The following is a 56,889-nucleotide window of genomic DNA, read 5'->3' as shown; positions in this document are numbered from 1 at the left end:
ATATAGTGAATAAATTTCCAAGTGATATGAAGACGTCTCTGGGTTATTGACAGAACCGCCGGCTAAAAATGCCCCGCGCAAATAGGCGCGTTTGCAGCAATTTTTTTCAATCAAGGATTTATTGATTTCATGTTCAAATTGGAAGCCTTCTGAAATGATCGCTAAGTCTTCCAATACATGTTTAGAACCTTCCCTGATTCTGCAAATGTAAACGTTGTTTTTCTTTAGCCGCATTTTCTTCCGCACCAGCAACTCCACCGGATAAGCCCGGTAAAACCGTTTCAGCAATGTGTAAATCCGACGGGCAATCGCTGCATTTTCCGTCTGGATATCAAGGCTTAGCTGGCGATTTGAAAATGACAGGGTTCCATTCATACGGATCAAGGCAGATAATTCCGCTTTCCCGCAACAATCGTCCACTTCTACTTGGGTCATCTCTTTTTTTGTTTCCGAAGCAAAAGACAAAACATCTTCCCCCTTTCCAAGCGCTAGAAATATAGCTGCTTTGGATCTTCTTTGGCCAGGCCTCCGGCGTATTCAAACAACCATTCTGCCACTTTCAATGGTTCATGCCGGACCGTTTCACCCAAAATGTTGGCGATGTCCTGTTTAAAAATTTCAAGGCCCATGCTCTGCAGACGTTCTTCATCGTACGCTACAGGCCAGGCTTTTTGTTTGATATAGCGTTCCGCAATTCCTTGGGGAACCTGTTCTTTATTCAGTAAAATGGCGTCCAGAAACGGTTCGCCTACATGGTCATAAAGCGCTTTGACATGGTCGCATGCCGTATATTTATAGGTTTCTCCAGCCTGCGTCATCAGGTTGCAAATATAAATCTTTTTGGCCTCGGCTGATTTGACCGCCTTTTTAATATCTTTAACAAGAAGGTTCGGCAAAATGCTGGTATATAACGACCCGGGGCCTACGACGATGACATCTGCCTTTTGAATGGCTTCTATGGTGTCCGGCAAGGTTTTGACATCGCGGGGCTCCAGAAAAACTCTTTTGATCGGCTGCAAATACGCCGGAATTTTCGATTCTCCACTGACAATCGTGCCGTCTTCAAACTCTGCATGAAGTGTGACCAACTGGTTGGCTGCCGGCAATACAGTCCCATTGACATTCAGCACGCGGCTCATTTCTTTCACCGCATGCGAAAAATCGCCGGTAATATTGGTTAAGGCCGCCAACATTAAATTGCCCAGTGAATGGCCGTCCAGATCCGGTGATTGTTTAAATCGATATTGAAACATTTCCGCTACCAAAGGTTCCGCATCCGATAAAGCGGCCATGACATTCCGGATATCGCCGGGAGGCGGAATATCCAAGTCATTTCGAAGACGCCCGGAGCTTCCCCCATCATCAGCCACGGTCACAATGGCAGTCAAATCCAACGGGAACTTTTTCAAGCCCCGCAATAATGTAGACAGCCCTGTACCGCCGCCAATGATGACAACCCGTTTCCGGCGTAAAGTACTTTCCATGCACTCAGCCCTTTCTTGTTTTGACGTCCCGATGCGTGACGATTGTTTTATTATGTTCAGCCAGCAGTTTTCCATAATATTCAGCAAGCGTTACTGAACGGTGTTGTCCGCCCGTACAGCCGAAAGCGATTACCAATTGGGCTTTGCCTTCGTTTTTATACTGGGGAATGATGAAGTCAAAAAGGTCGCTCAATTTGCTGATCAACGTCTGCGTTTCGCCCCATTGAAGCACATAGCTTGAAACCGGTTCATCCAGACCCGATAACGGCTTCAAATCTTCAATATAATAAGGATTCGGCAAGAAGCGCACATCAAAAACCAAATCAGCATCAATTGGAATGCCGTGCTTGAAGCCGAAGGACATGACATTGACGGTAAATTTATTGCTGGATTGCGTCGCAAAATCCGATACGATTTTTTCTCTAAGCTGACGCGGTGTCATCGACGAGGTATTGTAAATATACTTCGCTCGCCCTTGCAGATCCATCAGCATATCGCGCTCTTTTTTGATGCCGCCCAGCACTAAGCCGCCTGGCGACAACGGATGCGATCGCCGTGATTCTTTGTAGCGGCTGACCAGCGTCTGATTATCGGCATCCAGGAATAGGATGGTGGTGGATACTTTCGGTTCTTTCGAAATATTGTCGATTGCATCGACCAAACTGTCAAAAAAGTCCCCGCCCCGCAAATCCATTACGGCAGCGACGCGTTTCATCGATTTGCCTGAGTCTCTCATCAACTTGATAAAAGTCAATAAAAGCGCAGGCGGCAAGTTGTCAATTGTAAAAAAGCCCAAATCCTCGAAGCTTTGGATAGCGACTGTTTTACCCGCTCCTGACATGCCGGTAATTATGATCAATTCAGTTTCATCGGTATGCTTATCCATTACGTGGAATCCCCTCTTCGGTAGACGTTTGAATGTTTTCATTGATCAATTGGAATTCGGAAGAATAATGGAAAGTTCCATACTGCATGCCTTCCTGGCTTACGGCAAACTTCAAGTTTGTCCGGTCGCCTTCCGCCATTGGCAAGAAATCCAAACTTTCAATAGGATGCCATTCAAGCAGCCCTTCTCTTGTTTCTTCATAAGGGGTGCCGGTGATGCCGGTTGCGAGAAACGTAAACAGCATCCATTCGTCTACGACTTTTTCCCCTTCTTGGATCATCATAGTGTAAATCCCTTTTAAATGAGTGCCGATCGGCGTCGCTCCGGTTTCTTCCTTAAACTCCCGGATGGCGGCTTCGTAAATCGATTCTCCTGATTCCATTTTCCCGCCCGGGGCTACGTACCAATCCCGCCGGGGTTTCTTCAATAGCAATACTTGTCCGTTCTGGACCACTAATAAATTTGCGATTCGCTGCACTGTCGACACTCCGCATCTATTGTAAACTCTCTCCATTATACATCTATCCAGGCGTGTCATGCAAAAAAGAAAAGTGCAGGCGGCTTGTTCAGCCCCGACAAGCGCTGGAGGGCTTGAAGATAATGGCGTTCCTTGCCATTATCGGCAAGACCGAAGCGACTCGAGGAGCTAGCCGCCGGAACTGGACACTAAGAAAAGTGGAAGCGCCTGTTTAGCTCCAACACTGCCTTAAAAATATCTCTACACAAAAAAAGAAGCCGCCTTCCGATTAAATCGGAAAACGGCTTGTCAAAGTTTCTTTATAAAAAGGGGGTCAATTTACTATTCCTACTTTACCACTTGTCTGTGACAAGCGTGTTACAGCAGGATTAAAATAGCGTTAAATCAGGCTTTAATCCCGATTCGTTCAACCAGTTCCTCGATATAATGCTGAACAGCTTGTGCAGCGATGCTGCCGTCGCCTGTTGCAGTTACAACTTGGCGAAGCATTTTTTCGCGGACATCGCCTGCAGCGTAGATTCCTGGAACCGATGTTTCCATTTTCTCATTGGTCACGATGTAGCCTTCATCGTTTAAGATACCGAGGTTCGCAAATGGTTTCGTCAATGGCAGCATGCCGATGTAAATGAATACGCCATCTGCATCAAATTCCTGTTCTGCGCCGTCTTTAGTGGAAACCAACGTGACGCTTCCGACTTTGCCGTTTTCGTCGTTGATTTCTTTCACTGTGTGGCTCCAGATAAAGTCGATCTTGTCGTTTGCGAATGCGCGGTCTTGAAGAATTTTTTGTGCGCGCAATTCATCGCGTCTGTGGACGATAGTGACTTTGTCAGCGAAACGCGTCAAATAAACGCCTTCTTCTACTGCAGAGTCTCCGCCTCCGACCACGACAAGGTTTTTCTGTTTAAAGAATGCCCCGTCACAAACCGCGCAATAGCTGACGCCGCGGCCGCCCAGTTCACTTTCACCCGGAACACCCATTTTTTTGTATTCCGCACCTGTGGTAATAATAACCGCGCGGGCTTTGTATTCTTTCGAACCAACGATAATGGTTTTGTATTCTTCCCCATCGATGATTTCTTTTACATCTCCGTACGCATATTCCGCACCGAATTTCTTCGCATGCTCGAACATTTTATTGGAAAGATCCGGCCCAAGAATATGGTCAAACCCCGGATAGTTTTCAATTTCTTCCGTATTGGCCATTTGGCCGCCCGGAATTCCACGCTCTAACATTAATGTTTTTAAGTTTGCTCTCGATGTGTAAACAGCGGCAGTCATGCCTGCTGGTCCTGCTCCAATAATGATTACGTCATACGTATTATTCGTCTCAGTCATAATAGGACCTCCTAAATCTCAGTAACTAAATCGTATAAGATTCCCGGCACTGCGGCAACTTTTTTGCTTACGACTCAAAAAGCGGAAGGAATTTCGCCAGTTCATTGACGTATTTCGTCAGAGTGGCTGCCGAAACGCCAAATTGCTCGGCAGCCGCTTTTTTCGTAGCAGAACGGTCTCTTGAAGATTTGACCATATAGAATACGGCCGCAGCCAAGGCTTTCGGGTTTTTGAATCCGTAATTTTCATCAAACGCCTTTTCAACCAACATAAACAACAGTTGAAAAGCGTAGGAATTTTGTTCGGTTACCATCTTTTCTTCCTGATACAGAATTTCGGCTGCTTCCATAGCACGCATGAAAGCCATTTCTTCCGGCACGGATTCCTTGAACGGATGCCCCAGTGCATACCCCAGCAGATATGTTTCAATCACTGTCGGCTGTTCTGAATTGAGCCAGTTTGGATGAGAAATGATCTCCTGTTTATGGGCAGACTTGCCGAGCAGGAACAAACCAAAAAGCCGCTCGCTCTTCTGCACATGATCGAGTTTTCCGACGAGATAATCGCGGTCATGTTCGAGTGCATCAGCATGCGGCATAGCCGCCTGTTCAGCCCATGGTTCATAACCGTCTTTCCCCGGATCCATCTTCGTCAATTGCTTCCAGGCCTGCTTTGCGATGTCTTCATGGCCGGAATGGTAAGCAGCATGGGAGAGCCAGAAGTAAAACGCCGGATCTCCGTCAAATCCACGCTTTTGCAAGCTGCGCAGCCAGCGGTATGCTTCTTTGTACTTGCCGACCAGCGCAAAGGTCGCTCCAAGTTTGTAGCGGTGCTCAAAGACATAGGGCTGAATTTTCTTCAACAGTTCCAAGACGTCTTCCAGCTCTTCGTTTTTTTCGTAATAGTGGAAAACCGCCAAATTGCAAAGCGCATGCAAATTGCCCGTATTTCTCCGAAGCACATCATGCAGCAGCGCTTTCGCCATTTCGGATTCGCCGATATAAAAGTAAGCCAGCGCCAGGTTGTTATGCGCTCCCCAGAAGTCCGGCTTTTCTTCGATCAAGGTTTCCAGAAGGTCTATAGCTTCCGGAAATTTTCCTTCTTCCATTAAACGGCGTGCTTTTTCCTGCTGGTAATAATACTCGCTGTCCTGCGCTTCGCCTTCATCATCAAAAAGCTGCCAGTCTTCCTGCTCCGCAAAATCGATGATTTCCAGCGCTTCTGCCACATACCGGCCCTGGACATCGCTTTCTACGTATTTCTTGGCGAAATTGCGCGCTTCTAAAAACATCCCCATATGGGCATGCACTTCCGCTAAGAAAAATAAGGTTTCGGTTTTGTCGATATCCAGGTCATAAGCCATCCGCAGCGCTTCTCTCGCCTGTTCAAACTCCTGCATTTCCATAAGGACAATGCCAAACTGAATCCAAATATCAGGATCTTTCGGGCTAAGTTCTGTCGCCCGCTGCAAATACTTATGAGCTTTTGGATACTGCTCGCGTTGCAGTTCTTTCAGCGCTTTTTTGTAATAATACTCCCCCGTTGGAATGAACGACAGGATATTCTCGTAGTTTTTCTTTTTTTTATTCTCCAAAATATGCCTCCGAAAAAGTAAAAGGAACGATCAATATCGCTCCTTTACTCAAATGTGCTGTTATTATAGCATATTTCCGTATTATTTACTTGCAGTTTTTGTGGCGTGGCGTTCTTTCAAGACGTCAATCACTTCATTTAGCCCAACTTTTTGCTCCTGCAGCAAAACAAGGACGTGATAGAACAAGTCTGCTGTTTCCATCGCCAATTCTTTCGGATCTCTGTTTTTAGCGGCAATGATCACTTCTGCAGCTTCTTCCCCTACTTTTTTGCAGATTTTATCAACGCCTTCTTCAAACAAATATGTAGTGTAGGCGCCTTCCGGCATTTCCTGTTCTCTTTTTTCAATAAGCCCTGTCAGGTCGTTGAACATATCCACGGTGGATTCGTTTGGCGCTCCGGCAATTGTGTTGTAGAAGCAGCTTTCTTCGCCGGTGTGGCATGCAGGTCCGTTCGGGATCACTTCGTAGATCAATGAATCGCCGTCGCAATCGAGGCGTACAGCTGTAACTTTCTGCGTATTGCCGCTCGTTGCCCCTTTGTTCCACAGTTCGTTGCGGCTTCTGGAGTACAGCCAAGTTTCATTGGTCTCAATTGTTTTTTGCACGGCTTCTTCTGTTGCATAAGCAAGCGTCAGCACGGCTTTTGTTTCAGCATTTTGGATAATGACGGGAACCAGCCCGTTTGCATCATATTTTACTTCGTTCATCGGACGTTCACTCCCTCTTTCTTTAAATAGTCTTTCACTTCAGCCACGCTGGTTTCTTTGTAGTGGAAAATCGAAGCGGCAAGTGCCGCATCGGCGTCCACTTGTTTAAAGACTTCGGCAAAATGCTCCCGGTTTCCTGCCCCGCCGCTTGCGATGACCGGCACTTCGACCGCTTCACGCACCGCCTTGGTCAGCGCCAGGTCAAAGCCGTCTTTTTGGCCGTCTTTGTCCATCGACGTCAACAATAGTTCGCCTGCGCCAAGCTCGACGCTCCGTTTCGCCCATTCCACAGCATCCCAGCCGGTCTTGTTGCGGCCGCCGTGGGTATAGACGTCCCAGCCTGTGCCGTTGCTTTTCGCATCAATCGCTACGACGATGCATTGCGACCCGAAATAATCGGCGCCTTCTTTGATCAGTTCCGGACGGTCAAGCGCAGCCGTGTTCAATGACACTTTATCTGCACCGGCGCGCAGCATGCGTTTCATGTCTTCCAGAGACCGGATGCCGCCGCCTACGGTAAACGGAATCGATAATTCCGTTGCCACGATTTTCACGACTTCCACCATCGTCTCTTTGCCTTCATGGGAAGCGGAAATGTCCAAAAAGACCAGCTCGTCCGCTCCTTGCTTATCATAAAACCGGGCCAGTTCCACCGGATCTCCGGCGTCCCGCAGCTCCACAAAGCTGACGCCTTTGACCACGCGCCCTTCCTTCACATCAAGGCATGGAATGATGCGTTTTGTCAGCATGACAGCGCCTCCTCTAATGTAAAGCGGTTTTCATACAATGCTTTTCCGATGATAACGCCGGCAACCGGGCTTTCTTTGGCAGCCGCTTTGACGTTTCGGATATCTTCCAATGTGCCGATGCCGCCCGAGACGATTACTTCTGCCGCGTCCGAATCGACCAAGGTTTTATTCGCCTCGATGTTTGGCCCAGCGAGTGTCCCGTCCGTTGCAATGTCCGTATAGATAAAATGCTTGGCGCCTTTAGACACAAAAAAGCGCGCCACGTCTTTTGCCGACTGCCCTGAGGTTTCAATCCAGCCTTCCGTTGCGGCCATGCCATCCTTCGCGTCAATGCCGATCACAATACGGTCTGCCCCAAATTCCTCGATAAACGATACGACCAGTTCCGGATTGCGGATCGCCAGGCTCCCGATAATCACCCGGCTGATGCCGTTCGATAAATAATGTTCGATGTCTTCACGCGTCCGGATGCCGCCGCCAATTTGAATATTGACCGGCAGTTTCGCCGCTTCGATCACTACTTGATCGTTGATCCGGACGCCGTCTTTGGCTCCGTCCAAATCGACCATATGAATCCATTCCGTACCGGCATCTGCAAATTTTTTCGCCATGTCGACAGGCGAATCGCCGTATACGGTTTCCTGTGCATAGTCCCCCTGGAAAAGGCGGACGCATTTGCCGCCGCGCAAATCAATTGCGGGATAAATCTGAAACTTGCTCATCTTGGTTCCTCCTGACATTTGCAATCCACTGCTCCAATAAATAATGGCCAAAGTCGCCCGATTTTTCGGGGTGGAACTGCATCCCGGTGATCAAACCGGAACCGACCACACCCGGCACATCGATGCTGCCATAGCTTGCCGTCGCCCACACCTGTTCAAGGTCTGTGTTCACCGCTAAAAACGAATGGACGAAATAGACATGCGTATCCACTTGAAAATCTTCCAGCCAGTATGGCATACGTGAAAACTCAAGCCGGTTCCAGCCCATATGGGGAATTCGGTAAGCCCCTCTCTCAAAACGGCGGATCTGCCCTTTCAGCAAACCAAGCCCCGGAGTCGGCCGGACTTCTGAGCTGTCTTCGTATAAAAGCTGCATGCCCAAACAAATCCCAAGAAGCGGAATCCCTTTTTGGGGCAGCGATTGAATAAATGAAGAAAGGCCTTTTTGGTTCAATAATTCCATGGCATCCGGAAAAGCACCGACTCCGGGCAATAAGATCGCTTCCGCTTCCAGAAGCGTTTCCGGGTCATCAGATAAGATGACGGTGCAGTCCAGTTTTTTCAGCGCCTGTTCGACGCTGAACAGATTGCCCATGCCGTAATCGATAATGCCGATAATCATGTAAGCAACCCCTTTGTCGACGGCACGCCTTTCACTCGGCCATCAATAAAGGTCGCTTCGTCCAATGCACGGGCGAGCGCTTTAAAGACCGCTTCAATGATGTGGTGGGTGTTGTGGCCATAGTGGATGATGACGTGGACGTTCATCCGGGATTCCAGCGCAAATTTCCACAGAAATTCACGGACCAATTCGGTGTCAAACGTACCGACTTTAGCATTCGGAATCTCGCCGCGCATTTCAAGATGCGGCCGGTTGGAACAGTCGATAACCACTTGTGCCAGTGCGTCGTCCATCGGTACAAACGCATTGCCGTAGCGGCGGATGCCTTTTTTATCGCCCAATGCTTCTTTCACTGCCTGGCCAAGCACAATGCCGATGTCTTCCGTTGTGTGGTGGTCATCGATATGCGTATCGCCGTCCGCTTTGATTTCCCCGTCGAACAAGCCGTGCTTGATGAACAAATCGAGCATGTGGTCCATGAACGGCACGCCCGTTTCGATGTCCGCTTTTCCTTCTCCATCCAATGAAAACGAAACAGCAATTTTGGTTTCATTTGTATCGCGTTTGATCTCGGCTTTTCTCATCGTCCATTCTCCTTTTTCCAAGCACGGGATTCTACTGCCCGCGCGTGTCCTTCAAGTCCTTCCAGGCGTGCAAGACGTGCGATTTTCGCTTCGTTTTGCTGCCAGGCCTGTTCGCTGTAATACACCACGCTTGTCCGTTTGACAAAATCGTAGACCGACAAGGCACTCGAGAACCGTGCTGTGCTATTGGTCGGCAAAACATGGTTCGTGCCGGCAAAATAATCGCCGATCGGTTCCGAGGAATAGCGGCCGATAAAAATCGCGCCCGCGTTATGGATCTTTTCGGACAAAGATTCCGCATCTTGCGCCATGATCTCCAAATGCTCCGGAGCCAGCTCATTGGCGGCGTCGATCAACTCATCCATCGTCTTTCCGATATAAATCATGCCGTAATCCTGGATCGCTTTTCCGGCAATCGCTTGGCGCGGCAATGTTTCCAATTGGCGCTCGACTTCTTGCGAGACAGCGTCCGCCAATGATTGGCTGGTCGTCAACAGCACGGCAGATGCCATCGGGTCGTGCTCCGCCTGTGAAAGCAAGTCGGCAGCCACTTCATCCGCAAAAGCGGTATCGTCGGCAATGACCGTGATTTCACTTGGCCCTGCAATCATGTCAATGGCTACGTCACCGAACACTTCGCGTTTGGCAAGGGCCACAAATACATTGCCCGGCCCTGTAATTTTATCAACGGGGCGGATCGATTCCGTTCCGTAAGCAAGTGCTGCAATGGCCTGTGCCCCGCCTGCTTTGTAGACTTCTTCAATTCCCAATATATGCGCCGCCGCGAGTACACCGTCAGACAATTTGCCGTCTTTTCCAGGAGGCGAAATCAATACGATGCGTCCGACTCCCGCCACTTGCGCCGGAATGACATTCATCAATACCGAAGACGGGTAGGCCGCCGTTCCCCCTGGCACATACAAGCCGGCCGAACCGATCGCTGTAACCCGCTGCGCGACATAAGAGCCGTCGTCTTTTGTGTTTTTATAGCCCTGCTGTTTCTGGTTTTCGTGATAGTCCCGGATATTGCCTGCAGCTTCCGATAAATCCTGAAGAAGCTGTGGATCGAAACGGTCTACGGCTTCCTTCATTTCATCCGGCCCCACTTGAATGGCCGCCAGTTTGACGCCGTCCCATTTATCGGTATATTCAAGCAGCGCTGCATCGCCGTTCAGCCGGACATTCCGGATGATCTCTTTGACTGCGGCCAATTGTTCAGCGTTGTCTTCAGCCACCGTTCTCCTGATGGAGATATCCGAAGTCAATTGCGTCTGTTTCATGCTTTCGCCTGCTTTCGTAGATTTTCCACCAGTTCCCGGATCCGCTGCTGTTTCAGCCGGTAGCTTACGGGATTGGCAATCAAACGGGACGTGATGTCCACAATCTGCTCGTATTCCACCAAGCCATTTTCCTTTAAGGTTTTGCCGGTGGAAACAATGTCGACGATGCGATCGGCCAGGCCAATCATCGGCGCCAATTCAATCGAACCGTTCAGTTCAATGATTTCCACCTGTTCGCCTTTGCCGCGGTAAAAACGGGAAGCGATTTTCGGATACTTTGTTGCAATGCGCGGCGTCACCGGGTTCATTTCCGTGTTGGGGAGTCCCGCTGTTGCAATATAGCAGCGGCTGATGCCAAGGTCGAGCAGTTCATGCACCGAACGGTCGAGCTCGAGCATGACGTCTTTTCCCGCGATTCCGATATCTGCTACGCCGTGCTCCACATAAACCGGCACATCCATCGGCTTCGCCAAAATAAAGCGGAAGCGTTCGTTCGGCGCTTCCACAATCAGTTTACGCGAATCGTCCAGTTCTTTCGGCAAATCATAGCCTGCTTTGACAAGCAATTCATAAGCTTCTTCAAAAATGCGCCCTTTCGGCATCGCAATCGTCAATTCATCCATTTGTAGCACCTTCCAATCGTCTTACTTCGCTGAATAAAGCGCAAAACTCTTCTAACGCTTTTACGGCCGGAGCATATTGAAGCGTCACCCGCGATCCATTTGTGCGCAGTTCCTGTGCCTGTTCATGCGCCAGTTCTTCGGTATCTTCCGAGAAGAGAATGAGAATATGCGGTTCCGCTTCCCGGTCCGGTGCAATGACTTCGAGCAGCCGGTCAACGCGAAGGCCAAATCCAGTAGCGCCGACATGCAGGCCGAATTGCTTCATGAGCCCGTCGTAGCGCCCGCCATTGCCGAGCGGGAATCCGCTGCCAGCTCCGTAAAATTCAAACACCAATCCGGTGTAATACGTCATATGGCTTGTGAAGGATAAATCATAGGTAATGGCTTCGGATAAGCCGTTTCGCTGGATAATGGTTTGCAGTTTCAGCATTTCTCCGTACAGCGCCGCTTGTTCTTCGTTGGAAGAGTCGATATACGGCTTCCAGTCTTCCAAGGTGGATGTCGTCACCAAGCCTTTAAAAGCGGCGGCCTTCGACCCATCATCCAAAAGTTCAGCGGCAAGCTGTTCAAAACGGACACTGTTTTTCGATACCAATGCTGAACGGACAATGTCGATTTGGTTATTGTCCAAGCCAAAATCCTTTAAAATCAGCTGCAGCAATTGCGTATGGCCGATCACGACACGCCCCGATTCCACGTTCAGTTCTTTTAAGATGGTCGATGCCAGGATGATCACTTCTGCATCAGCATAAAGAGAATCGTCGCCGATCAGTTCAACGCCCATCTGTTCGAATTCTGCCGGGCGCCCGCCTTCCCTTTTTTGTGCGCGGAAGACGTTGGAATAATAACCTAGCCGCACCGGCATTTTTTCTTTCAGCAATTTGGATGCTGCCACCCGGGCAATCGGTGAAGTCATATCCGGCCGCAGGACGAGCGTTTCGCCTTGGCTATCGAGCAATTTAAAAAGCGCATTGTCCGGAATGGCTGAAATCTTGCCGATGGTTTCGTAATATTCCAAAGTCGGAGTTTGAAGCAAATCATATCCGGCCCCTTGCATAATTGAAGTGCCTTTCGCACGCAGCTCGGCTTTTTTCTTTGCTATAAAAGGAAAATCGTCGCGCATGCCTAGCGGTTTTTCGAACATTTGAATGGTCATTGGGAGTCACTTCCTAAAATTGGTTATTTTACTTTAGTTAGTTAGAGTGGTGAAGTAATTTTTATTTTAGCGCATCTTTCCATCGACCGTCAAGGAATTGGAGGCAAGTTATGTGAAAGAAATGAATTTTGGCATTGTATCCTCTTTTTCCCTTTTGGGAACCCGCCATTAAACAGTCTCCTTCCTGTATACCCTATTCTTTGATAGTAAAAAAACCTGAAAGCACACCGCTTTCAGGTTTTCAGTTGGCGTTCGGCCATTTGTTCAGCTGTATAAATGATTTTCATCGGATTGCCGCCGACAAACGCACCGGCTGGCACGTCTTTGTTGACGAGTGTAGCTGCGGAAACGATGGCGCCGTCGCCGATCGTCACACCCGGCAAAATGGTTGTGTTGGCGCCGATCAGCACTTCGTCTCCTATAATCACTTCCCCCAACCGGTATTCTTTGATCAAATACTCGTGGGCAAGGATCGTCGTATTATAGCCGATCACTGAATTGCGTCCGACGGTAATTTTTTCCGGGAACATGACGTCCGGCATGACCATTAGCGCAAAAGAAGAATGTTCCCCTACTTTCATCCGGAGAAAGGTTTTGTAAAGCCAATTTTTCATCGGCAGAAACGGTGTATAGCGAGCCGTCTGAATGACGATGAAATTTTTGGCCACTTTCCAGAACGGCACGGTTTTGTAAATATGCCAAAGCGAATTGGAACCTGTCACAAAATGGCGCTCCGTGTTTCTCATTGGACCGCTTCTTTCGTAAGTTCCAGCAAATCGCTGATATGCTGCAGGATATAATCCGGCCCGAAGCCGGCCAAGTATGCTTCGCCTTTGATCGACCAGGCCACACCCGCTGTCCGGACGCCGGCATTTCGGCCCCCTTCGATGTCGTGCGAGTTGTCCCCGATCATCAATGCTTCTTCAGGAGACGCGCCCAAACGCTCCAGTGCCAGCAAGACCGGTTCAGGATCCGGCTTCGGCTCTTTCACTTCGTCCAAACTGATGATGACGTCGAATAGCCCTTCGATGCCCATCAATTCTAGGCCGTGGCGGATGCCTACGCCTCTTTTCGTCGAGACGATCGCCATTTTCAAGCCCCGGCTTTTTAATAAGCGTAAAGTTTCGGAAACGCCGTCGTATTCTGCCACTAATTCATCATGCAAAGTTTTATTGATAGTTCGGTATTGTTCCATCAGTTCTTCTGCCCGTTCCGGCGCAATTGCGGTAAAGGTCTGTTTCAAGGATGGACCGATGAAATGGAGCACATCCCCGCGTTCAAATCGTCCCGGGAAATGCTCATCCAGCACCGACAAAAAAGTTTGGATGATCAATTCGTTTGTATCAAGCAAAGTGCCGTCAAAATCGAATAACAGCGTATTGATTTCTTTTGTCATGTCGAAACCACTTCCTTCCGGTTTTCTTCCGCTTTACGCCACAGGTAGGAAACCACAATCGTCAAGACCAAAGCCGTCACAAGCCGAATAACAAATAACGGCCATATCGGGATTCCGAGCGGAACGAATATGAGCGTATCTTCGACAATCGCGTGACACGCGACCAAAAAGATGAAGGCAAGCGTGGCATCTTTTTTGCTGACGCCGTCTTCCTGAACCGCTTGGATCATGACGCCCGCACCCATTGCGAGCCCAAAGACTAGGCCGGAAGCCAAAGTCAATGAAGCATTTTTCTGGATGCCGAGCAATTTCGTCAAAGGGCCCATTGCGTTGGAAATACGCTGCAAGGCGCCTTTGTCTTTTAAAATCTGGATCATTAGCATGAGCGGAATAACAATCATGGCAAGCTGCAGAATGCCGAATGACGCTTTTTCCAGCCCGAGCAGGAAAATCGCCATCCAGCCTTCAGGATCAGCGGCTGTTTCCGGCGCAAAACCATATTGCGCGGTTTCTCCGCCGCCTTTCCAGACCAGGTTAATAATAATTCCGGAAAGAGCAGCAAGCCCAAACCGGACAACGAGCACGACCCACAGTTTAACGCCTACTTTCAGCGCCACACCGGTTTCGATAAAGATATTATGTGAGAAAGACAGCATAACTGCCAGGATAAACACTTCTTTTACGGTTAGCTCCAGGGACAGAATCCCCCCGATTCCGGCATACAAGTTCAACGCGTTGCCCAGAACAAGCGGAATGGCGGCATCCCCGCTTAGGCCAAAGATGCCCATGACCGGAGCGATAAAATCGATGATGAATGGCAGGACCGGTGTGTATTGGAGCATCGTCACCAATAATGTGATCGGGAAAATGATTTTTCCCAATGTCCAAGTCGTACGCAGACCCGCTTTCAATCCATTTTTTAACGTAGACATTCCATTCCTTCTTTCTATTTATCCAAGTAATGAGGCGGATTTTTTAATTTAACGCGGCGATACACAACAAAAACGATGGCAATCACGATTGCTACTACGGATACTACCTGGGCTGCCCGCAGTTCCCCGATGACATACAAGCTGTCTGTCCGCATGCCTTCAATGAAGAAACGCCCGACAGAATACCAGATGACGTAGAAAAAGAACAATTCGCCCCGTACCAGGTTGACCCGGCGCAGCAGCAGCAAAATGATGATGCCGACAAGGCTCCACATCGATTCATATAAAAACGTCGGATGGTAATACACGCCGTCTATGTACATTTGATTGATGATCCAATCCGGTATAAACAAATTCTCCAAAAACGTCCGGCTTACTTCACCTCCGTGCGCTTCCTGGTTAATGAAATTTCCCCAGCGGCCGACAGCCTGGCCGATCAAAATGCTGGGCGCCAGAATATCCGCAACTTTCAAGAACGGTGTATTGCGGCTTTTCGTAAACAGATACGCCACAATCACCGAAGCGATCAACGCGCCGTGGATGGCAATACCGCCGTTCCAGATGGCAATGATTTCAGCAGGATTGTCTTTATAATGCTCCCACTGGAAAATTACATAATAAATGCGGGCCCCTACGATGGCAAGGGGCACCGCCCAAATCAACAGATCCGTTAAAAAGTCGGGATGAAGACCCCGCTTGACCATTTCACGCTGGCCCACTAAAAATGCGATGATGATGCCGACGGCAATAATGACGCCGTACCAGCGGACATCGATCGGTCCGAGCGAAAAAGCGATCGGATCAATTGAAGCAAGAATCGAATACATGCCGTACACCTTCCTATTCCCTTAGTTTGTATCTTGAGCGATTACTTCATCGAGCCGTTTTGAAAATTCTTCTGCTGCGTTGACGCCCATGCGTTTCAAGCGGTAATTCATCGCAGCCACTTCAATAATAACGGCTAAGTTTCGCCCAGGGCGAACAGGAATCGTCAGCTTTGTTAGATCGGTATCGATGATCCGCATTTTCTCTTCTTCCAAACCAAGGCGGTCATAGGTTTTGTCCTGATCCCAGATTTCCAGATCGATGACAAGTGAAATCCGCTTGAATGTCCGGACAGCACTCGCACCAAACAAGGTCATGATATCGATGATGCCGACTCCGCGAATTTCGAGCAAGTGCTCGATCAGTTTCGGCGGATGGCCGACCAGCGTGTTCTCGCCTTCTTGATGAATTTCCACACAATCATCCGCTACGAGGCGATGGCCTTTTTTCACCAGTTCCAGTGCCGTTTCACTTTTACCGACGCCGCTTTTGCCTGTGATCAATACGCCTACGCCGTAAATATCGACTAGTACGCCATGTACCGCTGTCGTTGGCGCCAACTGGCTTTCCAGGTAATTGGTCAGCAAACTCGAGAAGCGGGTTGTCGGCATCTTCGTGCGAAGTACCGGCACATGCTTGCGGCCGGACGCAGCCACCAATTCACTTGGCACGTCCATGCCGTGCGCCACAATAATGGCCGGCGTGTCATCCGTACAAAGTTTCAACATCCGTTCTGTCCGTTCCTGCGCTTCCAACAGGGCAAAAAACGACAGCTCGGTTTTGCCGAGCATTTGAATCCGGTTTGCCGGATAATGCGTAAAATACCCTGCCATTTCAAGTCCCGGACGAGAAATATCACTGATGGGAATACGGCGTCCCAGTCCTTCTTCACCGCTGATCAAATCCAAATCAAACATATCCATTACTTGCTTTACTGTAACTTGTCCCATGGTTCCCCTCATTCCTTTTACATTCAAAATGCTGTGAACTTTTTGCAAAGTTCTTTCATCATTCTGACGGTTTGCTCCTATTTTAACACGGAACACCTGGTTTTGAAGTTTTTCCTGTCTCCTTTCTTTCTGCTTCCATCTATATAGGCAGTAAAGGGGGAAATTGACAATGAAAATAATGATTGATGCAGGCCATGGTCCTCATACTCCTGGCAAGCGTTCACCGGACGGTCGCATCCGGGAATTCCACTTTACCTCTGCGGTCGCGGATGAAGTGAAAAAGCGGCTGATGCTGGATGGCCATACCGTCTTTTTCAGCCACCAGCCGGATCAGGATGTTCCGCTGCACGAACGGACCGCCCTTGCCAACCGCTTAAGAGCGGATTTATTTGTCTCCATTCACGCCAATGCGTTCGGCTCTTTTTTTAATGAAACAAGCGGCATTGAAACCTTCACTTTCACCAAGCCAAGCACTTCTGCCGTTAAGTTTGCCGGCTGCATCCAGCGCGCACTTGTGATGTCCACTCACCGGAAAGACCGCGGAGTGAAACGAGCCGATTATGCTGTTCTGCGGGACACAATGATGCCTGCTGTGCTGATTGAATGCGGTTTTATGACAAACCGGGAAGAAGCCGAACTATTGAAACTGGATGCTTACCGGAAACGCTGCGCCGGCGCCATTGCATTCGGAATCAGCTGCGCCCTTTTCTAACAAACCGAAAAGAATCCGTAAAGCCGATTTGGCTTTCACGGGTTCTTTTTCTTTGTTTCGAACGCCGTAAGTTCTGCTACACTGTTTCCATAGGAAGTTTAATGAAGAGGTGGACCATGAATAAGACAATCGGCATTCTTGCCCATGTGGATGCAGGAAAAACGACGTTTTCGGAACAATTACTGTACCATACCAAAAGCATCCGGCAGCGGGGGCGCGTTGATCACCAAGACGCTTTTCTCGATAGCCATGAAATCGAAAAAAACAGAGGCATCACGATTTTCGCCGACCAGGCAAAGTTTTCCTACAACGGCTCAACCTATTATTTGATCGATACACCGGGGCATGTCGACTTTTCAGCTGAAATGGAACGCGCCATCCAAGTCATGGACTTTGCCATCCTGATTGTCAGTGCGGTTGACGGCATTGAAGGCCATACGGAGACGGTTTGGCAATTATTAAAAAAACACAAAGTGCCCGTGTTCTTTTTCCTCAATAAAGTTGACCGCGAAGGCGCAGACGCCGAACGCACCATCGCCGAAATCCGCAGCAGCCTGACCCCGGATGCCATCGACTTGACGCATGCTTTAGACAACGGCCGGATGAACGAAGAACTGGTTGAATTTATTGCCGAGCGCAGTGAAGCCCTGCTGGACCATTACATGGAAAGCGGCTATGATCCGGAACGATGGCTTCAGGCATTAAAGGAAATGATTCAGGAACGCCAGATTTTCGCCTGTGCCAGCGGTTCCGCTTTAAAAGATACTGGCGTAGCGGAATTTCTTGAGCAAATCGATCAACTAACGGAAACCCGTTATTCAAATGAACAAAGCTTTTCGGCACAAGTGTACAAAATCCGCCATGAGCCCAACGGCAATCGCCTCACATTTATCAAAGTTTTAAGCGGTGAACTGCGGGTGCGGGACGAAATCTCATACGGCCATGCCGAACATCACCTAACGGAAAAAGCTACGCAGCTGCGCTCTTATAGCGGTACGAAGTTCCAGGCGGTTGAAAAAGCGGAAGCCGGCGAACTCGTAGCTGTCGCAGGGTTATCGGATGCTCGTATTGGCGACGGACTGGGCCAGGCATCCTCCCGCGCTTCATTCTCCATGGTGCCTACATTAAAATCGAAAGTGTTATTTGATGCAGCAGCCAATGCCAAAGAAGTATTGAAAACATTCATGCTGCTGGATGCGGAAGATCCTTCCTTGCGCGTCGTCTGGGACGAACATTTCCAGGAAATCCATATTCACGTCATGGGAGTCATCCAACTGGAAGTGCTGCAGCAAATCGTCAAAGACCGCTTCGGCTTTGTTGTTTCGTTTGGTGCTCCGGAAATTCTGTACAAAGAAACCATCGAAGATGCAGTCACCGGCTACGGCCATTTCGAACCGCTCCGCCATTATGCGGAAGTGCATCTCCAAATCGAAGCGGCCCCGCGCGGAAGCGGCATCACCCTGGCGAATGCCTGCCATGCGGATGCATTGTCGAGCGGCAATCAGAACCTTGTGCTGCACCACCTGGAAGAACGCGACCATCATGGCCTGCTTACGGGTTCTGCATTGACCGATGTGAAAATCACTTTATTGACGGGCCGGGGACATAATCAGCATACGTCCGGCGGCGACTTCCGCGAAGCCGCTTACCGGGCGCTCCGGCAAGGGCTTGAAAAAGCCAGGAACCGTCTGCTTGAGCCGGTTTATCGGTTTAAATTCAATATCGACATGGACCATATGGGAAAAGTGTTATCTGACATCCAGCAGGCCCATGGCCAGTTTGAAACCCCCGAGCTTTCAGGAGACCGCGCGTTGATTCAAGGGACGGTTCCAGTTGCTACTTTTATGGAGTACAGCACCGAGTTCGCATCCTTCACCCACGGCAAAGGCTCTCTTTCCCTGCTGTTCGGCGGCTATGACTTCTGCCATAATGAAGATGAAGTGATCCGGAAAATCGCCTACAATAAAGAAGCCGATCCGGAGTACTCGTCCACTTCCATTTTTTGCGCAAAAGGCCAAGGCTATAAAGTTCCGTGGAACGAAGCAGAAGCCGCGATGCATTGCCTTTAAACTCCAATCGAAGAGAGGGATTCCGTATGTACGAACCTAAGACGAAAGAAACCGATTCTGATGTCATCCAGTTTATCGAAGACACTGTGGAAAACCCAAAGAAAAAACAGGATGCTTACCGCTTGCTTAAGATTTTCGAAGAAACCAGCGGCTTTCCGCCGAAAATGTGGGGGCCGAGCATCATCGGCTTCGGTTCGTATCATTACGTCTACGAATCCGGCCATGAAGGAGATGCCCCGCTTGTCGGCTTTTCCCCGCGCAAAGTGAAAACCAGCTTGTATTTTGCCACCGGCGACCTGGACCGCGAACAACTGCTTGCCAAATTCGGCAAACACACCAGCGGAAAATCATGCGTCTACATCAACAAACTGGAAGACATCGATACCGAAGTTCTTAAAGAATTGATCACCGAATCGATTGATTTCCTTCAGTCCTTATATCGTGAACACAATTAAAAAAGGAAGCGGGAATTATTCCGCTTCCTTTTTTAATTATTCTTTAAGGAGTCCTTCGCAAACCCCCTCTACTCCTGCCAAACCCAATACGGTCATAAAGCTTTTTTGGATTCCAAGATGGCCGTTTTTCGGATTGTGCCATTCTTCCAGTGTATGGGCTCCGCCGAAGTCCCCGCCAAGCCCGATGGTAACGGCTGGAATGCCCAAGCTCATCGGGTAATTGGAATCCGTGCTGCTCGGCTCCCCAAGTTTTGGCTGGCCGCCAATTGATTTCACTGCAGCACAGGCAATTTGTACAATGGGTGCATCTGCCGGCTGGCTTGCCGGCGCCCGGTTGCCGAAGCGATTGATTTCCACTTCCAAGCGGTCATCGCCCCAACGGCGGTTTTCGTCGTCTTTGGCTTTTTTGACAATTTCCAAAAATCGGCTTTCCAATTTTGCTAATTCTTCTTTGTCATTGGAACGTAAGTCAACTGCCATGCTCGCTTCCTGGGCAATCGCGTTCACGGACGTGCCGCCTGATACCTGTCCGATGGAAAACGTCGTTTTTGGCTGCGAAGGTGTTTCAAGGTCGGCAATTGCTGCAATCGCCCGCCCAAGCGCATGCGTCGCACTCGGGGTTCCAAATGCGCCGAAACTGTGGCCGCCTGGACCTTTATATGTAATGGTATAGCGGAAACTGCCTGTTGCCAGATATGTGATGTGGTCATAGCCTTCGCCGTCCATCGATACAAAAGCATCGATGTCGGAACGTCCATTAAAAAAAGCTTTCACGCCGCGCAAATCACCAGCGCCTTCTTCGCCAACCGTCCCCCCGAACAGAATATCTCCACTTGTCTGGATACCCGATTCGTTCAGCGCACGCACTACCGCCAGCAACTCTGCCAAGCCCCTTGTATCATCGCCGATTCCCGGAGCGTACATAATACCGTCTTTTTGATGCACTGTTGTATCTGTGCCTTCCGGGAAAACCGTATCCAAATGGGCAGACACAAAGATTGTTGGACCTTTGCCTGTTCCTCTGCGCAATCCGAATACATTGCCTTCCGGGTCCATTTGGACTTCTTCAAGCCCTAGCTCCTGCAATCTCCGCATAAAATCTTCCGCCCGCTGCTGTTCTTTAAACGGCGGCGCCGGAATTTCGGTTAATGCAATTTGTTCTGCCACGGTTTGTGCATGATCTTGCTCAATGAACGAAAGCCCTTTTTTTACTGCTTTCTGTTCAGTTAACTGTTGGAAAGCTTCTGCAATCCGAGTTGAAATCGTTGAATCTGCCACGTGTCATCCTCCTTATTCACTTCCACTTATAGCCATTGACGAAATTATCGGCCTATTTAAACAGTACCCTATCTTTCCAATGAGCTCAAGAATAGAAAAAACCGGCATACGCATATGCCGGTTCCATTTTTAATTATTCAACTGTCAAATAACGCACAAGTACGGTGCCTGTTTTCGTTTCTCCGTATACAAGAAGAGGTGCTGCGACCGCTTCTCCGCTTTCTTTTGAAAAACGGATAGACTTTTGCATAAACTGGCCTTGTTCATGTGTGTGCTCAACATCAGAAAGCAGCACATCCATTTTGCCGAGGTTGGAAGAAACTTCCCCTCTTAATGGAAGATGGGACGGAATGTAGATTTCCACATTGCCCGCCAATGTTTTGGCTTCCACTTTGCGTGCTTCTGTAGAGCGGGTTGTTACAACTACATTGCCGTTCAACGATTTTGCTTCCGTTGTCTGGATGTCGCCGTCAATGTAGATGCGGCCGTTCAAAGTTTCTGTTTCCATGACTTTCCCTTGAACTTCCTGCACTTGGATTGCGCCGTTAGCTGTTTCCAATTCGGCATCATCAAATTCGATGTTTTTCAAGTCAATTTTGCCATTTGCCGTTTTGACTTTGATCAATGCTGTGTTGATGCGCTTCATGGAAAATCCGCCATTGAATAAACGCGCTGTGATGTGGTCATATGTTTTTGATGGCACATACAGCAAGACATTTACTTGAGTTGTTTTCAAATCGCTGATGATGCGTAGTTTCTGGTCATCGGCAATGAAGACAAACTTATCCAGGAAATCTTCTTTCGCCTGTTCTTCGGACTCAGCACGATATGCTTTTACGCTGCATTCCGCACGGATGGTATCATCCTGCGACGGGAAAATTTCAAGTTGGCCATTTGCAATGTCTGTAATGATGTTGCGGATGTCCACGTTTTCCTGTCTGAATGTATGCGTAAATTGGAAAGCTTCTCCGAACGGAGAATCGAATTCCATCGTTTTAAGTTTGCCGACTGAGCTTTGCATAAACTGCATCATGCGGTCGCTCAACTGGTTAAAATCTTTTGAAAGGTTTTTCGAGAAATCCTTTGAAAAATCACGGGATAAATCTTTCGAGAATTTCTTCACCATGTCTTCCGGTCTAAACAAGCCGCGTCTGCCGCGCTTTTCGCGGTAATCGTCCCGGCTGTAGTTGCGGGATGACTGGTCCCGGTCTCCTCCACCGTCTATCGCTTTCAGTAGCTCTACTGCTTCTCTTGCCGTAATGGTGCCATTTTCCACCATGTCCAAAATGCGTTCTTTTTCACTTTGCATGTATTGCGGCCTCCTCTTCGTCGGTTAGATGACTAGCCGGGCAACCGATGGGTTTTCTTTTTAAAAAACCGCAGCAGCTGCCCTGCTAAGCAAGAACTCAACTGAATGTTCTTCTTAATCATACGTGTAGTGATGCAAAAGGTTTCATTTCGCTACTTTTTTCTTGCGTGTCGCTTTCTTGACTTGTGCTCCCATACGGGCGCGGTCCCGTTCCAAAATTGGGCCCAGGTATTTTCCGGTATAGGAATCTTTGACATTGGCAATGTCTTCCGGAGTGCCGGTAGCAAGAATGGTGCCGCCTTGGTCTCCGCCTTCTGGCCCAAGGTCGATGATATAATCCGCCGTCTTAATGACATCCAGATTATGCTCGATGGTCAATACGGTATCGCCGTTATCCACCAGGCGCTGAAGCACGAGAAGCAAACGCGAAATATCATCCGCATGCAGCCCGGTTGTCGGTTCATCCAATATATAGAAGGATTTGCCGTTCGAGCGTTTATGCAATTCGGAAGCTAGTTTCACCCGTTGCGCTTCACCCCCAGATAAAGTTGTGGCTGGCTGCCCCAATGTGACATAGCCTAATCCCACATCCACAATGGTTTTCAATTTGCGATGGATTTTCGGGTGGTTCTCGAAAAACTGGGAAGCGGCTTCGGCAGTCATTTCCAACACATCTGAAATGCTCTTGTCTTTGTACTTCACTTCCAGGGTTTCCCGGTTATAGCGTTTGCCATGGCAGACTTCGCATGGAACGTAGACATCCGGCAGGAAGTGCATTTCTATTTTTATAATACCATCTCCGCGGCACGCTTCACAGCGTCCGCCCTTGACGTTGAAACTGAAACGCCCTTTTTTATAGCCGCGCACTTTCGCTTCGTTCGTGGATGCGTAGACGTCGCGGATATCGTCGAATACACCTGTATACGTGGCCGGATTGGAGCGCGGCGTACGGCCGATCGGAGATTGGTCAATATCAATCACTTTTTCAAGTTCGTCGATGCCTTCAATCGAATCGTGCTTGCCTGGTTTTATGCGGGCGCGGTTCAATTTGCTGGCAAGCGATTTGTACAGGATTTCATTGATCAATGTACTTTTTCCGGAACCGGATACGCCCGTGACAGCCACGAACATGCCGAGTGGAATATCCACGCTTACTTTTTTCAAATTGTTTTCGTTTGCGCCGCGGATGGAAATGGCCCGTCCGTCCGACTGTCTGCGCTCTGCAGGCAGCGGAATGAATTTTGTTCCGTTCAAATATTGGCCCGTTAAGGACTTTTTGTTTTTCATCACTTTATCGGGAGTCCCGGCCGCAATGATTTCACCGCCATGGACACCGGCTCCTGGACCGATATCAATTAAATAATCGGCTGCCAGCATCGTATCTTCATCGTGTTCTACAACAATCAAGGTATTGCCCAAATCGCGCATGTCCTTCAGTGCACCGATCAACCGGTCGTTATCCCGTTGATGCAGCCCGATGGAAGGCTCATCCAGAATGTATAAGACGCCCGTCAGGCGTGAGCCGATTTGTGTTGCCAGGCGAATCCGCTGCGCTTCACCGCCCGATAATGTACCGGAAGCCCGGTTTAAGGTTAAATAATCGAGTCCGACGTTGATCAGGAAACTGACCCGTTCACGGATTTCACGGACGATGGCACTTGCAATTTGCGCATCTTTTTCCGACAATACCAGATTCTCGAAAAACTCATCCGCTTCGACAATTGAAAACTCCGAAACCAGCCCAATATGCAGATCGTTCACTTTCACTGCAAGTGATTCCGGTTTTAAACGATGGCCCTTGCAGGCAGGGCAAGGCTGTTCGCCCATGTATTTTTCCATTTGCTCGCGGGTCCAATCGGAAGAGGTTTCCCGGAAGCGGCGATCGACATTCGTCATGACGCCTTCAAAATGAATATGGTTGTCGCGGATTTGTCCGTAGTCGTTTTCGTAGCGGAAACGGATTTTGTCATTGCCGGAGCCGTGAAGCAAAATCTGAATATGTTCTTCCGGCAATTCGCTGACCGGCACCGTCATGTCAATTTTGTAATGGTTGCAGACGGCTTTCAGCATCTGCGGATAATATTGCGAGCTTGTCGGTTTCCACGGAGCAAGGGCATCGTTTTCAAGTGACACATTCCAATCCGGAATCACAAGATCCGGGTCCACTTCCAGTTTATGGCCAAGCCCGTCGCACTCAGGGCAGGCGCCGAACGGCGAGTTGAACGAGAACATGCGCGGCTCCAATTCACCGATGGAAAATCCGCAAATCGGGCAGGCATGGTGCTCGCTGAACAGCAGCTCTTCCTGTTCCATGACATCGACCAATACCCGGCCATCTGCAATGCGCAGCGCGGATTCCAAGGAATCGCTTAGACGGGTGGCAATGCCTTCTTTCATAATGACGCGGTCAATGACCACTTCGATTGAATGTTTTTTGTTTTTATCCAAATTGATGTCATCATCCAGGTCAACTAAATCGCCATTGACCCGCACACGGACATACCCCTGTTTTTTAATGTCTTCCAGCAATTTTGCATGTGTGCCTTTTCTACCCGAAACAATCGGCGCTAAAATCTGCATTTTGGTCCGTTCCGGATATTCCAGCAAGCGGTCCACCATCTGTTCAATGGTCTGGGATGAAATTTCAATGCCGTGATTCGGGCAGATTGGCTTGCCGATTCGCGCATACATCAAACGCATATAGTCATAAATTTCGGTTACTGTAGCTACTGTCGAACGCGGGTTTTTACTTGTTGTCTTCTGGTCGATGGAGATTGCCGGAGACAAACCTTCAATCGAGTCGACATCCGGCTTGTCCATTTGCCCCAAAAACTGGCGGGCATACGAAGACAGCGACTCCACATATCTTCGCTGCCCTTCCGCGTAAATCGTATCAAATGCCAAAGAAGATTTCCCTGAACCGGAAAGGCCCGTCATAACCACGAGCTGATCCCGCGGGATGACGACATCAATGTTTTTTAAATTATGCGCACGTGCGCCTTGGATTCGTATTTCCTGATTTTTCAAGCTTTATCACCCTTCCGCTTTCAATTCCAGCACTGTATCGCGCAGTTCGGCTGCCCGTTCGAAATCGAGCGCTTTGGCTGCTTCTTTCATTTCTTTTTCCAATAAAGTAATCAATTTCACGCGGTCTTCTTTTTTGAGCTTCTTGCCGGCTGCCGCTTTTGAAACGTATTCTTCCGTCTCTTCTGCTGCAACTGTAGCCCGGATGACGTCCCGGATTTTCTTTTCTATCGTAATTGGCGTAATGCCATGTTTTTCATTATAAGCGGCCTGTATGGTGCGCCGGCGGGTCGTTTCATCAATCGCCTTTTGCATCGAATCGGTCATTTTATCGGCATACATGATAACATGCCCGTTGGCATTCCGCGCCGCACGCCCCATAGTCTGGATAAGCGAGCGCTCTGACCGCAAGAATCCTTCCTTATCGGCATCAAGGATGGTGACAAGAGAAACTTCCGGAATGTCCAGCCCTTCCCGAAGCAAGTTGATGCCGACAAGCACATCGTAAACACCCATCCGCAATTCACGGATGATTTCAATCCGCTCCAGTGTTTTGATCTCTGAATGCAGGTAATTGACTTTGATCCCGGCTTCTTTCAAATACGCCGTCAAATCTTCTGACATTTTTTTCGTCAATGTTGTTACGAGCACACGTTCGTTTCTTTCGGTGCGCTGGCGGATTTCGTCCATTAAGTCATCGATCTGCCCTTCGATCGGACGCACTTCAATGGTCGGGTCCAATAGCCCTGTCGGCCGAATGATTTGTTCCACCATTTCCGGTGTATGTTCCAATTCGTATGGCCCCGGTGTTGCGGAGACAAAAACGGCCTGATGGATGTGCTTTTCGAATTCATCGAATGTCAATGGCCGGTTGTCCATTGCTGAAGGCAGGCGGAAACCGTGGTCAACCAACACTTTTTTGCGTGCCTGGTCACCATTGAACATCCCGCGGACCTGCGGCAGCGTCACGTGGCTTTCATCAACTACCAGCAGGAAATCTTCCGGGAAGTAATCGATGAGTGTGTAAGGCTGCGCGCCTGGAGGGCGCAAGGTCAAGTGGCGGGAATAGTTTTCAATGCCTGAGCAAAAGCCCATTTCCCGCATCATTTCCAAATCGTAGCGTGTGCGCTGTTCAAGACGCTGCGCTTCAAGCAGTTTGTCTTCTGCACGCATTTCTTTCAAGCGTTCTTCCAGTTCCGCTTCGATATTTTCAATGGCTTTCACCATTTTTTCTTCCCGGGTAACGAAGTGGGATGCCGGGAAGATGGCGACATGTTCCCGCTCACCGATAATTTCACCGGTCAATGCATCCACTTCACGGATCCGATCGATTTCATCTCCGAAAAATTCAACGCGCAAACAGCGTTCATCACGCGACGCCGGGAAAATTTCCACTACATCCCCGCGCACACGGAAAGTTCCGCGGATAAAATTGATGTCGTTTCGCTCATACTGGACATCGACCAATTTCCGCAGCAGCTGATTGCGTTCGATTTCCATTCCTTTTCGGAGAGAAACGACAAGCTCCCGGTACTCTTTCGGAGAACCGAGGCCGTAAATGCAGGACACGGAAGCAATAACGATGACATCGTCCCGTTCAAACAACGAACTTGTCGCCGAGTGGCGAAGTTTGTCAATTTCATCGTTGATGCTCGCGTCTTTTTCTATATACGTATCGGATTGGGGCACATAAGCTTCCGGCTGATAGTAATCGTAGTAACTGACGAAGTATTCAACTGCGTTGTCCGGAAAGAATTCCTTGAATTCGCTGTAAAGCTGCCCTGCCAATGTTTTGTTGTGTGCCATGACGAGCGTCGGTTTTTTCACTTGCTGAATAACATTCGACATGGTGTAAGTTTTCCCTGTACCTGTTGCACCGAGCAAAGTCTGGCAGCGCTTGCCATTAATGATGCCTTGCGTAAGTTCTGCTATGGCTGCAGGCTGATCTCCTGCCGGTTCATATGGTGCCTGGAGTTTAAATTCCTGTTTCATCTTAACGTCCTCCCGTTTGTTTCGCTGTCCCTATTTTATCATATGCCCTAAAAATCCCCTAACAAAAAGCGAACGTATGTTTTTTCCATATCTTTTTGGAGGCAAAATAAAAAAACCGCCCGTTAAGGGCGGTTTTGACATTTATTCATCTTCACACTTCAAAGCCTGCAATTGGGCTGAATAAGTAGCAAATGCTTCACGGTCGTTGTTGTCCAGGGCTTGGTCGATAAGCGTCATGAGCTGTTCTTCCTGCTGTGAGCGGTGTACATGCTTTAAGAATAGATCCAGATAAATATCGTTCAGCAGTTTTTCCGCTTCAGTGATTTTCTTCGTTTGAGCCATCGCTTTCATGAAGTCAGCATAAGAATAATAGTTTTCCATTCTTCATCACCCCGAATGCTTTTCATTAGTATACATGATAAAGCTATCAACAATCAATTGTTTTTTGAAAATTCTAATGAAATAGAAAAGATTTTATTTTTAAAATAAAAACGATTGATAATCTTCCATTTATTGTTACAATATTATATGTATAGTAAATTTGGGGGGTATAGTATAATGGGTAAAAAGAATCACCAGCCCTCTTCTTATACGGTGTGCAGCAATACGTACGCACTTTTGCCGTATATAGACGGCCATCGGAGCTGGACACGTGTTATTGAAGATCGAAGTGAATTTGTCGTAGAAGAGTCCGTTTACAAAACAGTCAGTTCTTCATGCAGTTTTTACAGAGGTTCACTGGAGAGCGCCACTCTCTATTCCCAAAAAGCAGTCCGCGTCAAACACAAGCCGCCCATTATTATCGGGGAGTATTATGGCAATCCGCTTCTCTTCTTCCCTACGCATTCTCCGAAAAACAAAGAATCAGTGTGGCTCAATTTTGACGCCGTCGAATTGGTGGAAAGTGATGACAGCGGAAAAGGCAGCATTGTGTATTTAAGCAATGGCGTAACCGTCCCTCTCGATGTATCTCCGATCGCTTTAAGAAATCAGCATTCTTTTGCTGGATCGTTGCGCCGTTATTTTAAAAATGCACAGCAAGTTCATCAACACCAAATGGTCTATTTGACAAAGCGCCGATATCCCCCTAGAAGACAACATCCTCTCGATTAAGTTTTCCAGTTGAAACGGCAAAGAAACAGACAGAAGCCGAGGCACTCAATCGGCTTCTTTTTTGCGCCTGCTTCTTTGCAAGCTCACTTCCCCCATCAGATTTGCCGGTTGCTCATTGCCAAATACACGCGCAGCAATTCTTCCACCCGGTTGCGCAGGCGCAAGTTCAAATAGCGCCGGTGGTCCTCGTAGCCTCCATGGTAAAAAACGTATTCGGTAAATGTATCATCCCCTATTCCCCTGATCATTTTCATGTGGTGCTTGCGCATATGGATCTTCGTTTCCTGCAGCTCTTTTTGGACAAGCTTGATTGCATTGTCCACCAGTTCAATGTATGGCCGCTTCAACTTAAAAGTTCCTTTTTCGAATAAAGACCGATCGCGTTCGAGGATGATGAGCACCATTGGCAAATAAATAGCTTTCTCAAAATGGACAACTTCCTCTTGTGAGATTAACGGCATGTTTTACACCTCCTCAAAAAGGGAACGTTTGTTCTCATTTTTAATTCTACTCTGAAATGGCTAAATTGCAAGGCCTGCATAAAAAAATCTGTGCCCGCAGAGGCACAGATTTTTTGTTTCATTTTATTTAATTGAACGATACGTCCATAAGGAGCCTGCAAAAAATATGCCGGACACCCAGATAAGCGGTTCATGGGAAAACCAGACAGCCGTTGAAATGCCGAGGAACGACAAAAGCGTGAAGATACCTGCGAACATGCGGCTCTGCAAGTTCCGCTGATGCTCCCGCTCGCGGCCGTCCCGGTTTTCCAGGTAATGGCGCATCCGTTCCGGTTCTTCCAGGTAATTGATTACTTTCTGCGGGAACACCCGCAAAGGCCCTGAAGCATTCAACACCCAGCGGAGAACATCCGCGCGGCCAAACACACGCTTTTCTTCCTGTTGGGAAGATGCCCATTCGATCACGCGCGGTCGTGCCAGCGCCAGCAAGTCGATTCCCGGATCCAGTACATTCAGCACACCGACAAAAATGGAGGCTGCCCGGCCAAAGAAAGCAAACTCAGCCGGAAGCTGTACAGGCTGGGTGCGCACAATATTCTGCAGGTCTTTGAACAGCCGCTCCACCACGAAGCTGTCCATCTGCATCAATTCGTTCGATTCATAAGCGGCAACTAAGCGGGCGATGGTATCTGCCAACAGCTCGCGGTCGGCCTGCGGCAGCAGAAAACGCAATTCTTCAAGCGCATCAAGCACTTGATCATAATTTTTGAAGATAATGCCTTCGGCAATCCGCAACACCGCCTGAGAATCCTTTTTTGTGATGGTGCCGGTCATGCCAAAATCGATCAGCACAATCGTGCCGTCCGGTTTCAGCAACATATTGCCGCCATGCGGATCAGCATGGAACTGCCCGCCGTAGAGGACCTGCTCAAGAAACAGGATGAACAAACGCTCTGCAATTTCATGGCGGTCAAGTTCGTTTTTTTCAATAAAGGCCAGATCGGTTATGCGTGCGCCTTCAATCCATTCCATCGCCAGTACACGGCGGGTCGATATTTCATCAAAATAAACCGGGAAGCGGATGCCTTGCATTTCGGAAAAACGGTCTGCGAACGATCGTCCGCTTTGCAGTTCCTGCAGGAAATTCAGTTCGGCTCCGATGGTCTCGGTCATTTCCCGGAACAATTGCGTGAAATTGATTTGCTTTGAAAGCGGCGTAAAGGTCTTCATAAACCAAATGACAATGCGCATTGCCTGAAAATCTGCCCGCAGCAGCCGGTCGGTTCCCGGCCGCTGGACTTTCAGCGCTACAATCGTGCCATCTTTCAATACACCTTTATATACTTCTCCGATGGAAGCCGAAGCGACAGCACTTGCCGATAACTCAGACAAATAGCTGGTATAAGGGGAATTCCATTCCGATTCAAGAACGGAAATGATTTTTTCCCGTGCCACTGAAGGCACACGGTCGGTCAGCCCTTCCAATTCCTCCAGAAATGATGGGGGCATGATATCAGCCCGGGTGGACAAGAACTGTCCCATTTTAATCATCAAGCCGCCCAATTTTAGGGCAAGCGTCTTGTATTGCTTCGCTTGCTTGGTAACCAGCCGGTTCCACTTCTCCTCAACCATAGGATTCCACCTGCCGCGATACCGGCGCTGAAAAAGCATCGCTTGCGTATAAAATTTAATCGCCATATAGACGATTCGATAAATGCGGATAAACGTGATACGGTTCATACAGAAATCCCCTCTCTGCGCTTTATTATAGAGCGGGTTGGCGGAATAGTCCAAAAAATGGTATGTTTTTAATGGATGGAACGATACTAAGGGGGATGGAAATGGACACAATTCATTATGAACAACACGGCAATCTGGCATTTGTCACGTTAAACCGGCCGGATTCCATGAATGCTTTCAATTACGACATGCTGGCGGAACTTGGCCAAGTGGTCGAATCAATCCGCATCAATCCGGATATCCGCGTCGTGATTTTTACAGGGGCTGGTGAAAAAGCGTTTAGCGTCGGAGCGGATTTAAAAGAACGCAAAACGCTGACTGAACAACATGTAAAGCGCAATATCTTTAAAATCGGTGAAGTGTTTACCACCATTGAAAATTTGCCGCAGCCGACGATCGCCATGATGAATGGCTTTGCCTTCGGCGGAGGGATGGAACTGGCGCTGGCCTGTGATTTCCGCATCATTGCAGACGATACACTGCTCGGTTTGACTGAAACCAGCCTTGCCATCATTCCGGGAGCCGGCGGCACACAGCGGCTGCCGCGTTTGATTGGAGAATCCAAAGCAATGGAATTGATTCTGACGGCGCGCCGCTTAAAGCCGGCGGAAGCCTTGGAATACGGGCTTGTTACCAAAGTCGCGCCACGCGCTGAACTGGTCGACGTTACCGCCCAATTTGCTGATATGATGCTGGCCAACGGGCCGATCGCTTTGCAACAGGCGAAATTTGCCATCAAGAACGGCATGAACGCGGACTTGCAGACGGGCTTGAATATCGAACGAAAAGCTTACGAGCTGACCATTCCGACTGAAGATCGGGTGGAAGCCCTTATGGCGTTCAGCGAAAAACGGAAACCTGTGTTTAAAGGCAAATAAGTGCGAGTCACAAAACAAACGAAGAAGGAGCGCCTCTCAGAGGCGCTCCTTCTTTTTCTATGCATTTAAAACTCCATTAAGCAGGTTCTATGAACTACTTAATATAAAATTTTTCTAAATATGAAATTTTTATAGTCTAAAGGGTCTAACACTTAAGTCGATTGGGTATCTCTTTTAGTAACGTCTAAAAATCAGAGAACCTTATTGTTTTTATCAGAACAATTATACGCAGGAGGTGACATATGGCTGCACTTGAACAAAGCACTCCTTTAAAAACCCCAATTTGGACGCTTGGCATTTTAAATGTCTTGGATGGCATCCTGACTTTCCTGGGCCTCAGCTTAGGATATATAACAGAAGGCAATCCTTTACTGAGCTCCTTTTCGCCATTCGTCATTTTAACAATTAAGCTGTTCTTATCGCTATGCCTGTTCAGTCTGCTTTTAACGCCTTTCATTGCCATCCGGGCCCGCCACTGGCGCTATCTGCTGCTATCTGCAAATGTCCTCTACTCCATGATCCTTATCCTTCATGCCAGCTGGCTCATCCTCGTCGCCATTGCCTAATGCACCTTGCTTCATATCAGTTTATTTGCATAAAGAAGACGCCCAACAGCAGTTGGGCGTCTTCTAGCTTTTGTTCCTTATAGGTATTTCTCCATCCAGCCGGCAATTTGCTCAAGGCGGGCAAAGCGCAGGTTCGGTTTTCCAGTGCGTGACAGGTTGTGGTCCGCTTCCGGGAAACGCACGAACTCGGTTTCTTTGCCCATGCTCTTCAACGTTACATATAGTTGTTCCGACTGCTCGATCGGGCAGCGGAAATCGTTCTCCGAATGAAGAATCAGCAGAGGTGTCTCTACGTCTTTTGCATATTTCAGCGGCGAATGGTGCCATAAGGTCTCGACATCAGTCATGTCCGCACCGATTTGCCAATCGCTGAAGTAATAGCCGATGTCTGAGACGCCGTAAAATGAAACCCAGTTGGAAATTGAACGCTGCGTAACGGCTGCTTTAAAGCGATCGGTATGTCCGACAATCCAGTTGGTCATAAAGCCGCCGTAGCTGCCGCCGGTCACTCCCAGGCGATCTTCATCGATCCAGCTATGCTGTTCCACGATTCCTTCAAGCGATTTCATGATATCTTCATAATCGCCGCCGCCGTAATCGCCTCGCACGGCATCGACGAACTCCTGGCTGTAGCCGTGGCTGCCGCGCGGGTTGACGTACAATACGCCGAAACCACGCGCCGCGAGCACCTGCATTTCATGGAAGAACGTATTGGCATACATGGCATGCGGACCCCCATGAATGTTAACCACAAGCGGATACTTCTCGCCCTCTTTAAAGCCGCGCGGTTTCATGAGCCAGCCGTGGATAGTCCACCCTTTTGCACCATCTGCGACAATGGCCACCGGCTCAATCAATTCCGTTTCTTCCAGATAGGTTTTATTAAACTCGGTTAATGGTTCCCGTTCTCCAGTGGAAATTGTCACCTTGTACAATTCGCCGGGATTGACCGGATCGCTGATTGCCGCTACTGCAAACACGCCATCTCTTGAAACATCATAGCCGTAAATATGTTCCATTTCGGGAGAAGCCGGGTAAATTGCCCCGTCAAGCGAAGCAAAATACAAGCGGACATCGCCCATTGTGGAGACTTGGAAATACAGATGGTCATCTTGTGTCCATACCATAGCCGGTGCTGATGCCCCTTGCTGATGATCTGCTACCACATAATCGCCGACCGGTGCATCGAGCCCTTCCGTCAAGCAGACGATTGATTGCTGCGCTGCATCGTATACGTAAATATCGGTATGTGACGCATTCTCAAATTGGCGCGTGCTGCCGACAAAAGCAATTTTCGAATCGTCGTGTGAAAAGGCCGCATCGCCGTAATACCCCTCTTTATCAATCAGCGGCGTTTCTTTTTTCGTTTCCACTTCGTACAGGTAAAGCGGCTGGCGGAAAACAAAATCCACATTCTCTTCGCGCACGACGCCGTATACCAGTTGGTCCCCTTTGTTTGATACGGCTTCCAAGTTGTAATCATAATTGCCTGCTGTAAGCTGCTGCACTTCTTTCGTGTTAAGGTCAACCACACCGATATGGCGGTGGAAATCCATTGGCACTAAGCCTATGCCATCCATTTTGTATTTGAGCTTGCTGACGAAAACCGGCTCCGGGTTTTTCTTTTCTTTTTCGTCTTCTTTGTCGGTAAACGTTTTGCCTTCTTTGGCCAATGCATTAAACCAGATTTTTTCACCGCACGGCGACCAGAAGAATCCGTTGACTCCTTTTTCAAAATCCGTCAATGCCCGTGCTTCGCCGCCTGTTGCCGGCATGACGTACAATTGGTTTTTGTCGTCGCGCGTCGATAAAAACGCGACATACTTGCCATCTGCCGACCAAGCAGGCGAAGAAACGCGTTCTTTGCCGTATGTCCATTGCGTCACTTTTCCGCTTGCCAAGTCCACGTGATGCAGATGCGCTGTATATGTATTTTCTTCTTCATCAATATGGGTTCGGATAAACAATGCTTTCGAGCCGTCCGGTGAGATTTGTGGATCTGTTACAGAAACCAGTTTGCTTAAGTCTTTAATTTCTACCGCATTTTTTGCCATTGTAAATCCTCCTACAAAATATATTTCGAAATTCGCAATACTTCCTTCTTTACTATAAAGAAAAGAGTCAGTCTTTTCAATCAAATTCAAAACAAAAACGGTTCCGGCTTTATGTGCCGAAACCGTTAATGCTCTCTTCTTCTCCAAATAAGGATTATTTATTCAGCGCCTGGTCTTTTAGTGAACGGCGCAAGATTTTGCCGGTGGTGTTTTTCGGCAGCTCCTCTAAAACCTCAAAATGCTTTGGCACTTTATATTTCGCCAGGTGTTCTGCACAATAGGTGCGCAGGTCTTCAACAGTCAGTGCATCGTCTTTCAAGACCACATAGGCATGGACTTCTTCTCCGAAATTCGGGTCAGGCAGCCCGACTACTGCCGCTTCGACCACACCCGGATGGGCAAACAGCACTTCTTCGACTTCACGCGGATACACATTGTAGCCGCCTACAATAATCATATCTTTTTTGCGGTCGACAATATAGAAGTACCCTTCTTCATCGACACGCGCCAGATCTCCCGTATACAGCCAGCCATCGCGAAGAGCCGACTGGGTTTCTTCCGGCATCTTGTAATAGCCTTTCATGACGTTCGGACCGCGGACAACCAGTTCGCCGACTTCGCCGACCGGCACTTCTTCTCCCAGTTCGTCGACCACTTTGTTTTCAACATTGATGATCGAAGTTCCGATCGAACCGGCTTTCCGCTCGCGGTCAACCGGGTTAAAGCAAGTAACGGGTGAAGCTTCGGATAAGCCATAGCCTTCTGAAATGCGCACATTGAATTTTTCTTCAAAATTGTGCAGCAAAGCGACCGGCATAGCTGAGCCTCCAGAAATGGCAAGGCGCACCGAGTCAAAATCAGCCGGCTGAGCATCCGGGAACTGATACATGAAATTGAACATTGTCGGCACACCCGCAAATACCGTAGCTTTTTGCGATTTGATGGCTTCGAATACTTCTTTCGGATTAAAGCGCGGCACTAAGATGATTGTCGCCCCTTGCAACAAAGGCGCGTTTACAACAACTGTCAAAGCAAATACGTGGAATACCGGAAGCGTAGCAACCACCCGGTCTTCAGGGGTCACCCCTAAATAAGCGCCGACATCGCGCGCATTCGAATAAAGGTTGTCATGCGTCAGCATGGCTCCTTTCGGTTTCCCCGTTGTTCCAGAAGTATACAAAATAACAGCATTGTCGTCTCCCTGAACTTCCACTGCCTGCTCAAGAGAACCGGGCTGGCGGATCAGTTCCGAGAATGCACGGACTTTTGCTTTGGCATCAGCCGGCAATTCAGCGATTTTGGCCACTGTTTCCGGAGCGGTTTCGCAGATGACAAAAGCGGAAACCTTCGGAAGGGCTGCATGCGCTTTCTCCACAAGCGGAAGAAGTGCATCCAGAGCAATAACTACTTTAGCATCGCTGTCTTTCAGTATGTAAGCGATTTCATCCGGAGTATAGATTGGATTGATCGGAACAGCCGTCGCTCCTACCCGCATCGTTGCATACAAAGAAATCAGGAAATGTGGTGTATTCCCCAAAAGAAATGCGACGTGATCCCCTTTTTCTACCCCAAGACTCTGCAAAGCAGCTGCAAATTTCGCAACAGATCCTTCAAACTCCCCGTACGATGTATCTTTCCCCATAAAATGATACGCCGTTTTGCTTGGATTTCTTGTAGAAATCTCATGAACATATTGACTCAAACTCATCTTCCATCCCTCTTTCGTGTTGAATGAATACTCATTCATTATTTACACTATATTCATTATAAAATAAATGTTCAGACAATACAACAAGCATCGTAAAATTACGATGCTTGCAGATGGGCAATATAACGCCAGCGTATTAAAAAGAAGTAAAGAATTTGAGCCACCGTAAATCCGCTCAGCACGAGGACCATTTCGCCAAGGATCGACAGTTCGGCAAATTCGTCCCACACCACTTGAAGCGAAATGAAAGCAAATGTGCTGTGGAGCAAGGCAACGCCCCACGGCAGGAAGAACTGGGGAACGAGCTGCCGGTTGACGATTTTCCGGAGCTCTTTTTCCGTCATCCCAAGGCGCACCAAAAGCGAATATTGCTTCCGGTCGCGTTCAAGCCCCGTATACAATTTAAAGTAAATAAAGCTTCCCGCAGCCAGCAAGAACACCGCTGCTACCATGACTCCGATAAACAGCAGAATGGCAAACGATGATTTAAAGCGCCGATAGTCTTCACCAGGGTTTTCAAAGAAGAAATTAACGCCGCTGAAATCTGCAGCAGCGGCTGCTTGCTCCATCTTTTCTTCCAATTCCCCACCGATGGCAATCGTCTCTTCCCATTCCGGTACATCGAACGCATAATACGTGAATGTCGACTCCCCGGGGCCATAGCCAATCAGGGGCTGATCGATCGCTTCATAATCCTCGTCGTTAACAATGATGCTGTTTAAATTTATCGTATGCCCCGGAAACATCAGCCGCGGATAAACTTCCGCAATGGAAAGTTCGATGCCGCTTTCCACCAATGTGGTTTGTACATTGCTGTTTTCCAGCTCTTTCAGTGAATCCCTGGAATAAGGGATAAAAATTCCTTTCCCCTTCTCCGGGTAGACTGGCTCGAAGCCAAGCGAAAAGGCCAGCCGGTTAAATTGCTGCGCCGGGAAAATGTCCACATCGTTTCCGGTAAAAGCGGACGTTTGGCGTTTGATCGACAGCGGCACGACATCGTAAGCCAATTGCTTTTCTTCCAGTTGCAAAGCCAATCTGTCCACATCTGCCTGTTCTGATTCATTGCCGTTAAATGAAATATAAATCAAGCCGAGCGGATTGGATTCCCGGAAGTCTCCGGTATAGGACATAAACGAGGCCAGTGTCCCTACCGTCAAAAACGCCACCGTCGAAACGATCGTTACGATGAAGAACATCTGGGCACTGTCTTTCAGCTTCACTGAAGCTTCCGCCAAAGAAATGAGCCGCGTCTTATGCCAATAGATGCCTTTTCTTCGTTTGTACAGGTTCAGCAGCGAGTGGATCGAATGGGTGAAAAACAGATACGTGCCAAGCGTGGCAAGCGGCGGAATGAGGGCGGCCATTTGATAAACCGTCTGGTCCGTGACCACTGAAGCCAAAATATAAGCAGTTAATAGTAGAGCGACGCCCAGGATCGACAGTCCTTTTGAAATCCCTGTCACTTCATCCGTCTTCCAATAGCCCTGCAGCAAATCCAGGATGCCTTTTGTCCGGATAAACGACACACTGATAACGGAGATGATGATGAACAAACTGGCAAAAGCCCCAATCGTCAAAGCAAAGGGCTTCCACGATACATACAAAGGAAGCGATTCCAGCTGCATGATTTCGCGGCCGATCATAAAGAAGAATTTCGAAAAAGCAAAGCCGAAAGCAATTCCAGCCACTGTTGAAACCGCCCCGAGAATCATCGTCTCAAAAAAGATCATTTTGTTCAGTTGCTTTTTGGTCATGCCCAAATGCATGAGGATGCCAAACTCTTTCGACCGGGCCTGCAAAAAAGCGCTCATCGAATAGAACAGGAAAAACAGCGTGAAGATATACAAGACGATTTCTGCGATGAACATGCCGCGGACAGCCAGTTCCTGCAGCCCATCTTCTTTAAAAAGCGGATGGAAAATAAACATCGAATACACAAAAAACACCATAACGGAAAATACACTGGCCAGAAAGAACGCGGCGTAGCTGCGGCGGCTCCGTAAGACATTATGGTAAGCGAGTTGCCGAAAGGTCATTCACGTTTCCTCCAAGCAAGGATAGAACATTCAAGATTCTTTGATAGAAAGTCTGGCGGCGTTCATCGCCATAGATTTCATTGAAAAATTCCCCGTCTTTGATGAACAGCACCCGGTCGCAGTAGCTGGCAGCGATGGGGTCATGCGTCACCATCACAATGGTCGCCCCTTCGTTGGCACTGACTTTCGATAATAAATCCAGGACGTCCCGTGAGGCTTTTGAATCCAGGTTCCCGGTCGGTTCATCGGCCAGAATGATGGCCGGCTTGTGGATCAATGCCCGGCCGATTGCGGTCCGCTGGGCTTCCCCGCCGGATATTTCATTCGGTCGCTTATGGAGAATGGCCGTTAAATCGAGCCGTTTGGCAAGTTCCAATACACGCGTCGCCATATCGTTGATCGGCACATAATCCAGCGTCAGCGGCAGCACCAGATTTTCTTCCACTGTCAGCATCTGCAGCAAATTAAAATCCTGGAACACAAAGCCAAGTTTGCGCCGTCTGAACAGCGCCAGTTCATTTTTGTCCAGGCGATGGGGATTGACGCCGTCGATGAGAATCTCACCGGCAGTCAGCGAATCGATTGTTGAAATCAAGTTGAGCAGCGTTGTTTTTCCGCTGCCGGAAGGGCCCATGACAGCCAGAAATTCACCTTTTTCCACTTCGAAGCTCAGTTGATTCAACGCCCGATGGGTGACCTTCCCTTCGTACACTTTCGTCACTTCGTCGATCTTCAATAACGACATCGTCTTGGCCTCCTGTTGTTGAGTCTTGGTTGAAGAACGATACCGATACGGCAGTTCCTTGTCCCCGTTCCGAGGAAATTGTCAGCTGGTGGCCGAGTTTATCGCATACTTCTTTTGCTAAATACAAGCCCATTCCCGTAGACTCCCCCGTTTTCCGCCCGTTTTCCCCTGTGAAAAAGGCTTTCGTAATGCGCGGCAAATCGGAGGACGGAATGCCGATTCCTTCATCCCGAACCGTCAAAACGGCGTTGCCGTCTGCACATTCGGCATGGAGATACACTTTCTTGTTCGGTTCAAACGTATATTTTAAGGCATTTGTTAAAAACTGCCCCACGATAAACTTCATCCATTTCCGGTCAGTTGCCACAACGCAGTCTTCGGCCATGTCGATTTCCGGATACACGCGCTTGGAAATAAACAAGCGCTTGTTTTCTGTGACGATTTCCGCGACCATGGCGCGCAGCGAGACTTGTTCGATTTGCATATCGTCTTCAAATGTATCCAACCGTGCATTCATCAATACGGTATCGAGACCCGACTTCAACCGGTCCACTTCTTCACGGACACTGTTTTTGTCGAGTTCCCCTTCTTCTTGAAGCAATAATTGCATAACCGATAAAGGGGTTTTCATCTGATGCACCCATTGGTTCATGAACTGCAGATGGCGGTTTTGGGAAGCATAAAGCGCCTGCGCCTCGTTCTGGTAAAGCCGGTACAATTCCTGCAAATACTTTTCGCTTTGAAGCTGTTCCGGAGACCGGGCTTCATGCTGAATGGCATGTTCCATCCGGTCCGGAACCGCCAGAATCTTTTGGTAGAAATGATACCGCTTCACAAACCGGGCTGCTAAAAAAGTGACGACCAGCAATGTGCTAATGACAAAAGAGTAAATCGCCGTATCGACGTTCCGGAAGCCGTCGAGCCAGTACAGCGCCATGATGAACGCCACCAGCACGACTTGGAAAACGATAAACGCAGCATGTTCTTTAAAAAACAAGCGAAACATTACAGTTCCTCCTCATGGATCAGCAAACGATAGCCTGATCCCCGGACCGTTTCAATGGAAGACAACACTTCATAATCCGCCAGTTTCTTCCGCACACGCGTCATATTGACGTTCAGCGTATTTTCGTCTACAAAAGCCTGGTCATCCCAAAGCTCTTCCAGCAGCTGCTCCCGCGTCACCACTTTCGGGTATTGGGCCAATAGCAATTCCATGATGGTGCATTCTTTTTTCTGCAAAGGAATGATTGCAGACTTTACATGAAGCTCCATCCGTTCAAGAAACAGCGAGATGCGCCCTGCCTTTACTGAACGTTCTTCCTGCTTCGGAGCATATTCCCCGTAGGCTCTGCGCAAATGGCTTCTTATTTTTGCAAGGACGATTTCGTAATGGAAAGGTTTCGTGATAAAATCATCCCCGCCATTTTCCAGGGCAAACACCTGGTCCATTTCCCCTGATCTCGCGGATATGAATAAAATCGGACAAGTGGATGTTTGGCGCAATTGGCGGCACCAATAATATCCATCGTAAGAAGGCAAATTGATATCGAGCAGAACCATATGGGGATCAAATGCCTCAAACTCTTCAAGAATGCGGTCGAAATCTTTTGCAGTTTCCACATCGTAATGGTATTTCCGCAAAGTCTCGGCCAGCATCGCCGCTATTTTCAAATCATCTTCCACGATGAAAATTCTTTGAGCTGCCATATTGATTCCCCCTTTCCTGTTTCTTTTCATTTTAACAAAAGAGCCTGCTCGATAGCAGGCTCTTCATGAATTCTTAATAAATTAATTTCAGGAATTCTTCTTTCGTGATGCCGCCAAGATAAGTCGGGATATCAAATCCACTGATGGCTTCGTCGAGTGAAGCACGTTCATATTTAACGCCGGTAATGGCTTGTTCGATTTCCGCCACATCGCCGACGCCGAAAAAGTCGCCGTAAATATTGGCATCTTTTACGATGCCATTTTCAACTTGCAGGCGCACATCAATGCCGCCGACCGGGAAGCGGTGTGAATGCTTCACATTGAACTTAGGCGATTTCCCGTAGTTCCAGTCCCAGTTGCCGTAGCGCTCTTTTGATAATTGGCGGATATTTTCCCAATCCTGATCCGTCAATTCCCAGTACCGGATGTTCTCTTCTCCATCAAATAGTGAAGCCAGGATTGCCGAACGGAATTCTGTAACCGTCATCGGTTCTTTCAAGAACTCTGAAATATTCGCGACGCGGCTGCGAATCGACTTGATGCCTTTGGACTCAATTTTTTCTTTGCTGACTTTTAAAGCCGATACTACTGCATCCACTTCTGTATCAAACATCAAGGTTCCGTGGCTGAACATGCGGCCGCGGGTGGAGAATTGGGCGTTGCCTGAAACTTTGCGCCCTTCCACCATCAAATCATTGCGTCCGGATAGCTCGGCATTGACGCCGAGGCTCTGTAAAGCTTGTACCACGGGCTCAGTGAACTTCCGGAAATTGCGGAAACTGTTGCCGTCGTCGACTGTGATAAAGCTGTAATTCAAGTTGCCGAGGTCATGGTAGACAGCGCCGCCGCCGGACAAGCGGCGAACAACGTGAATGCCGTTTGAATCCACATAATCGGTGTTGATTTCTTCAGCTGTGTTTTGGTTTTTCCCGATGATGATAGAAGGTTCATTTATGTAAAACAGCAAAAATGGATCTTTTTCTACATCCATCGTTTTTAACAGGTATTCTTCAATTGCCAAATTGATGCGCGGGTCGGTAATGCCTTTATTGTCTACGAAATACATAATTTCTCTCCTTTGAAATACATACTCCCTTTAGTTTAACGGATTTTTCAAAAAAATTCACGTTTAGGGTTGACGAATGCAAACTGTTATAATACAATTCAATAAAGAATCACAGTACTATAACAAAAGGAGCTGGAATGGATATGGAAAACGTAGTGGAATTTTTCAAGAACCTGCCCGCGAAACAATGCTCGAATTGTGGAGAAAAGATCGAAGAACAGCATGAATGTTATGGTAGCCAATGTGAAAAGTGCGACGAATTATAAACATACATAAAAGAAGCGGACGCTGCCAATAAGCGTCCGCTTCTTTTATTTGTGCCTGAACACTCCCAGCAGCTGTACCAACATCTGTATCATACAGCCCGATGTGTCAGCGAAACTGTTCTTTTTCTTCATCTGGCATGGGTCATATACCAGTAGCATGTGTCTTATCCAAAGTGGCCGGCCCGGTTGGTTTTATCGTATCGCTATACATTTTATTTAGACTTTGTCTACAGACTGAAGCCAGCTGCGTAAACGCAGCCGGCTCTTTCCTCATTTTAGTGACCGGAATGGTCTCCCATTTTGTCCATGCCTTCTGCGTCATCGCTGTCATCCGGTTCGACAGATGCAGGATCCGGATTGCCTACAGTGATTTCCTGTTTCGGCATCACGTGAAGGCGGCGTGCGCTGGTATGCGCCTGAATCAAGTAGACGCCTTCTTCTTCAAAGGCGGTCTCGGCTTCATAAACACCGTCTCCTGTATGTTCCGCTTCAATCATTTCACTGCTATCGCGGTGTCCCGACTCCCAAACTTCATAAACGACTTCATCTGCATCTTCGACAGCCTTATCGCCTTGCGTAACCGTTGCCGACAACACGACTTCCCCAGTCTGTTCCACTGTTTGCGGCGTATTGATCTCCACCACAACTTCTTCCAGTGAATTGCCGGTTCCGGCTGAATCGGCTTCTTCACTGCCGCATGCCGCTAACAGCATGAGCGGCAATGCCAGCCCAATCAATTTCTTCATAGTGCTACCTCCGCTTTTCCTGTTCCAATTGGCAATTCCCAAGAATTTGCTGCGCCGCTGCTTTGCCTTGAGCTACACAGCCTTGCAAGCCAAACCCTTCAAATGAACTGCCGATAATCTGAACCATGGGAAAGTTTTTCTCTACTTCTCTGCGTGCTTTTTCCACACGCTCTTTATGTCCAACCAGATATTGCGGCATCGCTTCTGACCAGCGCGAAACAATTGTGAATTCCGGATCTGCTTCAATGGCCATCGCTTTTTGCAAATCTGCCAAGACCGTTTTTTCAATTTCTTTATCCGATAATTCCACTACGGCTTCGTCACCGACACGGCCAATAAACGCTTTAAACAGCATTTTGCCTTCCGGCGTTTGTGATGGCCATTTGCAATGCGAAGCAATGCATGCCGTGATGGAAAGGTCGCTGTTTCGTGCCACGACGAATCCCATGGCCTGATCCGCGAATTCGCGGACCGCTTCAGCCGGAAACGCCATGGACACAGTTGCAACTGAAGTTGCCGGCATCGCTTTTAACTCTTCCAATAAACCGTATGGCTCAAATAAGGGCTGGACTTTCGTATGAGGAAGCGCAAAAATGACGTCATCCACCACCAATGTCGACTCATTATTCAGCTTTAAAACAGCTTTGCCATTGTTTTCTGCAATTTGTACCACTTTAACGCCTTTTAGTACCGTGCTGCCGGACAGTTCTTTTTCAATCGCAGACACCAGCGTTTCCAATCCATTCTTAAACGAACGGAAAACGCCTTTTTTATTAGTGGTGTATTCGTCGGGGCAAATCCGTTCGGCTTTTTTCATCCCATAAATCAGGCTGCGGTGCTGCTGCTCGATTTCCTGGAATGCCGGGAAAGTGGCGTCTAAACTTAAGCGGTCGATGTCCCCGGAAAAAAAACCGGAAAACAGCGGTTCAATTAAGTTTTCCACGACTTCATTGCCGAAACGGCGCCGCACAAAGGGACCGACCGGCTGATCCGTTGTTTTTTTGGATTTGGGCAGAATCAAGTCGACTGCCGCTCGGACTTTGCCGCTCCAGGAATACAACGCCGAAGCCAGAAACGGTCCAACAGCTGTCGGAACGCCCATCACCGAGCCTTTCGGTACAGGATGCAGTTTGTCTTCCACCATGACATAAGTTTCCCCTGCACCGCTTTCCACCAACTGATCTTCGATGCCCAAATCCTTGACCAATGCATTGATATTTTTCGTACGGGAGAGAAACGAATCTGACCCACGCTCAATTACAAAACCGTCTTTGCGCAGCGTTTGGATTTTTCCGCCTAAGCGGTGCGTCGCCTCAATCAAGGTGACTTCCAATGAAACGCCATGTTCCTTCGCATGTTTTTGTAAATAGTAAGCAGCAGACAGACCTGTGATTCCTCCGCCCACGACTGCTACTTTTCGCGTTCGTTCCGCCACGTTTCGCCCTCTCTTTCGCTTTTCTTTATTTTTCAGCTAATTTTCTTAAAACGACGTCTGCCAATCCATCGATAAACAATGGCTGGACATTCGGCATTTCCGGACGTCTGTAAGTTGCGCCGATTTCGTCGCATACGACTTTACATTCGTAATCATTGTCGAATAACACTTCCAAGTGATCCGCTACAAAACCTACTGGTGTATAAACAAACGAAGTATAGCCTTTTTCGGTGAACAATTCACGAGTCAAGTCCTGAACATCCGGGCCAATCCATGGTTCCGGTGTCTGTCCAGCGCTCTGCCAGCCAACTTCCACGTTGTTGACTCCAGCAGCTTCAGAAACCAATACAGCCGTTTCTTTCAATTGCTCTGGATATGGATCTCCGTTAGCGATGATTTTTTCCGGCAGCGAATGCGCAGAAACAATCAGGCAAGCTTTTTCGCGTTCTTCTTCTGACATTTCAGCAAAAGCGGCGCTTACTTTTTCGCTCCAGTATTGGATGAATTTCGGCTCCGTATACCAGCTTTCCACTGAAGTCAGTGAAATGCCCGCTTTTTCAGCGGCTTCTGCAGCACGTCCGTTGTATGACTTAACTGAGAATGTTGAAAAGTGAGGAGCCAAAACGATCGAAACCGCTTCGGTGATGCCGTCAGCACGCATCGCTTCTACACCGTCTTCTACAAATGGCTCAATATGTTTCAAGCCAAGATAAACTTTGAATTCGATATCGTCTTGCACTTCATTCAAGCGGGCACCTAGTGCATCCGCCTGGTCTTGTGTAATTTTGGCAAGCGGTGAAAGTCCGCCAATCGCTTTATAGCGGCTGCGCAGGTCTTCCAGGCTTTCTTCGCTCGGTTTGCGGCCGTGGCGAATATGTGTGTAATAGCGTTCAATATCCGCTTCTTCATAAGGCGTGCCATACGCCATCACTAATAGTCCCATTGTCTTTTTCAATATAATCACCTCAAGAGAAATTTGTTGTTCGATTAAACGCGTGCTTTATGGGCAGCGCTGTATTCATGCACATATGAAGTCAATCGCTTAAGCGTATCCGGCTGAACTTCCGGGAACACGCCGTGGCCCAAGTTGAAAATGTAGCCGTCCTGCTGCATGCCCATATCCAAAATCGCTTTAACGCGTTCTTCGATAATCGGCCAGTCTGCCAGCAAATAAGAAGGATCGAAATTCCCTTGAAGGGTTTTCGTTAATCCCATTGCACGCGCTTCAGAGATCGGCAGGCGCCAATCAAGTCCGACAACGTCTACCGGAAGGTCATGCCACTCTTTTGCCAAATGGCTTGCACCAACGCCGAAAATGATCAACGGTACGCCTTCTGTACGAAGTTCCGAGAAGATACGGTCCATTACCGGTTTGATGAAAATGCGGTAATCTTCAACATTCAAAGCCCCTACCCATGAATCAAAGATTTGGATCACTTTCGCCCCTGCTTTGATTTGAGCTTTTACATAAGGAATGATTGTATCAGCAAGCTTGTCCATCAATAAAAACCACATTTCCGGCTGAGACACCATCATGGCTTTTGTTTTATTGTAGCTTTTCGAAGGGCCGCCTTCGATCATATAGCTCGCAAGCGTGAACGGTGCTCCGGAAAAGCCGATCAATGGCACATTCAACTGTTCCTGCGTCAAAATGCGGATCGTTTCTAGTACAAAATCCACATCTTTCTCCGGATTGATCTCACCCAAGCGTTCGATATCCGCCATCGTGCGGATCGGATTGTCGATGACCGGGCCAACTCCCGCTTTGATTTTCACATCTACGCCAATCGCAGGCAGCGGAGTGACGATGTCTTTGTATAGAACAGCGGCATCCACATTGTATTGGTCGACAGGAAGCTTTGTCACATACGCACAAAGTTCGGGTTGATGTGTAATTTCCTCTAGCGAGTATTTTTCTTTGATCTTACGGTATTCAGGCTGTGAACGGCCCGCTTGGCGCATGAACCACACCGGTGTGTGATCCGCTTTCTCTCCGCGCGCCGCCCTCAAAAAAGTATCGTTAAATTCAGTCATGTTGATAAACATCCCTTCAGTTCATTTCGTCCTACATTCTATATCCGTATTTCACTATAGACGCTCCGCTTTCTATTGTATAGATTCCTTCGGCAAATGTCATAAATTAGACGCTTATGCCTTCACCGGTTCGCCATTTTGTGTTTCAGCCCATTTATTGAGGGAACCATATATAATGAAAGTAATTGCTCAAGGAGGGATTTTGATGAATTTATTTATGACAACAGGCACTTATGATTTTATGAAGAAAATGCGCGAAAAGCACCCGAATGAAACGATGGTGTTGATGCAAGGCGAAAATACCACTTTGCTGCTGCATGAAACCGAAGGCAAAACCATCTTCCAGACGCCGCGCCGCTATGAAGTGGTGGACGGTACCGGCACCTTCAAAGAAAAAGGCTTTTTTGTTTTTAATAACATTCCGGTGACAGACGAAGGCCGGCCGATTTTTGAGCACCGTTTTAAAAACCGCGCCGGTGCCATCGAAAACGAGCCTGGCTATGTAGCATTCCGGGTGCTGCGCCCATTGGATTCCGATACGTACGTGGTATTGACCGAATGGGAATCACCGGCATTCTTTGAGAAATGGAAAGAATCGCAGGCTTTTTCGAAAGCACATGCAAAACCGGCGGAGAATGCCGGCGAGAAACGCCCGAACATTTTCTCCGGGGCTTCTTACATTACGACCTACAAAGCAAAACCGGAAGACGAATAAGGTTAAGCAAACCTCTTGTGCAAGAGGTTTGATACATAAGGATTAGGAGGAGAAAAATTGGCATTTGTTTACTTTATTCTCGCCGCTATTGTGACGGTTTTTGCTGCTGTCAAACTTTCACAGTACGCGGATGTTATTAGTGAAAAAACAACGATGGGCGGCATGATGGTCGGCACTTTGCTGCTGGCCGGAGCAACTTCGCTCCCGGAAATTTCCACCAGCTTTTCAGCGGCGGCCATCGGCAACGCAGATATTGCGGTCGGCAATATGGTCGGCTCCAATCTATTTAATTTGTTTATATTGGCAGCGTTCGATTTTTTGCTGCGCAGACGACGGATTTTGGAACGGGCATCCAGAGACCATATCTACACCTTGTTTCTTGGTTTGTTATTGACCGTCTTGGTCATTTTGGCGCTTTGGCTGCGGCTTGATGTATCCATTTTAGGGATTGGACTGGATGCCTGGATTATAGCGCTTGCTTATATCTTCGGAATGCTTGCGATCAACAAGCTGCCCAAATCTGAACCTGCGGCAACGCAAAGCCTGCCGCAAACAGAACCTGCCAACCCGAGTGCTGCCCTGTCTGCAAGGGCAGCGATTGCCAGATTCATAGTAGCGGCGGTCATCATACTTGGCGCCGGTACTGCATTGTCCATAACAGGCGACCAGATTGCGGTTATTACAGGCATTGGCTCAAGCTTTATCGGCAGTTTTCTGATTGCGGCCACCACTTCCCTGCCAGAAGCCATTTCCATTTTTATTGCGCTGCGTTTAGGGAATGTCAATATGGCGGTCGGAGCGGCCTTAGGCAGCAACATCTTCAACATGATCATTTTGGCGATTTCTGACCCTGTTTATACAGCAGGACCAATCCTGTCTGCCGTGTCAAATTCGCATATGATCATTGCCGTCGGCGTATTCTTTATGTCGCTGCTCGTGCTTTACTCGCTGCTTCAGAAAAAGACGATTTCCAACTTCAAATATGCGCTGCCGTCGGCAATTGTCATTTTGATTTATTTCATCGCTTCCTATTTGAATTTCACTTATTAAAAAAAAGAGCCGAGCGCTCTTTTTTTTATGCTATCATTTATAGTGGAACTATTTTGATTATTGGAAATTGAAAGGGGTTTACAAAATGATTGAAAAAATTTATGCCGAACTGGATTCAAGCTATGAAGAAATGGTAGACATACGCAGACACCTGCATATGCACCCTGAACCTTCTTTCAATGAAACAAAAACCGCTTATTATATCCGACATTTCTATGAACAACTTGGCGTTGAAGTAAAACATGGTGTTGGCGGCAATGGCGTAATTGCCACGATCCGCGGCAGCAAGCCGGGCAAAACCGTAGCGCTGCGGGCAGATTTTGATGCCCTTTCCATCCAGGACCAAAAAGAAGTTGCCTATAAATCGAAGATTCCGGGAGTGATGCATGCATGCGGACACGACGGGCATACCGCAACGCTTCTTGTTCTTGGAAAAGTGCTGCACACCTTCCGCAAAGAATTGAGCGGCACGTACGTGCTGATTCACCAGCATGCAGAAGAGCTGGCGCCCGGCGGAGCAAAAGCCATGATCGAGGCAGGCGCACTTGAAGGCGTAGATGTGATTTTCGGTACACACTTATGGTCTACGACGCCTTTTGGCAGAATCGATTACCGTGTCGGGCCGATCATGGCTGCAGCGGATTCGTTCGAGATTAAAATCCAAGGCCGCGGCGGGCACGGCGCCAACCCGCACGAAACCAAAGATGCCGTCGTGATTGGTTCCCAGCTCGTGACAAACTTGCAGCAATTGGTGTCCCGCCGCGTCGATCCGCTTGAATCGGCCGTATTGTCCGTCACATCGTTTGTTGCTGAAAATCCCTACAATATTATTGCGGACCAGGCCGTACTTGGCGGAACCGTCCGCACGTTTACGGAAGCCAACCGGGTCCTTATGGAAAAAGAGATGGCGCGTGTCATCGAAGGCACCAGCATTGCAACAGACAGCCTGTATGAATTCAACTTCATGCGCGGCTATCCGGCGGTTGTAAACCATGAAAACGAAACGCTGTATTTGAAAGAAATTGCGGCTGGTGTACCCGGCGTCGAAGAAGTTTACCACTGCGCGCCTCAAATGGGCGGAGAAGATTTCGCTTATTACCTAGAACATGTGCCGGGCACATTTTTCTTCACCGGCGCTATGCCGGACGGCGATGTTTATCCGCACCACCATCCGAAGTTCGACTTTAAAGAAGAAGCGATGCTCGTAGCCGCCAAAACTTTGGCGACCGCTGCACTGAATATGAATGAATGATAAAACCCCCGCCGATTAAACATCGGCGGGGGTTTCTTTAGTTCTTCTTCTTTCCAAAAGCCAGTGTAATAGCTGAAACAATTAAAATCACAGCGAAGGCAGCGAGCGCGATAAGCGGCTCTCCTGCTCCGATAAGGACGGCAGCGACCAAAATCGCCTGCAGCACTTGCATGACAATCACAAGCTTTCTCACCGCCCGCTCCCTGCTGAATTTTGTCAGCGGGAACAGGTTGTCCATCCGGAAATGCTGGGTCTGGTTCAGGCCTTGCCAAATTTGGATGGCGGAAGCAAAAGCGAGTGCGGCAGCGAAAATGATGACAGCCGCTGGAAACGGAATGAGCCACGCGCCTGCCATGGCAATGACGGTCAGCCTCACCCATAAATAGAACAATTCATCGGAACGGATAAATGTGCGCCAAACCAGGTAATAATGGGCATTTTGCGGCCCTCTCTTGATAAAACGGTAAACCCAATTCAACCAGGCCCGTTCTTTGATCTTCCCTTTTATATGGGGAACATCCGTAAAATAATTGGCGAACTGGTAAAAGCGCAGCATTCGGTTTTCTTCCAAACCTACAAAATGCTCATACGCAAACGGCTTTCCGGCCGCCTGCTGCTGCACCCATCTGCCATAAACGATGATGGCAAACAAAACCAATACGGCAATTAACAGATTGCTTGCGACATACAGGTAAACAAAAGCAAAAACCATTATGAACCGGACAAGCCGGTCCAGCCATGCCCGGTATCCTGCACGGGCTTTCCGGTAAGCAAACTCGGTCTGTATGTTCCACCATTTGAGCAGCAGCAGCAAAATCGGCAAGCCGATCAACAGCGAAGACGGCAACCCGTACAAAGCATTCACCATCGGCAAGGAAACAATAAACGCAATGACCGGCAAATACAGCTGCGAAAAGAATGTCCATTTTAATGCCGGCTTTAAAAATTGGTCCAATTGGCTTTCAAGCGGCAGAAAGTAAACCATATCCGCTTCTTTTAATAAGGTCGTCGGCGGACTGTAAGCCAGAAGCAGACCGAAGACGGCTGCCAAAATCCAGGCGCCCGGAAAATCAGGCGGTACGTTCTGCACCCATTCGCTGTACGCATAGCCAGCTGCTCCAATGGCGAAAAGCATGACAACTGCAATATGCCCGGTAAAGATATATTTTAAATAATTCTGGACTTCAATGGTGTATTTTTGAAGCCGGTTCGACCACACTTCATGCAAGTTCTTCATTTGCAGCATCCTCGGTCATCGCAATGTATAAATCGTCCAGTGAGGCATCCGGCATATTGAACGCCTTCCGCAAATCCGCCATCGTTCCCATCGCACGGATCCGCCCGTTGTGCAGCAGGATGATCCGGTCGCAGTAGCGTTCAGCTGTCGACAGGATGTGCGTAGACATCAGGACCGAAGCCCCTTTTTTCTTTTGCTGCTCCATTTGGTCCAGCAGCGATTTGATGCCAAGTGGATCGAGTCCGACGAACGGTTCATCGATGATGTAAAGCGTAGGATTCACGAGAAATGCGCTCATGATCATCACTTTTTGCCGCATTCCTTTTGAAAAATGGGATGGAAACCATTTCAGCCTTTTTTCCATGCGGAATTCCTTCAGCAATTCTGCCGACCGTTTTTCAAAGCGGACTGAATCCAGGTTGTACGCCATTGCAGTCAGCTCCAGGTGCTCGCGCAATGTCAGTTCCTCATATAATACCGGCGTCTCCGGAATGTATGTAAACGATGACCGGTAAGCATCCATATCTTCCTCAAAAGTTTTGCCGTTCAAGCGGATTTCTCCTGACTGCGGCTGCATGAGGCCGATAATGTGCTTAATGGTGGTACTTTTCCCTGCGCCGTTCAAACCGATCAACCCGACCAGCTCTCCTTTGTTGATAGAAAATGTTACGTCTTGCAGCACGGGCTTTCTTGTATACCCGCCCGTCAATGACTGGACTTCCAAAATAGCCAATCTAAACACCTCTTTCTTTCAAACTATTGTATCAAAATCGGCTGGCGATTTCTTTTCCGAAATCGAAATTATGATAAACTGGAAAAAATGGAAAGGATGATGACAATGACCGATTGTATTTTCTGCAAAATTATCAACGGCGATATCCCCAGTGTAAAAGTGTATGAAGACGAGCATGTCTATGCCTTCATGGACATCATGCCGCTTTCTAAAGGCCATACTTTGCTCATCCCAAAAACGCACCGCGAGTATGTATACGATTTAGCCCCGGAAGAAGCTGCAAATCTGTTTTCAGTAGCACCGAAGATTGCCAGCGCCATTAAAGAGACATTCGAACCGGAAGGCATGAACCTGTTGAACAACAACGGAGCCAAAGCCGGGCAAAGCGTTTACCACTTCCATTTGCACTTTATCCCCCGCTACGGCGCATCGGACGGTTTTGGCGCCAAGTGGATGACCAAGGAAAAAGAATTTACTGCCGAACGCATTCAGGAACTGGCCGAGCAAGTCAAACAAAAATTAAATCCGGACACTTGATAAAAAGTAGCGGACAGGATAGAATCAGTATAAGTTTTTTCGCCGGCGGCCAAGAGGGCACGTCCGGGAAAAGCAAATAGCCCAGAGCTGAGGAGAGATGAGAAATGAATACGAAAAATTTAGTTTTAATGGCGCTACTGGTCAGTGTCGGAGCTGCACTTTATGTGGTGATTCCAGGAATTAGCGGAGGAATGAAGCCGGACTTTATGTTGACAATGATGTTTATCGGGATTCTTTTGTTCCCGAATGTGAAATCGGTGTTCTTGCTGGCAGTCACAACCGGAGTCATTTCCGGATTGTTTTCTACTTTCCCAGGAGGATTTTTCCCGAATATCATCGATAAATTCATTACGGCGTTTGCCTTTTTCGCTTTTGTCTTGATCTTGAAAAAAGCGGTCGGTAAACTTCCAGTTGCCATTGCCCTTTGCGCAGCCGGCACGGTCCTTTCAGGAACCATCTTCCTGTCAGCAGCCATTTTCGTAATCGGTGCAGAAATTCCATTCGGCCTGCTTTTCACAACGGTCGTATTGCCAGCAATCGTGCTGAACGGCGTTGCTTTTGCGTTGATCTATCCGATTGTCATCCAGTTGGTTAGACGCTCAAAATTTGAAACAGCCGTTACAACTTCTGCATAAAAAAGGAGCTTTTCAGTGAGAAAACCACTGAAAAGCTTTTTTTAATTGAATAGTCGTTCATCTTTATGTTTTAATTAAGTGAAATAAAGGAAAAGAACGGTATAGGACGAAAGGGGCGTTTGGCCAATGAAAGCATCAACTTTTTTTATAGGACTTGCTACAGGGCTTGCGGCAGGAGCTGCAGCTACGCTATTTTCCACTCCCCAATCCGGGAAAGAGCTTAGAAGCTCAGTGAAAACTGCGTCTACGGATTGGAAAGAGAAATTATCGGATGTAAAAGAAAAAGTGAACGGTTTAAAAGAGTCAGTCGCTAAATTATCAGATGAAGCTAAAACCGTCGTTCCGGAAGCAACCGACGGCTTGAAAGATTCGCTTCAGGAATGGCAAGAAAGCACGGCTCCGGCAAAAGAGCATCTACAGCTTGAAATATTAGCGATCCAGAACGCAATCGAAGCGCTGCAAAACTCCATCACCAAAGACAAGAAAGACAAAAAAGATGATAAAGACGATGAAAATAATGATTAAGCTGCCTTGTGCAGCTTTTTTATTTTTCTTTTTTTACTTTCATCTTAGGTTTTTCACGCCTGGCATATCGATGGGCAACGGCTGGCCGCACCAAAAGTAACGCTCAATAAGCTTTTCCTTCTTAAGCCCGAAAACATATATTTAAATTTTTTTATTATTCACACTTCATTATGTTTTGCTTTACTGCTATAATAAAGAAAAAATATTTTGGGGGAAAGTGGGTGCTTTAATGAGTGAACAAAATTATACCTTCAAAGAAGCCATGCTGTTTAGCCAGCGAATAGGCCAACTGTCAAAAGCGTTATGGAAAGCGGTCGAAAAAGACTGGCAGTTATGGATAAAACCTTATGATTTAAATATTAACGAACACCATATTTTATGGATTTCCTATCATTTAAAAGGCGCTTCTATCTCCGATGTTGCAAAATTCGGAGTGATGCATGTCTCAACTGCCTTCAACTTCTCCAAAAAACTGGAAGAGCGCGAACTACTGGCATTCTCCAAAAGGGATACAGATAAACGCAATACATATGTGGAATTGACTCCAAAAGGAGAAGCCTTGATGCAGGAAATGATTGAGAAGTATCACGACACTCCCCATGCGGTCATCGATGGTTCGATGCCATTGAAAGAACTGTACGGGAAATTCCCTGAGTTCCTGGACATTATGGCGGTAATCCGCAATATTTATGGAGATGACTTTATGGAAATTTTCGAAGCTTCCTTTAAGAACATCGAATCAAAATTCAGTGAAGAAAATCAAATCATTGTGGCCACTGAAAAAAATGAAAACGCTCTATAAAATTTAATGCGAATCTTTATTGCATTTCCCAGCTATTCATTGTATTGTATGTATCGAATCAAAAGAGAAATCCACTTTTAGGAGATGCAAACATGCACTGCTGGAAAACCATTAATGTAAAAAAACAATACGGACTCGATCGTTTATATATCATGTCTGCACTTATTGCTTTGGGTGTCTTTATGAGCTTTTATATCGTATTGAACATTCTTTATTCCGATCCTTTGTCCGATCAAAACTTTCTATTATTCATCTGTGCTATTGTTGCAGTATATCCACTGCATAAATTGTGCCACTTCCTGCCGCTCGTCGGCTGCCGAAAATGCCTGAAACTGATTGTAAAAAAACAGCTGAAAGTATTGCCGAAGATTTCGCTCCACATCAGCGAACCCGTCAGCAAAAACCGATTCATCCTGACACTTGCCGCACCCTTCCTGTTGATCAACACGACCATCGTGGTGCTAAGCCTGCTGATGCCGGTTTACAGCCATTATCTTGCCATGCTGCTTGCTTACCATTGCGGCTTGTGTTTGACGGATTTGATTTATATGCGAAACTTGGCAAATTCGCCTAAAGACGCACTAATTGAAGAAACGGAAACCGGCTTTGAAATTCTCGTACCAGAAGTGATAGCCTAATCCTGCTTTTTCTTCCCGTCTTTGGTATACTAGAACCTAACGTTAGAGGGGAGGAAATTCATGATTATCGCATTTGTAGTGATGTTCTCTGTACTTTACTTATTCCAAATTAACCGTATGACATTGGCGCTCGTAACTTCCCGGGAAATTCCTGAAGAAAACCACCAGAAGATTTTCCGTACAATCAATATATTGATCACGATTTTATTGGTATCCTTGTACGTAGGCGTAGAATTTACTCCGTGAGTTCACTTGCCCTTGGCAACTGAACTTTTTTTTATCCAAATTTAAAAGCACGACGTTTGGCGGAGTGAAATTTTTCCTCTTTAAGGAAACTTTTTGATTTTTTAAACGTTTATGGTATAGTAACAACTGCATCTAGATAGAATGTTGGGAGCGAAAAAAATGAAGAAATCCATATTAACCCTTTCTTTGGCCGCATCTGTGTTGGCATTGGCTGCATGCAGCGACAGCGGTTCTGGCGATGAAGTCATCGTTGAATCGAAAGTTGGGGATATCACTCAGCAGGACCTTTATGAAGAAATGAAAACTTCTGTCGGCGATCAAGCGCTTCAAATCTTAATGATTGAAAAAGTGCTGGCTGATAATTACGAAGTGACAGACAAAGAAGTCGATGCGGAGTATAAAAAATCCGAAGAAGAAATGGGCGAAAGCTTTGAGCAATTCTTGGCCCAAAACAACCAAACCGAAGAAAGCTATAAAAAAGTTATTCGCTTGAACCTCTTGCAGGAAAAAGCATTGACTGACGGCGTTGAAGTATCGGACGAAGAAATCCAGGCTCAGTATGACCGCAAAGGTACTGAACTGAACGCACGCCATATTCTTGTAGCTGACGAAGAAACAGCAAACAAAGTAAAAGAAGAATTGGATGCTGGCGGCGATTTCGCGAAACTGGCTGAAGAATACTCTTCAGACACTGGTTCAGCTGCAAACGGCGGCAGCCTTGACTGGTTCGGTGCTGGAGCGATGGTCCCTGAATTCGAAGAAGCAGCTTATGCTTTAGAAGTTGACGAAATCAGCGAACCGGTTCAATCCCAGCATGGATTCCACATCATTCAAGTAACGGAAAAACGCGAAGTTGAAGATCAGCCTGCTCTTGAAGACCAAAAAGAAGAAATTCGTTCTGAATTGGCCGCTTCCAAAGCAGACCAGACAACTTTGGTTCCTAAAATCGCTGACATGATGAAAGAGGCAGAAGTTGAAATCAAAGATGAAGACTTAAAAGGCGCGCTTGATGAAATCATGAACGCTGAAGCTGCACCAGCTCAATAACTCATATCAAAGCCCCCGGCCAACTGGCTGGGGGCTTATCTTTTTATTTAGATTGAAGCCAGAGCATTAAAAAACTCCCGTTCGAATGAACGGGAGTTGAGCTTGGAGACAAAAGAATTTTTATGCTTGAAAGATGAGTTAACATACATTAGGACATACCGGATCCTCCGTTTCAGCCGGACGCGTTCCGCGGGCTTTCACTTTGGATCCTAAACGTGGAGGCTACCCAAAGATGTCGCTTCTCTTCTTCAACCAGAAGGTTGAGCGTTAATCGGATGATCGTTCACTTTCAAATGAAAGTAACACGCCCAACCGGTCCGGCCACGAAGACTCCTGTGGGAGCAGTGAAGGAGCAACGCGACTGAGCGACGAAAGCTGAAGACCCTGCAGGAACGTTAGTGACGAGGAGGCTGAAGCTGAGCCCACGGAAAGCGAAGTGGCCGGTCCGGTTGGCTTTGTGCAGTTCTATACATTTCATCTAGACTTTGTCTGTAGTCTGAACTCCCGTTCGAATGAACGGGAGTTTTTTATTTAATCGTCGGTTTATAGAACGACCGGTTGTCCAGTGGAAACAGGCGCTCTGAAAATTCACCCGGTTTGGTTTTATCCAGTGCGCGGTCAAGCATCATCATTTTCGCATCGATATTATCAATATAATGCAGCATTTCCGCTTCTTTGATCATCGGCTTTTTCGGGCTGCCCCACTCTTCTTTTCCGTGATGCGACAACACCATATGCTGAAGCAGCAGCACTTCTTCCCCTTCGATTTCGAGTTCATCGGCGGTTTTCGAAATCTCGTTGACCATGATGGAGATATGGCCCAGCAAATTGCCTTCCAGTGTATAAGTCGTTGCAATCGGTCCGGACAACTCAAACACTTTGCCTACATCGTGCAAGATGATGCCGGCATATAACAAGTCTTTGTTCAGGCTCGGATAGATTTCGCAGATTGCTTTTCCAAGTCTTAGCATGGACACTACGTGATCAGCAAGGCCGGATACATAATCGTGATGGTTCCGGGTCGCAGCTGGGAACGTCAGAATTTGCTGCTGGTATTTTTTTAAGATGTGGCGGGTGATTCGCTGAATCGCCGGATTTTCCATTTGGAACAAATACTGAAGGATTTCTTCAGACAATTGTTCCGTCGTTTTTTCCGATGATGGCATCAAATCGGAAATCGACTGGTGCTCTTCTGGTTTTGCCGGACGGATGCTCTTGATGCGCAGTTGATTTTTTCCGCGGTAGTTATGGATTTCCCCGCCTACTCTTACAATCGTTTCAGCAGCAAATAATTTTTCATGCTCATCTTTCGTATCCCATAGTTTTGCTTCAATATCTCCGCTCTTGTCCTGCAGGACGAGCGATATAAAAGGATTCCCAGTTGTGGTAACACCCTTCACTGATTGCTTGATCAGCAAAAATTCATCAACCGTTTCCCCTACAGCACGCTGTGTAATTCCTTTTATCATAGTTGGACACTCCTTTCGATTGTGGCTACATTTATTATAGAAGCATTCGGCCAAGCCTGCTGCATCGCTTCGTGGCAAGTGAAATAAATGAATTGATGGTTCTCTTGCAGCTCTGTTATTAAGTTTATCATTTGCTGCAGCCGGCTGCGATCAAAATGAACAAAGGGATCGTCCATGATAAACGGGAATGGGTGGCTCTCCCGCATCGAGACTGCCAAGGACAGCCGAAGCGAGATATACGCCTGCTCTTTTGTGGCTTGGCTGAGTTCCCCGATATGG

58 protein-coding genes (2 of these 58 running past the window's edge) are annotated in these 56,889 nt (G+C 47.8%); 17 read left to right on the top strand and 41 right to left on the bottom strand.

Annotation, left to right across the window (positions count from 1 at the left end; translation table 11 throughout):
• The 19 genes from whiA to hprK all read right to left on the bottom strand — a co-directional run.
• Nucleotides 1-465, bottom strand: the 5' portion of a protein-coding gene (gene whiA, locus HU147_RS15015) for a DNA-binding protein WhiA (protein ID WP_224076986.1). Its footprint begins 486 nt before the window's first position; the window shows 465 of its 951 coding nt (coding positions 1-465); its start codon is at nucleotides 463-465; its stop codon lies off the left edge, out of view.
• 23 nt (nucleotides 466-488) lie between these two features.
• A complete protein-coding gene (locus HU147_RS15010; protein WP_224076985.1) occupies nucleotides 489-1,484 on the bottom strand; it encodes a gluconeogenesis factor YvcK family protein in 996 nt (331 codons plus the stop codon).
• A 4-nt stretch (nucleotides 1,485-1,488) separates the two neighbouring features.
• The gene (gene rapZ / locus HU147_RS15005; protein ID WP_224076984.1) at nucleotides 1,489-2,370 is read right to left on the bottom strand and encodes an RNase adapter RapZ; all 882 of its coding nucleotides are present in this window, start codon (nucleotides 2,368-2,370) and stop codon (nucleotides 1,489-1,491) included.
• Complete coding sequence (locus HU147_RS15000; protein WP_224076983.1) at nucleotides 2,363-2,848, bottom strand: 8-oxo-dGTP diphosphatase; 486 nt, start codon at nucleotides 2,846-2,848, stop codon at nucleotides 2,363-2,365. Before HU147_RS15000 ends, rapZ begins: the two co-directional genes overlap by 8 nt.
• Nucleotides 2,849-3,232: 384 nt before the next feature.
• On the bottom strand, nucleotides 3,233-4,186 hold the full coding sequence (gene trxB / locus HU147_RS14995; RefSeq protein WP_224076982.1) for a thioredoxin-disulfide reductase: 954 nt from the start codon (nucleotides 4,184-4,186) through the stop codon (nucleotides 3,233-3,235).
• Nucleotides 4,187-4,253: 67 nt separating this feature from the next.
• The gene (locus HU147_RS14990; protein ID WP_224076981.1) at nucleotides 4,254-5,780 is read right to left on the bottom strand and encodes a tetratricopeptide repeat protein; all 1,527 of its coding nucleotides are present in this window, start codon (nucleotides 5,778-5,780) and stop codon (nucleotides 4,254-4,256) included.
• Nucleotides 5,781-5,861: 81 nt separating this feature from the next.
• The gene (gene hisIE / locus HU147_RS14985; RefSeq protein WP_224076980.1) at nucleotides 5,862-6,488 is read right to left on the bottom strand and encodes a bifunctional phosphoribosyl-AMP cyclohydrolase/phosphoribosyl-ATP diphosphatase HisIE; all 627 of its coding nucleotides are present in this window, start codon (nucleotides 6,486-6,488) and stop codon (nucleotides 5,862-5,864) included.
• Nucleotides 6,485-7,237 (bottom strand): imidazole glycerol phosphate synthase subunit HisF, encoded by a 753-nt coding sequence (hisF, locus tag HU147_RS14980; protein ID WP_224076979.1) that lies wholly within the window; start codon nucleotides 7,235-7,237, stop codon nucleotides 6,485-6,487. The genes hisIE and hisF overlap by 4 nt, the downstream gene beginning before the upstream one ends.
• Entirely contained in the window at nucleotides 7,231-7,959 is a 729-nt protein-coding gene (gene hisA, locus HU147_RS14975) for a 1-(5-phosphoribosyl)-5-[(5-phosphoribosylamino)methylideneamino]imidazole-4-carboxamide isomerase (protein ID WP_224076978.1), read from the bottom strand. The genes hisF and hisA overlap by 7 nt, the downstream gene beginning before the upstream one ends.
• Complete coding sequence (gene hisH, locus HU147_RS14970; protein WP_224076977.1) at nucleotides 7,928-8,581, bottom strand: imidazole glycerol phosphate synthase subunit HisH; 654 nt, start codon at nucleotides 8,579-8,581, stop codon at nucleotides 7,928-7,930. The genes hisA and hisH overlap by 32 nt, the downstream gene beginning before the upstream one ends.
• Complete coding sequence (gene hisB, locus HU147_RS14965; protein WP_224076976.1) at nucleotides 8,578-9,165, bottom strand: imidazoleglycerol-phosphate dehydratase HisB; 588 nt, start codon at nucleotides 9,163-9,165, stop codon at nucleotides 8,578-8,580. Before hisB ends, hisH begins: the two co-directional genes overlap by 4 nt.
• Nucleotides 9,162-10,445: a histidinol dehydrogenase gene (gene hisD / locus HU147_RS14960; protein ID WP_224076975.1), complete on the bottom strand. Its 1,284-nt coding sequence runs from the start codon at nucleotides 10,443-10,445 to the stop codon at nucleotides 9,162-9,164. The genes hisB and hisD overlap by 4 nt, the downstream gene beginning before the upstream one ends.
• A complete protein-coding gene (gene hisG, locus HU147_RS14955; protein ID WP_036808129.1) occupies nucleotides 10,442-11,068 on the bottom strand; it encodes an ATP phosphoribosyltransferase in 627 nt (208 codons plus the stop codon). Before hisG ends, hisD begins: the two co-directional genes overlap by 4 nt.
• Complete coding sequence (locus HU147_RS14950) at nucleotides 11,061-12,224, bottom strand: ATP phosphoribosyltransferase regulatory subunit (RefSeq protein ID WP_224076974.1); 1,164 nt, start codon at nucleotides 12,222-12,224, stop codon at nucleotides 11,061-11,063. Before HU147_RS14950 ends, hisG begins: the two co-directional genes overlap by 8 nt.
• A 233-nt stretch (nucleotides 12,225-12,457) precedes the next feature.
• Nucleotides 12,458-12,970, bottom strand: coding sequence for an acyltransferase (locus HU147_RS14945; protein ID WP_224076973.1), 513 nt, complete (start codon nucleotides 12,968-12,970; stop codon nucleotides 12,458-12,460).
• Nucleotides 12,967-13,620, bottom strand: a complete 654-nt coding sequence (gene ppaX / locus HU147_RS14940; RefSeq protein ID WP_224076972.1) for a pyrophosphatase PpaX — start codon at nucleotides 13,618-13,620, stop codon at nucleotides 12,967-12,969. The genes HU147_RS14945 and ppaX overlap by 4 nt, the downstream gene beginning before the upstream one ends.
• Nucleotides 13,617-14,552 carry a nucleoside recognition domain-containing protein gene (locus tag HU147_RS14935; RefSeq protein WP_224076971.1) on the bottom strand — a complete coding sequence of 312 codons (936 nt, stop codon included), beginning with the start codon at nucleotides 14,550-14,552 and terminating at the stop codon, nucleotides 13,617-13,619. Before HU147_RS14935 ends, ppaX begins: the two co-directional genes overlap by 4 nt.
• Before the next feature lie 14 nt (nucleotides 14,553-14,566).
• Nucleotides 14,567-15,379: a prolipoprotein diacylglyceryl transferase gene (lgt, locus tag HU147_RS14930; protein ID WP_224076970.1), complete on the bottom strand. Its 813-nt coding sequence runs from the start codon at nucleotides 15,377-15,379 to the stop codon at nucleotides 14,567-14,569.
• A gap of 21 nt (nucleotides 15,380-15,400) precedes the next feature.
• Nucleotides 15,401-16,327 carry an HPr(Ser) kinase/phosphatase gene (hprK, locus tag HU147_RS14925; RefSeq protein ID WP_224076969.1) on the bottom strand — a complete coding sequence of 309 codons (927 nt, stop codon included), beginning with the start codon at nucleotides 16,325-16,327 and terminating at the stop codon, nucleotides 15,401-15,403.
• Nucleotides 16,328-16,496: 169 nt separating this feature from the next.
• Between hprK and HU147_RS14920 the strand changes: the two genes are divergently transcribed.
• From HU147_RS14920 to HU147_RS14910, 3 genes are all read left to right on the top strand, one after another.
• Complete coding sequence (locus tag HU147_RS14920; protein WP_224076968.1) at nucleotides 16,497-17,039, top strand: N-acetylmuramoyl-L-alanine amidase family protein; 543 nt, start codon at nucleotides 16,497-16,499, stop codon at nucleotides 17,037-17,039.
• Between the two features lie 116 nt (nucleotides 17,040-17,155).
• Nucleotides 17,156-19,108, top strand: a complete 1,953-nt coding sequence (locus HU147_RS14915; protein WP_224076967.1) for a GTP-binding protein — start codon at nucleotides 17,156-17,158, stop codon at nucleotides 19,106-19,108.
• A gap of 26 nt (nucleotides 19,109-19,134) precedes the next feature.
• Entirely contained in the window at nucleotides 19,135-19,563 is a 429-nt protein-coding gene (locus HU147_RS14910; protein WP_224076966.1) for a DUF1801 domain-containing protein, read from the top strand.
• A 36-nt stretch (nucleotides 19,564-19,599) separates the two neighbouring features.
• Here HU147_RS14910 and HU147_RS14905 read toward each other — a convergent pair whose 3' ends face one another.
• The 5 genes from HU147_RS14905 to HU147_RS14885 all read right to left on the bottom strand — a co-directional run bounded on the left by HU147_RS14905 (nucleotide 19,600) and on the right by HU147_RS14885 (nucleotide 27,547).
• Nucleotides 19,600-20,841 (bottom strand): M20/M25/M40 family metallo-hydrolase, encoded by a 1,242-nt coding sequence (locus tag HU147_RS14905; protein ID WP_224076965.1) that lies wholly within the window; start codon nucleotides 20,839-20,841, stop codon nucleotides 19,600-19,602.
• Nucleotides 20,842-20,974: 133 nt separating this feature from the next.
• On the bottom strand, nucleotides 20,975-22,150 hold the full coding sequence (locus tag HU147_RS14900) for a DUF4097 family beta strand repeat-containing protein (RefSeq protein ID WP_224076964.1): 1,176 nt from the start codon (nucleotides 22,148-22,150) through the stop codon (nucleotides 20,975-20,977).
• Nucleotides 22,151-22,294: 144 nt separating this feature from the next.
• The gene (gene uvrA, locus HU147_RS14895; RefSeq protein WP_224076963.1) at nucleotides 22,295-25,177 is read right to left on the bottom strand and encodes an excinuclease ABC subunit UvrA; all 2,883 of its coding nucleotides are present in this window, start codon (nucleotides 25,175-25,177) and stop codon (nucleotides 22,295-22,297) included.
• A gap of 6 nt (nucleotides 25,178-25,183) precedes the next feature.
• Nucleotides 25,184-27,166 carry an excinuclease ABC subunit UvrB gene (gene uvrB, locus HU147_RS14890; RefSeq protein WP_224076962.1) on the bottom strand — a complete coding sequence of 661 codons (1,983 nt, stop codon included), beginning with the start codon at nucleotides 27,164-27,166 and terminating at the stop codon, nucleotides 25,184-25,186.
• Nucleotides 27,167-27,307: 141 nt separating this feature from the next.
• Complete coding sequence (locus HU147_RS14885) at nucleotides 27,308-27,547, bottom strand: IDEAL domain-containing protein (RefSeq protein WP_036808089.1); 240 nt, start codon at nucleotides 27,545-27,547, stop codon at nucleotides 27,308-27,310.
• A gap of 177 nt (nucleotides 27,548-27,724) precedes the next feature.
• On the opposite strand from HU147_RS14885, the gene HU147_RS14880 reads away from it, so the two are divergent.
• Complete coding sequence (locus HU147_RS14880; protein WP_224076961.1) at nucleotides 27,725-28,279, top strand: competence protein ComK; 555 nt, start codon at nucleotides 27,725-27,727, stop codon at nucleotides 28,277-28,279.
• Nucleotides 28,280-28,374: 95 nt separating this feature from the next.
• On the opposite strand, the gene HU147_RS14875 is transcribed toward HU147_RS14880, so the two are convergent.
• Together HU147_RS14875 and HU147_RS14870 are read right to left on the bottom strand one after the other, a co-directional pair.
• Nucleotides 28,375-28,740, bottom strand: coding sequence for a hypothetical protein (locus HU147_RS14875; protein WP_036808084.1), 366 nt, complete (start codon nucleotides 28,738-28,740; stop codon nucleotides 28,375-28,377).
• 123 nt (nucleotides 28,741-28,863) lie between these two features.
• A complete protein-coding gene (locus tag HU147_RS14870) occupies nucleotides 28,864-30,480 on the bottom strand; it encodes an ABC1 kinase family protein (protein WP_224076960.1) in 1,617 nt (538 codons plus the stop codon).
• 101 nt (nucleotides 30,481-30,581) lie between these two features.
• On the opposite strand from HU147_RS14870, the gene HU147_RS14865 reads away from it, so the two are divergent.
• Nucleotides 30,582-31,358: an enoyl-CoA hydratase-related protein gene (locus HU147_RS14865; RefSeq protein WP_224076959.1), complete on the top strand. Its 777-nt coding sequence runs from the start codon at nucleotides 30,582-30,584 to the stop codon at nucleotides 31,356-31,358.
• Nucleotides 31,359-31,600: 242 nt separating this feature from the next.
• Nucleotides 31,601-31,924, top strand: a complete 324-nt coding sequence (locus tag HU147_RS14860) for a DUF5658 family protein (RefSeq protein ID WP_224076958.1) — start codon at nucleotides 31,601-31,603, stop codon at nucleotides 31,922-31,924.
• 77 nt (nucleotides 31,925-32,001) lie between these two features.
• On the opposite strand, the gene HU147_RS14855 is transcribed toward HU147_RS14860, so the two are convergent.
• The 7 genes from HU147_RS14855 to HU147_RS14825 all read right to left on the bottom strand — a co-directional run bounded on the left by HU147_RS14855 (nucleotide 32,002) and on the right by HU147_RS14825 (nucleotide 41,243).
• Nucleotides 32,002-33,978, bottom strand: coding sequence for a S9 family peptidase (locus tag HU147_RS14855; RefSeq protein ID WP_224076957.1), 1,977 nt, complete (start codon nucleotides 33,976-33,978; stop codon nucleotides 32,002-32,004).
• A 154-nt stretch (nucleotides 33,979-34,132) separates the two neighbouring features.
• A complete protein-coding gene (locus HU147_RS14850) occupies nucleotides 34,133-35,686 on the bottom strand; it encodes a fatty acid--CoA ligase family protein (RefSeq protein WP_224076956.1) in 1,554 nt (517 codons plus the stop codon).
• A 98-nt stretch (nucleotides 35,687-35,784) separates the two neighbouring features.
• Nucleotides 35,785-37,722, bottom strand: a complete 1,938-nt coding sequence (locus HU147_RS14845; RefSeq protein ID WP_224076955.1) for an ABC transporter permease — start codon at nucleotides 37,720-37,722, stop codon at nucleotides 35,785-35,787.
• Nucleotides 37,694-38,467, bottom strand: coding sequence for an ABC transporter ATP-binding protein (locus HU147_RS14840; protein WP_036808067.1), 774 nt, complete (start codon nucleotides 38,465-38,467; stop codon nucleotides 37,694-37,696). Before HU147_RS14840 ends, HU147_RS14845 begins: the two co-directional genes overlap by 29 nt.
• Nucleotides 38,370-39,473, bottom strand: a complete 1,104-nt coding sequence (locus tag HU147_RS14835) for a sensor histidine kinase (RefSeq protein WP_224076954.1) — start codon at nucleotides 39,471-39,473, stop codon at nucleotides 38,370-38,372. The genes HU147_RS14840 and HU147_RS14835 overlap by 98 nt, the downstream gene beginning before the upstream one ends.
• Entirely contained in the window at nucleotides 39,473-40,177 is a 705-nt protein-coding gene (locus HU147_RS14830; RefSeq protein WP_224076953.1) for a response regulator transcription factor, read from the bottom strand. The genes HU147_RS14835 and HU147_RS14830 overlap by 1 nt, the downstream gene beginning before the upstream one ends.
• Nucleotides 40,178-40,250: 73 nt before the next feature.
• Entirely contained in the window at nucleotides 40,251-41,243 is a 993-nt protein-coding gene (locus HU147_RS14825; RefSeq protein WP_224076952.1) for a lipoate--protein ligase, read from the bottom strand.
• Nucleotides 41,244-41,386: 143 nt separating this feature from the next.
• Here HU147_RS14825 and yhfH point away from each other — a divergent pair, with 143 nt between their 5' ends.
• Nucleotides 41,387-41,509: a protein YhfH gene (gene yhfH, locus HU147_RS14820; RefSeq protein WP_224076951.1), complete on the top strand. Its 123-nt coding sequence runs from the start codon at nucleotides 41,387-41,389 to the stop codon at nucleotides 41,507-41,509.
• A 275-nt stretch (nucleotides 41,510-41,784) separates the two neighbouring features.
• Here yhfH and HU147_RS14815 read toward each other — a convergent pair whose 3' ends face one another.
• Genes HU147_RS14815 through hemE form a run of 4 tightly spaced genes read right to left on the bottom strand, consistent with a single transcriptional unit; the run spans nucleotide 41,785 to nucleotide 45,724 of the window.
• Nucleotides 41,785-42,255, bottom strand: a complete 471-nt coding sequence (locus tag HU147_RS14815) for a FixH family protein (RefSeq protein ID WP_224076950.1) — start codon at nucleotides 42,253-42,255, stop codon at nucleotides 41,785-41,787.
• A gap of 4 nt (nucleotides 42,256-42,259) precedes the next feature.
• On the bottom strand, nucleotides 42,260-43,690 hold the full coding sequence (gene hemY / locus HU147_RS14810; protein WP_224076949.1) for a protoporphyrinogen oxidase: 1,431 nt from the start codon (nucleotides 43,688-43,690) through the stop codon (nucleotides 42,260-42,262).
• Nucleotides 43,691-43,715: 25 nt separating this feature from the next.
• Nucleotides 43,716-44,648: a ferrochelatase gene (gene hemH / locus HU147_RS14805; protein ID WP_224077017.1), complete on the bottom strand. Its 933-nt coding sequence runs from the start codon at nucleotides 44,646-44,648 to the stop codon at nucleotides 43,716-43,718.
• A 29-nt stretch (nucleotides 44,649-44,677) separates the two neighbouring features.
• Nucleotides 44,678-45,724, bottom strand: a complete 1,047-nt coding sequence (gene hemE, locus HU147_RS14800) for a uroporphyrinogen decarboxylase (protein WP_224076948.1) — start codon at nucleotides 45,722-45,724, stop codon at nucleotides 44,678-44,680.
• Nucleotides 45,725-45,929: 205 nt separating this feature from the next.
• Between hemE and HU147_RS14795 the strand changes: the two genes are divergently transcribed.
• The 3 genes from HU147_RS14795 (at nucleotide 45,930) to HU147_RS14785 (ending at nucleotide 48,741) form a co-directional block, all read left to right on the top strand.
• The gene (locus HU147_RS14795; protein WP_036808027.1) at nucleotides 45,930-46,439 is read left to right on the top strand and encodes an antibiotic biosynthesis monooxygenase family protein; all 510 of its coding nucleotides are present in this window, start codon (nucleotides 45,930-45,932) and stop codon (nucleotides 46,437-46,439) included.
• A 57-nt stretch (nucleotides 46,440-46,496) separates the two neighbouring features.
• A complete protein-coding gene (locus tag HU147_RS14790) occupies nucleotides 46,497-47,489 on the top strand; it encodes a sodium:calcium antiporter (RefSeq protein ID WP_224076947.1) in 993 nt (330 codons plus the stop codon).
• A gap of 85 nt (nucleotides 47,490-47,574) precedes the next feature.
• A complete protein-coding gene (locus HU147_RS14785; protein WP_224076946.1) occupies nucleotides 47,575-48,741 on the top strand; it encodes an amidohydrolase in 1,167 nt (388 codons plus the stop codon).
• A 37-nt stretch (nucleotides 48,742-48,778) separates the two neighbouring features.
• Here HU147_RS14785 and HU147_RS14780 read toward each other — a convergent pair whose 3' ends face one another.
• Both HU147_RS14780 and HU147_RS14775 read right to left on the bottom strand, forming a co-directional pair.
• Nucleotides 48,779-49,978 carry an ABC transporter permease gene (locus HU147_RS14780; protein ID WP_224076945.1) on the bottom strand — a complete coding sequence of 400 codons (1,200 nt, stop codon included), beginning with the start codon at nucleotides 49,976-49,978 and terminating at the stop codon, nucleotides 48,779-48,781.
• Nucleotides 49,962-50,711, bottom strand: coding sequence for an ABC transporter ATP-binding protein (locus tag HU147_RS14775; protein WP_224077016.1), 750 nt, complete (start codon nucleotides 50,709-50,711; stop codon nucleotides 49,962-49,964). Before HU147_RS14775 ends, HU147_RS14780 begins: the two co-directional genes overlap by 17 nt.
• Nucleotides 50,712-50,816: 105 nt before the next feature.
• Here HU147_RS14775 and HU147_RS14770 point away from each other — a divergent pair, with 105 nt between their 5' ends.
• The 7 genes from HU147_RS14770 (at nucleotide 50,817) to HU147_RS14740 (ending at nucleotide 55,141) form a co-directional block, all read left to right on the top strand.
• Nucleotides 50,817-51,248, top strand: coding sequence for an HIT family protein (locus HU147_RS14770; protein WP_224077015.1), 432 nt, complete (start codon nucleotides 50,817-50,819; stop codon nucleotides 51,246-51,248).
• Nucleotides 51,249-51,352: 104 nt separating this feature from the next.
• On the top strand, nucleotides 51,353-51,883 hold the full coding sequence (locus HU147_RS14765) for a tryptophan transporter (protein WP_224076944.1): 531 nt from the start codon (nucleotides 51,353-51,355) through the stop codon (nucleotides 51,881-51,883).
• A 126-nt stretch (nucleotides 51,884-52,009) separates the two neighbouring features.
• A complete protein-coding gene (locus tag HU147_RS14760; protein WP_053166625.1) occupies nucleotides 52,010-52,408 on the top strand; it encodes a YtxH domain-containing protein in 399 nt (132 codons plus the stop codon).
• 229 nt (nucleotides 52,409-52,637) lie between these two features.
• Nucleotides 52,638-53,210 carry an HTH-type transcriptional regulator Hpr gene (locus tag HU147_RS14755; RefSeq protein WP_224076943.1) on the top strand — a complete coding sequence of 191 codons (573 nt, stop codon included), beginning with the start codon at nucleotides 52,638-52,640 and terminating at the stop codon, nucleotides 53,208-53,210.
• A 92-nt stretch (nucleotides 53,211-53,302) separates the two neighbouring features.
• Nucleotides 53,303-53,848: a DUF3267 domain-containing protein gene (locus HU147_RS14750; RefSeq protein ID WP_224076942.1), complete on the top strand. Its 546-nt coding sequence runs from the start codon at nucleotides 53,303-53,305 to the stop codon at nucleotides 53,846-53,848.
• Nucleotides 53,849-53,908: 60 nt separating this feature from the next.
• On the top strand, nucleotides 53,909-54,094 hold the full coding sequence (locus HU147_RS14745) for a hypothetical protein (RefSeq protein WP_036807986.1): 186 nt from the start codon (nucleotides 53,909-53,911) through the stop codon (nucleotides 54,092-54,094).
• A 159-nt stretch (nucleotides 54,095-54,253) separates the two neighbouring features.
• Nucleotides 54,254-55,141, top strand: a complete 888-nt coding sequence (locus HU147_RS14740) for a peptidylprolyl isomerase (protein ID WP_224076941.1) — start codon at nucleotides 54,254-54,256, stop codon at nucleotides 55,139-55,141.
• Between the two features lie 527 nt (nucleotides 55,142-55,668).
• On the opposite strand, the gene yhaM is transcribed toward HU147_RS14740, so the two are convergent.
• Both yhaM and HU147_RS14730 read right to left on the bottom strand, forming a co-directional pair.
• Nucleotides 55,669-56,607, bottom strand: a complete 939-nt coding sequence (yhaM, locus tag HU147_RS14735; protein ID WP_036808014.1) for a 3'-5' exoribonuclease YhaM — start codon at nucleotides 56,605-56,607, stop codon at nucleotides 55,669-55,671.
• Nucleotides 56,607-56,889: the end of an ATP-binding protein gene (locus HU147_RS14730; protein ID WP_224076940.1), read on the bottom strand. Its footprint extends 2,555 nt past the window's final position; 283 of the gene's 2,838 nt are visible here — the last part of the coding sequence; the start codon falls outside the window, past its right edge; its stop codon occupies nucleotides 56,607-56,609. Before HU147_RS14730 ends, yhaM begins: the two co-directional genes overlap by 1 nt.

This window comes from Planococcus chinensis (assembly GCF_020071995.1).
In the GTDB taxonomy this organism is placed as follows: Bacteria; Bacillota; Bacilli; order Bacillales_A; family Planococcaceae; genus Planococcus; species Planococcus chinensis_A.
This window is presented reverse-complemented; position numbering and strand designations above follow the sequence as displayed.

What these genes read in the sequence shown, in the direction of transcription:
- HU147_RS14945 (WP_224076973.1), bottom strand. Translation starts at nt 12,970, where the DNA reads ATGAGAAACACGGAGCGCCATTTTGTGACAGGTTCCAATTCGCTTTGG.
- HU147_RS14830 (WP_224076953.1), bottom strand. Translation starts at nt 40,177, where the DNA reads ATGGCAGCTCAAAGAATTTTCATCGTGGAAGATGATTTGAAAATAGCG.
- HU147_RS14770 (WP_224077015.1), top strand. Translation starts at nt 50,817, where the DNA reads ATGACCGATTGTATTTTCTGCAAAATTATCAACGGCGATATCCCCAGT.
- HU147_RS14845 (WP_224076955.1), bottom strand. Translation starts at nt 37,722, where the DNA reads ATGACCTTTCGGCAACTCGCTTACCATAATGTCTTACGGAGCCGCCGC.
- HU147_RS14750 (WP_224076942.1), top strand. Translation starts at nt 53,303, where the DNA reads ATGCACTGCTGGAAAACCATTAATGTAAAAAAACAATACGGACTCGAT.
- HU147_RS14850 (WP_224076956.1), bottom strand. Translation starts at nt 35,686, where the DNA reads ATGAGTTTGAGTCAATATGTTCATGAGATTTCTACAAGAAATCCAAGC.
- trxB (WP_224076982.1), bottom strand. Translation starts at nt 4,186, where the DNA reads ATGACTGAGACGAATAATACGTATGACGTAATCATTATTGGAGCAGGA.
- HU147_RS14880 (WP_224076961.1), top strand. Translation starts at nt 27,725, where the DNA reads ATGGGTAAAAAGAATCACCAGCCCTCTTCTTATACGGTGTGCAGCAAT.
- HU147_RS14860 (WP_224076958.1), top strand. Translation starts at nt 31,601, where the DNA reads ATGGCTGCACTTGAACAAAGCACTCCTTTAAAAACCCCAATTTGGACG.
- HU147_RS14865 (WP_224076959.1), top strand. Translation starts at nt 30,582, where the DNA reads ATGGACACAATTCATTATGAACAACACGGCAATCTGGCATTTGTCACG.
- HU147_RS14935 (WP_224076971.1), bottom strand. Translation starts at nt 14,552, where the DNA reads ATGTCTACGTTAAAAAATGGATTGAAAGCGGGTCTGCGTACGACTTGG.
- hisIE (WP_224076980.1), bottom strand. Translation starts at nt 6,488, where the DNA reads ATGAACGAAGTAAAATATGATGCAAACGGGCTGGTTCCCGTCATTATC.
- HU147_RS15010 (WP_224076985.1), bottom strand. Translation starts at nt 1,484, where the DNA reads ATGGAAAGTACTTTACGCCGGAAACGGGTTGTCATCATTGGCGGCGGT.
- HU147_RS14760 (WP_053166625.1), top strand. Translation starts at nt 52,010, where the DNA reads ATGAAAGCATCAACTTTTTTTATAGGACTTGCTACAGGGCTTGCGGCA.
- HU147_RS14950 (WP_224076974.1), bottom strand. Translation starts at nt 12,224, where the DNA reads ATGACCATTCAAATGTTCGAAAAACCGCTAGGCATGCGCGACGATTTT.
- hisH (WP_224076977.1), bottom strand. Translation starts at nt 8,581, where the DNA reads ATGATTATCGGCATTATCGATTACGGCATGGGCAATCTGTTCAGCGTC.
- HU147_RS14835 (WP_224076954.1), bottom strand. Translation starts at nt 39,473, where the DNA reads ATGTTTCGCTTGTTTTTTAAAGAACATGCTGCGTTTATCGTTTTCCAA.
- hemE (WP_224076948.1), bottom strand. Translation starts at nt 45,724, where the DNA reads ATGACTGAATTTAACGATACTTTTTTGAGGGCGGCGCGCGGAGAGAAA.
- HU147_RS14755 (WP_224076943.1), top strand. Translation starts at nt 52,638, where the DNA reads ATGAGTGAACAAAATTATACCTTCAAAGAAGCCATGCTGTTTAGCCAG.
- lgt (WP_224076970.1), bottom strand. Translation starts at nt 15,379, where the DNA reads ATGTATTCGATTCTTGCTTCAATTGATCCGATCGCTTTTTCGCTCGGA.
- HU147_RS14910 (WP_224076966.1), top strand. Translation starts at nt 19,135, where the DNA reads ATGTACGAACCTAAGACGAAAGAAACCGATTCTGATGTCATCCAGTTT.
- yhfH (WP_224076951.1), top strand. Translation starts at nt 41,387, where the DNA reads ATGGAAAACGTAGTGGAATTTTTCAAGAACCTGCCCGCGAAACAATGC.
- ppaX (WP_224076972.1), bottom strand. Translation starts at nt 13,620, where the DNA reads ATGACAAAAGAAATCAATACGCTGTTATTCGATTTTGACGGCACTTTG.
- hisD (WP_224076975.1), bottom strand. Translation starts at nt 10,445, where the DNA reads ATGAAACAGACGCAATTGACTTCGGATATCTCCATCAGGAGAACGGTG.
- HU147_RS14780 (WP_224076945.1), bottom strand. Translation starts at nt 49,978, where the DNA reads ATGAAGAACTTGCATGAAGTGTGGTCGAACCGGCTTCAAAAATACACC.
- hprK (WP_224076969.1), bottom strand. Translation starts at nt 16,327, where the DNA reads ATGGGACAAGTTACAGTAAAGCAAGTAATGGATATGTTTGATTTGGAT.
- HU147_RS14840 (WP_036808067.1), bottom strand. Translation starts at nt 38,467, where the DNA reads ATGTCGTTATTGAAGATCGACGAAGTGACGAAAGTGTACGAAGGGAAG.
- HU147_RS14875 (WP_036808084.1), bottom strand. Translation starts at nt 28,740, where the DNA reads ATGCCGTTAATCTCACAAGAGGAAGTTGTCCATTTTGAGAAAGCTATT.
- HU147_RS14765 (WP_224076944.1), top strand. Translation starts at nt 51,353, where the DNA reads ATGAATACGAAAAATTTAGTTTTAATGGCGCTACTGGTCAGTGTCGGA.
- rapZ (WP_224076984.1), bottom strand. Translation starts at nt 2,370, where the DNA reads ATGGATAAGCATACCGATGAAACTGAATTGATCATAATTACCGGCATG.
- hisA (WP_224076978.1), bottom strand. Translation starts at nt 7,959, where the DNA reads ATGAGCAAGTTTCAGATTTATCCCGCAATTGATTTGCGCGGCGGCAAA.
- hisG (WP_036808129.1), bottom strand. Translation starts at nt 11,068, where the DNA reads ATGGATGAATTGACGATTGCGATGCCGAAAGGGCGCATTTTTGAAGAA.
- HU147_RS14870 (WP_224076960.1), bottom strand. Translation starts at nt 30,480, where the DNA reads ATGAACCGTATCACGTTTATCCGCATTTATCGAATCGTCTATATGGCG.
- HU147_RS14815 (WP_224076950.1), bottom strand. Translation starts at nt 42,255, where the DNA reads ATGAAGAAATTGATTGGGCTGGCATTGCCGCTCATGCTGTTAGCGGCA.
- uvrB (WP_224076962.1), bottom strand. Translation starts at nt 27,166, where the DNA reads ATGAAACAGGAATTTAAACTCCAGGCACCATATGAACCGGCAGGAGAT.
- HU147_RS14745 (WP_036807986.1), top strand. Translation starts at nt 53,909, where the DNA reads ATGATTATCGCATTTGTAGTGATGTTCTCTGTACTTTACTTATTCCAA.
- HU147_RS14855 (WP_224076957.1), bottom strand. Translation starts at nt 33,978, where the DNA reads ATGGCAAAAAATGCGGTAGAAATTAAAGACTTAAGCAAACTGGTTTCT.
- HU147_RS14920 (WP_224076968.1), top strand. Translation starts at nt 16,497, where the DNA reads ATGAAAATAATGATTGATGCAGGCCATGGTCCTCATACTCCTGGCAAG.
- HU147_RS14795 (WP_036808027.1), top strand. Translation starts at nt 45,930, where the DNA reads ATGAATTTATTTATGACAACAGGCACTTATGATTTTATGAAGAAAATG.
- HU147_RS14740 (WP_224076941.1), top strand. Translation starts at nt 54,254, where the DNA reads ATGAAGAAATCCATATTAACCCTTTCTTTGGCCGCATCTGTGTTGGCA.
- HU147_RS14825 (WP_224076952.1), bottom strand. Translation starts at nt 41,243, where the DNA reads ATGTATTTCGTAGACAATAAAGGCATTACCGACCCGCGCATCAATTTG.
- hisF (WP_224076979.1), bottom strand. Translation starts at nt 7,237, where the DNA reads ATGCTGACAAAACGCATCATTCCATGCCTTGATGTGAAGGAAGGGCGC.
- HU147_RS14915 (WP_224076967.1), top strand. Translation starts at nt 17,156, where the DNA reads ATGAATAAGACAATCGGCATTCTTGCCCATGTGGATGCAGGAAAAACG.
- hisB (WP_224076976.1), bottom strand. Translation starts at nt 9,165, where the DNA reads ATGAGAAAAGCCGAGATCAAACGCGATACAAATGAAACCAAAATTGCT.
- HU147_RS14900 (WP_224076964.1), bottom strand. Translation starts at nt 22,150, where the DNA reads ATGCAAAGTGAAAAAGAACGCATTTTGGACATGGTGGAAAATGGCACC.
- HU147_RS14785 (WP_224076946.1), top strand. Translation starts at nt 47,575, where the DNA reads ATGATTGAAAAAATTTATGCCGAACTGGATTCAAGCTATGAAGAAATG.
- HU147_RS14885 (WP_036808089.1), bottom strand. Translation starts at nt 27,547, where the DNA reads ATGGAAAACTATTATTCTTATGCTGACTTCATGAAAGCGATGGCTCAA.